Genomic DNA, 51433 nt, shown 5'->3' with positions numbered 1-51433 from the left:
CGGGGTTCAGCGGCGCAGGGCCAGCGACAGCGTCCGTTGGGCCGTCGCCACCACCGCCGTGTCGACGAACCTCCCGTCCGGCAGCGCCTGGGCGCCCTGCTCCCGGGCCGCCGCCTTCACCACCGCCTCCGCCTGTTCGATCTCCTCGGCGGTGGGCAGGTAGGCGCGTTCGATGACCGGGAGCTGGCGGGGGTGGATGGCGGCGCGCCCCAGGAAGCCGAGCGCCCGGCCGTGGGCACAGGTCGCGGCCAGGCCGTCCAGGTCCCGGATGTCCGGGTGCACCGACTGGGCCGGAGGCGGCAGGCCCGCCGCCCGCGCGGCGACGACCACCCGGCAGCGGGACCAGTCGAGGCCCGTGTCACCGGGCACGCCCAGATCGGCCCGCAGATCCGACTCGCCCAGCGAGATGCCCCGCAGCGCCGGATGGGCACGGGCGATGGCGTGCGCGTGCTCGATGCCCAGGGCGGTCTCCAGCAGGGCGTGCAGCGGCGGGGGACCGGTGTCGGCGCTGGCCGTGCGCCGCGCGATGCCCGTGATCTGCTCCGGCGAGGTCACCTTCGGCAGGCGCAGACCGGACACCCCCGGCAGGGCGGCCACGGCGTGCAGGTCGGCCGCGATCTGCGGCCCGTCCAGGGCGTTGACCCGGACGTGGACGGGGACCGGCTGCGGCTGTGCGAGCAGCTCGGCGGTGGCCGCGCGGGCGTACTCCTTGCGGTCCGGGGCGACCGCGTCCTCCAGGTCGACCACCACGACGTCGGCGCCGCAGACGAGCGCCTTGGCGACCACCTCGGGGCGGTCACCGGGGACGTACAGCCAGGTCAGCGGGGTCTTCGTCATACGGCGCCCTCCGCCCGCAGGTCGGCCAGCCGGGCCGGGGTCAGGCCCAGCTCGGTCAGCACCGCGTCGGTGTCCGCGCCGTGCGGCCGGCCCGCCCAGCGGATCGCGCCGGGGGTCGCGGAGAGCCGGAAGAGGACGTTCTGCATGCGCAGCGGGCCCAGCTCGGGGTCGTCGACGGTGGTGATGGTGCCGAGGGCCGCGTACTGGGGGTCGGTCATCACCTCGCGCACGTCCTGGACGGGGGCGACCGCCGCCTCGGCCTTGTCGAAGGCAAGCAGCACCTCGTCCCGGGAGCGCTCGGCGATCCAGGAGCCGACCGCCGCGTCGAGCACGTCGGTGTGCCGGGCCCGGTCGGCGCCGGTGGCGAACCAGGGCTCGTCGATCAGTTCGGGGCGGCCGACCAGGTGCATCAGCCGTTCGGCGACCGACTGGGCGGAGGTGGAGACCGCGACCCAGCCGCCGTCGGCCGTGCGGTAGGTGCCGCGCGGGGCGTTGTTCTGGGAGCGGTTGCCGGTGCGCGGCTGGACATGGCCGAGCTGGTCGTACCAGAGGGGCTGCGGGCCGAGGACGGTCAGGATCGGCTCGATGATCGCCATGTCGACGACCTGCCCCCGGCCCGTACGGTCCCGGGCGGCCAGCGCCGTCATCACGGCGTACGCGGTGGCCAGGCCGGCGATGGAGTCGGCCAGGCCGAACGGGGGCAGGGTCGGGGGCGCGTCCGGTTCGCCGGTGATCGCGGCGAAGCCGCTCATCGCCTCGGCGAGGGTGCCGAAGCCCGGCCGGTGTGCGTACGGGCCGAACTGGCCGAAGCCGGTGACCCGGGTGAGGACCAGCCGCGGGTTGGCCGCGGACAGCTCCTCCCAGCCCAGATCCCACTTCTCCAGTGTTCCGGGGCGGAAGTTCTCGATGATCACGTCGGCCGTGGCGGCGAGCCGGAGCAGGGTCGTGCGGCCGCCGGGCTTCGACAGGTCGAGGGTGATCGTGCGCTTGTTGCGGGCGAGCAGCTTCCACCACAGCCCCACGCCGTCCTTCGACGGGCCGTGCCCCCGGGACGGGTCGGGCCTGGTCGGGTGCTCGACCTTGACGACCTCGGCGCCGAAGTCCCCGAGCATGGTGGCCGCCAGCGGGCCGGCGAAGAGGGTCGCGAGGTCGAGGACCCGCAGGCCGGCCAGCGGGGGGCCGGTGCGCGGCACGTCCGGACGCGGAGTGCCGGTGGCCGGGGAGTCGGTGGCCGAGGTGCCGGTGGCCGGGGAGTCGGTGTGCGGGCCGCCGGGGGCCGGGGCGTCGGTCATGCGGTGTACCGTGCCTCGATCTCGGAGCGGTACGGCATCGACGCCGACGCCCCTTCCCGCTGCACGGACAGCGCGGCCGCCGTCGCGGCCCAGGCCAGGGCCTCCCGCACGGGCCGGCCCTCACCGAGGGCCACCGCCAGCGCGCCGACGAAGGTGTCGCCCGCTCCGGTGGAGTCCACGGCGGTCACCCGGGGCGCCGGGACGGTCAGGGGCTCGGCACCCCGGGCCGCGTACAGGCTGCCCGCCGCGCCCAGGGTGACGACCACCTCCGGCACCTGGTCGAGCAGGGCGAGCGCCGCCTCGCGCGGGTCGGTGCGGCCGGTGAGGGCGGCGGCCTCGTGTTCGTTGGGGACCAGCAGGTCGACCGTGGCGAGCAGGTCGGGCGGGAGCGGCTGGGCGGGGGCCGGCGTGAGGACCGTACGGACGCCGTGGGCGCGGGCGGCACGTGCTCCCGCGACCACCGCCCGCAGCGGGATCTCCAGCTGGAGCAGCAGGGCGTCGGCGGAGGCGAGGAGATGGTCGTCGGCGGGGGTGAGGTGGTCCACGGTGCCGTTCGCGCCGGGTACCACGACGATCGCGTTGCCGCCCTCGTCGTCCACGACGATGTGCGCGGTGCCGGAGGGGCCCTCGGCGGTGCGCAGCAGGCCGGTGTCGACCCCGGAGTCCTCCAGGGTGGAGCGCAGCCGGGTGCCGAAGGAGTCGTTGCCGACCGCGCCGATCATCGCCACGCCGGCGCCGGCGCGGGCGGCGGCGATCGCCTGGTTGGCGCCCTTGCCGCCGGGGATCGTACGGAACTCCCGTCCCGTCACGGTCTCCCCGCGCTGCGGGGCCTTCTCGACATAGGCGACGAGGTCCATGTTCGTGCTGCCGAGCACGACGATTCGGGTCATGGGCGAGATGCCTCCACGAGGGTGAGGTGGGCCAGGGTGTCGAAGCCGGTGCCGTCGAAGTCGCCGACGGAGCTGGAGAGGCGGTTCTTCAAGGGGGTGGTCCAGCGGTCGGGCAGCGCGGCGGGTGTGCCGGCGAGGAGGCCGGCGATGCTGCCGGCGGTCGCCCCGTTGGAGTCGGTGTCCCAACCGCCCGAGACGGCACGGCAGATGGAGCCGGTGAAGTCGCCGTCCGCGTGGGTGAGGGCGGCGGCGACGAGCGCGGTGTTGGGGATCGCGTGGACCCAGTGGTGGGTGGCCGAGTAACGGGCGTGGAGTTCGTCGACGACCGTTTCGAAGTCCCGGTGTTCCCGGGCCAGTTCGATGGCGTGGGTGACGGCGCGGGCCAGCCGGGAGCGGGGCGGGACCACCCTCAGGCCGGTACGCAGGCAGGCGTGGATGCCGCCCGGGCCCGGACCGGTGCCGGCTGCCGCGTCGCCGCAGGCGGCCGCGATGACGGCCGCCGTGAACATCGCCGCGTAGACGCCGTTCGCGGTGTGGGTGAGGGTGGCGTCGCGGTGGGCCTGCTCGGCGGCGGCCCCGGGGTCGCCGGGGTTGGTCCAGCCGTGGACGTCGGCGCGGATCAGGGCGCCGATCCATTCGCGGAAGGGATTGCGGTGCCGGGCGGTGTGCGGCGGGGTGAGCCCGGCCAGGAGGTTGCGGTAGGCCAGGCGCTCGGCCGTGAAGGTGCGGCCCGCGGGGAGTTCGTCCAGCCAGACGGTGGCCACGTCGACGGTGGTGAAGGACCTGCCGTGGCGTTGCAGCAGCAGGATGTTGAGCAACGGGTAGTTGAGATCGTCGTCCTCGGGCATGCCGTCGATGTTCTCGGCGAGCGAGGTGGGGGCCGAGCGGCGGTTCCAGGGGTGGGCGCGCAGCAGTTCCCCGGGAACGCCCCTGGCCGTGAACCAGCCGGTCAGCGGCCAGTTGCCGGCGGACCGGGCGAGGGTGCGGATGGCGGTCAGGGGGAGTTTCTCGACGGGCTTGCCCAGCAGGCAGCCGGCGGCCCGGCCCAGCCAGGCGGCCTCCAGCCGGAGTGGGCCGTCCAGGGCCGGGCGGCGGCCGGGCGGGGGCGGCGCGGGCCAGTCGGGGCAGCGTGCCCTGATGGCTGCCAGGTCCGTCGGTTCCTCGTCCGTCAACCTGCCGGGCAGGTCGGCGAGTTCGTCGAGCAGGTCCTCCGCGAGCTGGCGCAGCCAGCGCGAGGCGGGATCCGCCGACGCCCCCGCCCGCAGCGGCGCGGGCCGGCCGCCCGCGGCCCGCCACCGGGCAGCGATCGCCGAGGCCTCCCGTCCGTCCTGGGCCGCCTGCCGGAGCTCGTGTCCCACCAGGTCCTCCGGCTGGACCCAGGTCAGCCGGAGCACCTCGGGCCCCCGATCTCGCAGAAGGCCGCCTCGTGGGCACGGCGCCGGCGGACGTCCCGCTCGAAGATCTCCCGGGTCACCCCGGTGAGCGTACGGCCCGGCTCCCACAGGTCCAGCCGACTGGCCTCGGCGACCGTCTTCGCCCAGTCCTCCGGCACCGGTGAGCCCAGTGCGCCCGCCAGTGCGCCGGCCATCGTCGCGATCGAGTCGCAGTCGCGTCCGTAGTTCACCGAACCGAGCACCGCCGTCCGGTAGTCGCCGGCCGACAGCACCACCATGCCCAGGGCGACGGGGAGTTCCTCGATCGCGTGCAGCCGGGACGGGCGGCGGGCGGCCAGCGACGGGGCGCGGTAGTCGGGGCCCACGGTGTCGAACGGGGCCACCGCCTCGCGCAGCGGGCCGAGCGCCGACTCGAACTCCGTGTACCGGGCGGCCGTTTCGCAGACCGCCTCGATCGCCGCGCGCGTGCCGTCCTTCGCCAGCGACAGACAGGCGGCCACGACCGAGCCGGGTGTCGCGCCGGGGGAGGCCGCCGCCGCGACGGCCGCCGCGAAGACACCCGCCGCCTCCCGGCCGTACGACGACTGGTGCGCGCCGGCGATGTCCAGCGCCTCCTGGTACGCGGCCGCCGGGTTGGCCGCGTTGACCAGGCCGACCGGGGCCATGTACATCGCCGCGCCGCAGTTGACGATGTTGCCGACGCCCGCCTCGCGCGGGTCGACATGGCCGTAGTGCAGGCGGGCCACCAGCCACTTCTCCGCCAGGAACACCCGTTGCAGGGGCAGGGCCTCCGCCTCCAGCTCCGGGATCCACCGGGGCTCGGTCATCAGGTCCGGCACCAGCCGGTCCGTGATCGCGTACGCGTCCAGGTGGTCGCGGACCGCGGCGTAGACCCGGACCAGCGCATGGGTCATCAAGGTGTCGTCGGTGACGTGTCCGTCGCCCTTGTGGTACGGGGCGATGGGGCGGGCGGTGCGCCAGGCGTCGCCGTTCCAGGGGCCGACGACGCCGTGCACGCGGCCGCCGTGGCGTTCGAGGATCTGGTCGGGGGAGTAGCCCTCGACGGGGCCGCCGAGGGCGTCGCCGACGGCCGCCCCGACCAGGGCCGCGGTGATCCGCTCGTCGAGGGGCGCCGCGTGACTTTCTTCTCCTTTGGGCGTCATGCCCCGAATCATCCTCCTGGTGCGGCCGGTTGTGTGGCTTCCAGGAGTTCGGCGAGTTCCACCAGGTCCGTGTCGGTGAGCCGGGGCAGCGCGCAGCCGGAGAGAGTGCGGCAGGTGGCGCGCCAGGACGCGGGGATCGCGGCGCCGCCGCCGAGTGCGCCGGTCAGGGCGCCGACCAGGGCCGGGGCCGAGTCCGCGACCCGGGACAGGCAGGCCGCGGCGGGGACGGCCTCCGCGATCCGGCCGTGTGCCGCGACGGCCAGGGCCAGGGCGACCGGGACCGTCTCCGCGGCGGCGATGCCGTAGCTGTAGACGTGATCGACGATCTGGTGTTCGAGGAGGGGGATCACGGCGAAGGCGCTGTCGCCGTCGCGGGCGAGCCGGAGCGCGTGCCGGGCGTTGCGGCCGATCTCCGTCTCCTCGGGCAGCTCGGCCAGCGCCGCGGCCACACACGTCTCCACCCCCGCACCCGCGAGGGCCAGGGAGAGGGCCGCCGCCATCGCGCGGGCGCCGTGCACGCCGTCGCCGTCCTGGGTGTAGCGGGCGTCGAACTCGGCCAGTTCGGCGGCGAGCCGGGCGTCGCCGGGATGGGCGACGGCGAGCACACAGGCCCGTACACAGGCCGCGTCGTCGAAGTAGTGCGGATTGTCGTGGCCGGTGGCGGGCGGGCGCAGCCCGGCGGCGAGGTTGCCGAGTCCGGCCCTTACGGAGATACGGGCGCGCAGGGGGAGGACCGCCGACTCGATCTCCGGGGCCCGGTCGGCCGCCGCCGCGACCTCGCTCGCCACGGCGTTCCAGGTCAGGTCGATGGCGGCCCGGGTGCGGCGTTCCCGGCCGAGGTCGCCGAGCACGCTGTCGTCACCGGCCCGCAGTACGGCCTCGGCCGCGAACGCCGCCCACTCGGCGTCGTCGGAGGGGCCCAGGCGCAGCGGCTCCGGGGGCTGGTTGAGGGCGATGGGGACGGGGAGCGTGGTGGTCGCGTTCTGCTCCGCGAAGGTGTCCAGCTCGCGGGTGAGCCGGCGGGTCCACTCCGGCATCCGGGCCGCGCGGTGCCGGGCGGCGGGCCAGCCGGCCGCGTCCCCGGCGGCGAGGCCGAGCAGCAGGCCCTCGATGCGGCGGGGACGGGGGTCCGGAAGGGGTGCGCAGGCGGGGGCCGGGGCGGAGGTGAGGCAGCCCGCGGCCGGCGCGGTGCCCACGCCGGCGGTGTGCGCGGCGGCGGCTCCCGCGTCGATGCCGTCGTCCCAGGGCCCCGGCGGCGTCATGAGCGCACCTGCGGGGTGTCGGCGCTCGCGGCGGGGGTGCGGGTGCCGGACGCCGTGGGGGCGCCCGGCGCGGCGGCGGGCAGCGGCCGCCCGGGTTCGGACGTCCGCCGCAACCGCGGCCGCACCCGCTCCGGCCGCCGTACGGGCTCGGGCGTCCGTACGGGCTCAGGCCGCCACCCGGACCCGGACCGTCCTGCGGGGGCGGGGTGCCCTGCGGGGTCCGTCCGCCGCCGTGCGGGTTCCGGCTCGGGTCCGGGGCCCGGCCGTCCTGCGGGTTTCGCTCGCGGTGCGGGGTCCGGGCGTCGTGCGGGCTCCGGCCGTCCGGTGGGCTCCGGTTCGCGTGTGGGCATGCTCCGACTCGCGGCGCCCGCGCCGGGCCCTGCTCCGGGCCCCGGCCGTCCCGCGGGCTCCAGGCGTCCCGCGGGCTCCGGCGTGCGTGCGGGCCCCGGCCGTCCCGCGGGTTCCGGCGTGCGTGCGGGCGCGCTGTGGTGTGCGGGGGCGGGAGCGGGGCCGGCCGTGTCCCACTTGCCGTTCTCGTCCGGGGTCAGCAGTTCCGCCACGTCGAGGACGTGGTGGCCGGCCATGGACGGCAGGCAGCTTCCGCGGGCCGGGCCGATCGCGGCCGCCCACTCCGCCGGGATGGCGCCCTCCCCCTGGGTCGCGCCCGCCAGCGCGCCCGCCACCGCGGCCGTGGTGTCGGCGTCGCGCCCCATGTTGACCGCGGTCAGCACCGCGTCCCGGAAGTCGCCGTCGGCCGCCGCGTACGCGCCGAAGGCGAGGGCGACCGCCTCGGGGGCCAGGTCGGTCCAGGGGTAGCCGCCGATGACGACGGCGGAGCGGACCGCGCGTTCGCCGCGGTGGGCCACGGTGACCGCGCGGCGCAGGGAGCGGGCCGTCCAGGAGTCGTCGGGGACGACCGCGAGGGCGGCGGCGACGACCGTGGTCGGCCGGGCGCCCGCCATGGCCGCGGCGACCCCGGCGGCCACCGCCTGGCCGCCGTAGATGCCCTCGCCCTCGTGGCTGACCGAGCCGTCGATCGCCACCAGCCGGGCCGCCTCGGCGGGGCGGCCCGCGGCGAACACCCCGAAGGGGGCCGCGCGCATGGCGAGGCCGTCGCTCCAGGCGTGGCGGTGCTGGGCGGAGATGGGGGCGGCGAGACCGCGGCGCAGGTTCTCCAGCGTGCCGCGTTCGCTGAACCCGGCGCCCCGGAAGGGACCCTCCGCCCGGTCCGCGATCCACTCGTGCCAGGCCGCCTCGACATGGGCCGGGGTGAGCGCGCAGCCGTGCCGGGCCAGCAGCAGTCCGGAGAAGATCGCGTACTCGGTGTCGTCGGTACCGGCGGGTTTTTCGGCGACGTAGCCCTTGATGCGGCCCCAGCGGGCGCGGATCTCGGACGGTCTCATGTTCTCGGCCGGTGCGCCGAGCGCGTCGCCGACGGCCAGGCCCAGCAGTGCGCCACGGGCCCGGTCACGGAGTTCGGCGGCGTCTCCGGGCGCCGGGACCGGGGGAATGCAGGCGGTGGATGGCATGCGCGGCCTCTCCTCCGGGGGCTCCGACCAGGGCGCGGAACCCTTTGCGGATGTGTCCCACCGCAGGGGCCCGGCAGAGCCTCGGAGACCGCAGCATCACCCGGTCGACATCTGTGCAGAGGTCAACACGGATGAGCGTACGACGGTAAAACCGCAGGTTAGCGCAGCCTTCCCTTGCTGGTGGCGGGGAATTTCACAGCGTAGTGTCGGTGTTGTCGAAAAGTGGATTCAATCTAAAGTTAGCTTTGCCTAAGCTTCCTGGGGGACCTTCATGGCGATCATCGACACCGAGGCGGCGCTGCACGAGGCGCACCGCGACAACCACACGCACCGCGATGTGAACGGTGGCTGGCTGCGCCCCGCCGTGTTCGGCGCGATGGACGGCCTGGTCTCGAACCTAGCGCTGATGACGGGTGTCGCGGGCGGGGCGGTGGGTCAGCACACCATCGTGCTGACCGGGCTCGCGGGCCTCGCCGCCGGCGCCTTCTCCATGGCGGCGGGCGAGTACACCTCCGTCGCCTCGCAGCGTGAACTCGTCGAGGCCGAACTGGACGTGGAGCGGCGGGAGCTGAGAAAGCACCCGCAGGACGAGGAGGCCGAGCTCGCGGCGCTGTACGAGGCGCGGGGCGTCGAGCCCGGACTGGCCCGGGAGGTGGCGCGGCAGCTCTCGCGCGACCCCGAGCAGGCGCTGGAGATACACGCCCGCGAGGAGCTGGGCGTCGACCCGGGCGATCTGCCCTCGCCGCTGGTCGCCGCCGTGTCCAGCTTCGGTTCCTTCGCCCTGGGCGCGCTGCTGCCGGTCCTGCCGTACCTGCTCGGCGCCACCGTGCTGTGGCCGGCGCTGCTGCTCGCCCTGCTCGGGCTCTTCGGCTGCGGCGCCGTGGTGGCCAGGGTGACCGCGCGGTCCTGGTGGTACAGCGGTCTGCGGCAGCTCGCGCTGGGCGGCGCGGCGGCCGGTGTGACGTACGCCCTCGGCAGTCTGTTCGGAACGGCCGTAGGATAGTGCGGATGGAACTTATGCGATGGGCCGCATAAGTAACCGTTACTCGCTGGTTTCGAATGCTTAACCACTGGGCATGAGCCGTAAGCGCTGGAGCAACGAGGCTCGGCGTGCCGGTGGAGTGGGCGAAGACGCTCCCTCCACCCCCTTTTGGGCCGACGGACACCGAACTGTCCTGCTCGGTCACCACATACTTCTCGCCACCGTGCGCGTACACCGCCGCGACACCGTGGCGTCCGCATGTTGGAACGGAGTATCCGGTTCCCGGGAATCGCTCCATCATGTAACCTGCACGAAATTTTGCGCACACTCAGCAGAGGGCCAACGTCGTCCCTCGGCACCTTCACATGCCACTTGACGACGACGGGAGAGCCGATGCGTACGCCGCGCCAGCCGTCCCAGCATTCCACGAATGGCCAGAACTGGTCCTTCATGGATGCTCGCCCTGCTGCGCAGGGTATGTACGACCCCCGCAACGAAAAGGACGCCTGTGGCGTCGGCTTCGTGGCCACCCTCACCGGCGAGGCGAGCCATGCGCTGGTCGAGCAGGCCCTCACGGTGCTGCGCAACCTCGAACACCGAGGCGCCACCGGCTCCGAGCCCGACTCCGGCGACGGCGCGGGCATCCTCTCGCAGGTCCCGGACGCCTTCTTCCGCGAGGTGGCCGGCTTCGAGCTCCCCGAGGCCGGCGGATACGCCGTCGGCATCGCCTTCCTTCCCGAGGACGGCACCGAGGAGGTCGTCGCGCGCATCGACGCGATCGCCGCCGAGGAGGGCCTGACGGTCCTCGGCTGGCGCGAGGTCCCCGTCGCCCCCGCGCTGCTGGGTGCCACCGCCCGTTCGACGATGCCCGCCTTCCGGCAGATCTTCGTCTCCGGCGGGGACGACCGCAGGGGCATCGAGCTCGACCGCACGGCCTTCGTGCTGCGCAAGCGCGCCGAGCGCGAGGCGGGGGTCTACTTCCCCTCCCTCTCCGCCCGCACGATCGTCTACAAGGGCATGCTGACCACCGGTCAGCTGGAGCCCTTCTTCCCGGACCTGTCCGACCGCCGCTTCGCCTCCGCGATCGCGCTCGTCCACTCGCGCTTCTCCACGAACACCTTCCCCTCGTGGCCGCTGGCGCACCCGTACCGCTTCGTCGCGCACAACGGTGAGATCAACACTGTCAAGGGCAACCGCAACTGGATGGTCGCCCGCGAGTCCCAGCTGGCCTCCGAGCTCTTCGAGGACAAGGGCAAGCTGGAGCGGATCTTCCCGGTCTGCACGCCCGACGCCTCCGACTCGGCGTCCTTCGACGAGGTGCTCGAACTGCTCCACCTCGGCGGCCGCTCGCTGCCGCACTCCGTGCTGATGATGATCCCGGAGGCGTGGGAGAACCACGACTCCATGGACCCGGCCCGGCGCGCCTTCTACCAGTTCCACTCCACGATGATGGAGCCCTGGGACGGCCCCGCCTGTGTCACCTTCACCGACGGTACCCAGGTCGGCGCCGTGCTCGACCGCAACGGTCTGCGCCCCGGCCGCTACTGGGTGACCGACGACGGCCTCGTCGTCCTCGGCTCCGAGGTCGGCGTCCTCGACATCGAGCCCTCCCGCGTGGTCCGCAAGGGCCGCCTCCAGCCCGGCAAGATGTTCCTCGTCGACACCGCCGAGCACCGCATCATCGAGGACGACGAGATCAAGGCCCAGCTCGCCGCCGAGAAGCCGTACGCGGAGTGGCTGGAGGCCGGCGAGATCGAGCTGTCCGACCTGCCCGAGCGCGAGCACATCGTCCACACCCACGCCTCGGTCACCCGCCGCCAGCAGACCTTCGGTTACACCGAGGAGGAGCTGCGCGTCATCCTCGCCCCGATGGCCAAGTCCGGTGCCGAGCCGATCGGTTCGATGGGCACCGACTCGCCGATCGCCGCGCTCAGCGAGCGCCCGCGGCTGCTCTTCGACTACTTCACGCAGCTGTTCGCGCAGGTCACCAACCCGCCGCTGGACGCGATCCGCGAGGAACTGGTCACCTCCCTGCGCTCGTCGCTGGGCCCGCAGGGCAACCTGCTGGAGCCGACCGCCGCGTCCTGCCGCACCGTGGTGCTGCCCTTCCCGGTCATCGACAACGACGAGCTGGCCAAGCTCATCCACGTCAACGCCGACGGCGACATGCCCGGCTTCAAGGCCGCGACCCTGTCCGGCCTGTACCGGGTGCACGGCGGCGGCGACGCCCTCGCCGCGCGCCTGGCGGAGATCTGCGCCGAGGCCGACGCGGCCATCGAGAACGGCGCCCGGCTGATCGTCCTGTCGGACCGTCACTCCGACGCCGAGCACGCGCCGATCCCCTCGCTGCTGCTCACCGCGGCCGTCCACCACCACCTCATCCGCACCAAGCAGCGCACCCACGTGGGCCTGCTGGTCGAGGCCGGCGACGTCCGCGAGGTCCACCACGTCGCCCTGCTCATCGGCTTCGGCGCCGCGGCCGTCAACCCCTACCTGGCGATGGAGTCCGTCGAGGACCTCGTCCGCGCGGGCACCTTCCTGTCGGACATCGAGCCCGAGCAGGCCATCCGCAACCTGATCTACGCGCTCGGCAAGGGCGTCCTGAAGGTCATGTCCAAGATGGGCATCTCCACCGTCGCCTCCTACCGCGGCGCCCAGGTCTTCGAGGCCGTCGGCCTCGACACCGCCTTCGTCGAGAAGTACTTCAACGGCACCGCCACCAAGATCGGCGGCGTCGGCATCGACGTCGTCGCCAAGGAGGTCGCCGCCCGCCACGCCAAGGCGTACCCGGCCAGCGGCATCGCGCCCGCCCACCGCGCCCTGGAGATCGGCGGCGAGTACCAGTGGCGCCGCGAGGGCGAACCGCACCTGTTCGACCCGGAGACGGTCTTCCGCCTCCAGCACTCCACGCGCACCGCCCGCTACGACATCTTCAAGAAGTACACGGACCGCGTGAACGAGCAGTCCGAGCGGCTGATGACGCTGCGCGGCCTGTTCGGCTTCAGCTCCGACCGCCCGTCGATCTCCGTCGACGAGGTCGAGCCGGTCAGCGAGATCGTCAAGCGCTTCTCCACCGGCGCCATGTCGTACGGCTCCATCTCCAAGGAGGCGCACGAGACCCTCGCCATCGCCATGAACCAGCTGGGCGGCAAGTCCAACACCGGTGAGGGCGGCGAGGACCCGGACCGTCTGTACGACCCGGCGCGCCGCTCGTCGATCAAGCAGGTCGCCTCCGGCCGCTTCGGCGTCACCTCCGAGTACCTGGTCAACGCCGACGACATCCAGATCAAGATGGCCCAGGGCGCCAAGCCCGGCGAGGGCGGCCAGCTGCCCGGCCACAAGGTCTACCCGTGGGTGGCCAAGACCCGGCACAGCACCCCCGGTGTCGGTCTGATCTCCCCGCCGCCGCACCACGACATCTACTCCATCGAGGACCTGGCTCAGCTGATCCACGACCTCAAGAACGCCAACCCGCAGGCCCGCATCCACGTGAAGCTGGTCTCCGAGGTCGGCGTCGGCACGGTCGCGGCCGGTGTGTCCAAGGCGCACGCGGACGTGGTCCTCATCTCCGGTCACGACGGCGGCACCGGTGCCTCCCCGCTGACCTCGCTCAAGCACGCGGGCGGCCCCTGGGAGCTCGGCCTCGCCGAGACCCAGCAGACCCTGCTGCTCAACGGCCTGCGCGACCGGATCGTGGTGCAGACCGACGGCCAGCTCAAGACCGGCCGCGACGTCGTCATCGCCGCGCTGCTGGGCGCCGAGGAGTTCGGTTTCGCGACCGCGCCGCTCGTCGTCTCCGGCTGCGTCATGATGCGCGTCTGCCACCTGGACACCTGCCCGGTCGGCATCGCCACCCAGAACCCGCAGCTGCGCGAGCGGTTCGCCGGCAAGGCCGAGTACGTCGTGAACTTCTTCAAGTTCATCGCCGAGGAGGTCCGCGAGATCCTCGCCGAGCTGGGCTTCCGCTCGATCGAGGAGGCCGTCGGCCACGCCGAGGCGCTCGACGTCACCCGTGCCGTCGACCACTGGAAGGCCCAGGGCCTGGACCTGGCCCCGCTCTTCTACGTGCCCGAGCTGCCCGAGGGCGCGGCCCTGCACCAGGTCGTCGAGCAGGACCACGGCCTGGAGAAGGCGCTCGACAACGAGCTGATCAAGCTCGCCGCCGACGCGCTCGCCGCGGACTCCGCGACCGAGGCGCAGCCGGTGCGCGCCCAGGTCGCCATCCGCAACATCAACCGCACGGTCGGCACCATGCTCGGCCACGAGGTGACGAAGAAGTTCGGCGGCGCGGGCCTGCCCGACGACACCGTCGACATCACCTTCACCGGCTCGGCCGGCCAGTCCTTCGGCGCGTTCCTGCCGCGCGGCGTCACGCTGCGCCTGGAGGGCGACGCCAACGACTACGTCGGCAAGGGCCTGTCCGGCGGCCGTGTGATCGTCCGCCCGGACCGGGGCGCCGACCACCTCGCCGAGTACTCCACGATCGCGGGCAACACCATCGCCTACGGCGCCACCGGCGGCGAACTGTTCCTGCGCGGCCGTACGGGCGAGCGGTTCTGCGTCCGCAACTCCGGCGCGCTGGTGGTCTCCGAGGGTGTGGGCGACCACGGCTGCGAGTACATGACCGGCGGCCGCGCGGTGGTCCTCGGCGAGACGGGCCGCAACTTCGCGGCCGGCATGTCCGGCGGTATCGCCTACGTGATCGACCTCGACCGCGACAACGTCAACGTCGCCAGCGTCGGCGCCGTCGAGGCACTCGACGACACCGACCGGCAGTGGCTGCACGACGTGGTGCGCCGCCACCAGGAGGAGACCGGCTCCACGGTCGCCGAGAAGCTGCTCGCCGAGTGGGACACCGCGGTGAACCGCTTCAGCAAGATCATCCCCAGCGCCTACAAGGCAGTGCTCGCCGCCAAGGACGCCGCCGAGCGAGACGGTCTGTCCGAGACCGAGATCACCGAGAAGATGATGGAGGCGGCGATCAATGGCTGACCCGAAGGGCTTTCTCAACCACGGCCGCGAGGTCGCCAAGTCCCGTCCCGTCGAGGTGCGCCTGAAGGACTGGAACGAGGTCTACGTCCCCGGCTCCCTGCTGCCGATCATCAGCAAGCAGGCCGGCCGCTGCATGGACTGCGGCATCCCGTTCTGTCACAACGGCTGCCCGCTGGGGAACCTGATCCCCGAGTGGAACGACTACGCCTACCGCGAGGACTGGGCCGCCGCCTCCGACCGGCTGCACGCCACCAACAACTTCCCGGAGTTCACGGGCCGCCTGTGCCCCGCTCCCTGCGAGTCGGCGTGTGTGCTCGGCATCAACCAGCCGGCCGTCACCATCAAGAACGTCGAGGTCTCGATCATCGACAAGGCGTGGGAGACCGGCGACGTCGCCGCGCGGGCCCCGGAGCGCCTGTCCGGCAAGACCGTCGCGGTCATCGGCTCGGGCCCGGCGGGCCTGGCCGCCGCCCAGCAGCTCACCCGGGCCGGCCACACCGTCGCCGTGTACGAGCGCGCCGACCGCGTCGGCGGCCTGCTGCGCTACGGCATCCCCGAGTTCAAGATGGAGAAGCGGCACATCAACCGCCGTATCGAGCAGATGCGCGCGGAGGGCACCCGCTTCCGTACCGGTGTCGAGATCGGCGTCGACCTCAAGGCGACCGATCTGAAGAAGCGGTACGACGCGGTCGTCATCGCCGCCGGCGCCACCACCGCCCGCGACCTGCCGGTCCCGGGCCGTGACCTCAATGGTGTCCACCAGGCGATGGAGTACCTGCCCCTGGCCAACAAGGTCCAGGAGGGCGACTTCGTGGCGCCGCCGATCTCGGCCGAGGGCAAGCACGTCGTGGTCATCGGCGGTGGCGACACCGGCGCCGACTGCGTGGGCACCGCCCACCGCCAGGGCGCGGCCTCGGTCACGCAGCTGGAGATCATGCCCCGCCCGAACGACGAGCGGCACCCGCTGGCCCAGCCCTGGCCGACCTTCCCCATGCTGTACAAGGTCACCTCCGCGCACGAGGAGGGCGGCGAGCGCGTCTACTCCGTCTCGACCACCCACTTCGAGGGCGACGAGGACGGCAACGTCCAGTGGCTGCACCTGACCGAGGTGGAGTTCGTCGACGGCAAGCTGACCGCCAAGCCGGGCACGGAGCGCAGGATCCCCGCCCAGCTGGTCACGCTGGCGATGGGCTTCACCGGCACCGACCGGGAGAACGGCCTGGTGGAGCAGTTCGGCCTGGAGCTCGACGAGCGCGGCAACGTCGCCCGCGACGCCGACTTCCAGACCAACGTGCCGGGAGTGTTCGTCGCCGGTGACGCCGGCCGCGGTCAGTCCCTCATCGTCTGGGCGATCGCCGAGGGCCGCTCGGCGGCCAGGGGCGTCGACCGCTTCCTGACGGGCGCCAGCGACCTGCCGGCCCCGATCCGTCCGACGGACCGCGCACTCATGGTCTGACGGACCCCGTAGAACGTCCCGTACAAAGGCGTACGGAACACAGACGGCGCCTGCCCGCCTCCCCGACCGGAACTGGGCAGGCGCCGTCGCATGTCCGCGCTCAGGACACGGTGAACTGCGCGACCTTCGCGGAGGCGCACACCGCCAGCAGGAGCAGCAGGGCCCCGCACGTCACGGCCTGCATCAGCGCGCGCCGCCCGTCGCGGGGCGCGTACGCGTAGGCCAGGGTGACCACCCCGCCCGTCAGCAGGCCGCCGAGGTGTCCCTGCCAGGAGGTCAAAGGGGCGGAGAGCGCCATCCACAGCACCAGGCCGATCATGAACCGGTTGACGGACTCCATGTCGGCGCCCAGCCGGCGGGCCATGACGTAGTAGGCGGCGCCCAGGCCGAAGATCGCGCCGGACGCGCCGACGGTGAGCTCGTCGGGCGCGATCAGCAGCACGAGGACCGAACCGCCCAGTGCCGACAGCAGGTACAGGGCGAGATAGCGGACGCGGCCGAGCTGGCTCTCCACGGTCCGGCCCAGGTTCCACAGGCACACCATGTTCATCACGATGTGCAGGATGCCGAACGAGCCGTCGGTGACCGGCATATGGAGGAAGGTGCCGGTCAGCAGCCGGTACCACTCCCCGTTCGCGAGGCCCTCCGCGGTGAGGTCCGGCGGGTACGGGTACTCCCACAGGTAGTGCCCGCCATTCGCGTCCACCAGCCCCGAGCCCAGCATCCCGAAGCGGTCCACGATCTCGGGGCGTATCAACTCGCCCAGGTAGGCGAGGACGTTGAGCCCGATCAGGACGTACGTCACCAGTGGCACGGCCGTGATCCGGCCGCCGAAGGCGGTGCGGGCCTGACGCACCGAACGCGCGCCCTCCTTCACGCACTCCACGCACTGATGGCCGACGGCGGCCTCCCGCATGCAGTTCGGGCAGATGTAGCGGTCGCAGCGGGTGCAGCGGACGTGGGACTCCACCTTGGGATGGCGGTAGCAGGTGGTGACGGTGGACTCGGACTCCACAGTCGGCTCCTCGGGAAAAGGGTGGGAAGGGCGGTGAGCCGGTGGGGACGGCGGGAACAAACTATCGAACGGCCGTGGGGCGAAACGGAGGCGGGGCGACGGTGCCGTAACCTCGCACGAAGCGGTCGGAGCGGAGGGGGAGTCGTATGTCGGCGATCAGTCTCAGCAAGGTGCAGCAGAGCGCTCCCGCACTGGTGGACCTGTACAAACGGGCCGGGACGTCCCTCGACCGGCACGGGCTGGGCGGCCTGCGGGCCGCGGTCTACCTCGTCGTCGACTACTCCGGCTCCATGAAGCCCTACTACAAGGACGGCAGCGTGCAGGCGCTCGCCGACCGGGTGCTCGGACTGTCCGCACACCTCGACGACGACGGCCGCGTCCCGGTGGTCTTCTTCTCCACGGACATCGACGCCGTCACCGACATCGCGCTCGACGACCACCAGGGGCGCATCGAGCGGATCGTGGCCGGACTCGGCCACATGGGCAGGACCAGTTACCACCTGGCGATGGACGCCGTGATCGACCACTACCTCGACAGCGGCTCCACCGCCCCCGCCCTGGTGGTCTTCCAGACCGACGGCGGTCCGATCAACAAGCTCGCCGCCGAACGCTATCTGTGCAAGGCGGCGAAACTGCCGCTGTTCTGGCAGTTCGTCGGCTTCGGCGACCCGCACAGCGGCCAGTTCGACTATCTGCGCAGGCTCGACGAACTCGCCGTGCCGGACAAGCGGGTGGTCGACAACGCCGGCTTCTTCCACGCGGGCACCGACCCCCGCAAGGTCCCGGACGCGGAGCTCTACGACCGGCTGCTGGGCGACTTCCCGAAGTGGCTCGTGGCGGCTCGGGCCCAGGGCATCGCCCGCTGACCGTCGCGCCGCCCGCAGCTCCTACGGACCCACGGCCGTGGGCGGTCTCACACCGTGGCCGACCGAGCGCGACGGCCCGCGGGTTGGCTTGGGCGCACCGCCGTGCCACCCTGAGGTTGATCCGAGGGGGAGGCCGCACATGGACGGCGCACGATCGGTGAACGAAGCGACGGGGACAGCGAGTCCGGCCCGCCGGGGCGATCCCGGCAAGGGGGAGAAACTCGCCGACTGGGCCGACGGACGGCTCGGCCTCTACGCGCTGGCCAAGGCCAACATGCGCAAGGTGTTCCCGGACCACTGGTCCTTCATGCTCGGCGAGGTCTGCCTCTACAGCTTCCTCATCCTGATCCTCACCGGGGTCTACCTCACCCTGTTCTTCGAACCGAGCGGAGCCGAGGTCGCCTACAACGGCCCGTACGCCCCCCTCGACGGCGTCCTGATGACCAAGGCCTACGAGTCCACCCTCCACATCAGCTTCGAGGTGCGCGGCGGGCTGCTGATCCGGCAGATCCACCACTGGGCGGCGCTGGTCTTCGTTACCGGCATGCTCGTCCACATGATGCGGGTGTTCTTCACCGGCGCCTTCCGCAAACCGCGCGAGGTCAACTGGCTGTTCGGCTGGACCCTGCTGATGCTCGGCATCCTCACCGGTCTGACCGGCTACTCGCTCCCGGACGACCTGCTCTCCGGCACCGGCATCCGCTTCGCCGACGGAGCGATCCTGTCCATCCCGGTCGTGGGGACGTACATATCCTTCTTCCTCTTCGGCGGCGAGTTCCCGGGGCACGACATCATCTCCCGGCTGTTCCCGGTCCATGTCCTGCTGCTGCCCGGGATCATGCTCGGCCTGGTGGTGGCCCACCTGATCCTGGTCTTCTACCACAAGCACACCCAGTACCCGGGCCCCGGCCGCGACCAGAAGTCGGTCGTCGGGATGCCCTTCCTGCCGGTCTACATGGCCAAGGCGGGCGGCTTCTTCTTCCTCACCTTCGGCGTGCTGGCCGTCATGGGCGGCATCGCCAGCATCAACCCCGTCTGGGCCTTCGGCCCCTACCGGCCCGACCTGGTCACCACCGGCGCCCAGCCCGACTGGTACCTCGGCTTCTCCGAGGGGCTGATCCGGGTGATGCCGGGCTGGGAGATCAACGCCTGGGGACACACCCTGGTACCGGGCGTCCTCATCCCGTTCTCGCTCTTCCCGCTGATCCTGCTCGCCCTCGGCGTCTACCCCTTCGTGGAAGCCTGGATCACCGGCGACCGGCGCGAGCACCACATCCTGGACCGGCCGCGCAACATGCCCGTGCGCACCGGCCTCGGCGCGGCCTGGCTCAGCCTGTACTTCGTGCTGCTGATCGGCGGCGGCAACGACATCGTCGCCACCCATCTGCACCTGTCCATCAACGCGATCACCTGGTCCGTACGGATCGGCGTCTTCGTCCTGCCCGTGCTCACCTTCATCGTCACCAAGCGGATCTGCCTGGGCCTCCAGCGCCGCGACCGGGACAGCGTGCTGCACGGCAGGGAGACCGGCACGATCAGGATGCTGCCGCACGGCGAGTACGTCGAGGTCCACGAACCCCTCCCGCAGGGACGGCTGTTCACCCTCACCCAGCACGAGCAGAACCCGCCGTACGAGATCGGACCACGTGTCGACGCGGGCGGGGTGCGCCGGCCGGTCACGGTCTCCCAGCGGGTACGCGAACGGCTGGCCCGCGCGATGTTCGGGCCCGGGACACACATACCGAAGCCCACCCCCGAGGAGCGCCGGGAACTCACCGAGGGCGGCCACCACCACTGAGCACCACGTCCCGGCACTCGTCCGGACTGCCCCAGGCGGCCAGCAGGACACGGGCCTTGGCCAGCCACAGCGACAGGTCGGACTCCGCCGTGTAGCCGATCGCGCCGTGCAGCTGCAACGCCGTACGGGCCGTGGCGTACGCCGCCTCGCAGGCGCTCACCTTCGCCGCGGCCACGTCCGCCGGGTCCAGCGTCAGCGCCGCGCCCAGGACCAGGGGGCGGGCGAACTCCAGGGCGATCCTGGCGTCGGCCAGCCGGTGCTTGACCGCCTGGAACGAGCCCACCGGCACCCCGAACTGGATCCGCCGCCCCACTTGGGCCACCGTCCGGTCCAGCAGCGTCAGGCCGACGCCGAGGGCCTGCGCCGCGGTGGCCAGCCGGGCCCACAGCAGGGCCCGCGCCCACGGCGGCTCCGGGTCGAGCAGCTCCCCGCCCGGCAGCAGGGGAGTGAGCCGGCGGACCGGGTCCAGGGACGGGCGCACCGGACCGTGGCCGGGGGCCAGCAGCAGGCCCTCCGGTGTGAGCGCGAGGAGAAGGTCCGCCGTGTCGCCGTCCAGCGCACAGCCGTCCGGCCCGGCCGACAGCGTCGCCGTCAGGGTGCCGTCGGCCAGCGACGGCAGGAAGCGCTTCGCCGGGCCCGGCTGCGCCGACCCGCCCAGCAGCACCGCGGCCGCCACCGTCTCCACCAGCGGGCCCGGCGCCGCGTGCCTGCCCAACTCTACAAAGGCGAGCGCCAGTTCCACCGGGTGCGGACCCAGCCCCGCGTACTCCTCGGGCACCGCGAGCGCGAAGACCCCCGCCTGTGCGATCCGGGACCACAGCGCCCGGCCGTCGGCGCTCTCGCCCCGCCCCCAGGCCCGGGCCACCGCGGGCGGCCCGGCGGACGTCAGCATCGCGTCGAGCGAGCGCGTGAACTCCCGCTGCTCTGCGTCGAGGAGGAAACGCATCAGCGGCGTCCCTTCGGCAGGCCGAGCAGCCGCTCGGCGACGATGTCGCGCTGGATCTCGTTGGTGCCCGCGTAGATCGGGCCCGCGAGGGCGAAGACATAGCGCTCGCACCAGTCGGAGTCCGCCGCCTCGCCGTCGGGGCCCAGCAGATCCAGGGCCGTCTCGTGCAGCGCGATGTCGTACTCCGACCAGAAGACCTTGTTCACGCTGGCCTCCGGGCCGATCCGGCCGCCGTCCAGGAAACGGGCCGCGGCCGCGTAGGTGTACAACTGGTGGGCGCGGGCGCCGATCAGCGCGTCGGCGACCCGGTCCCGCGCGTGCGCCGGGCAGCCCCGCTCCCGCCACAGCCGCAGCAGCCGGTCCGCGGAGGCGAGGAAGCGGCCCGGGGAGCGCAGGGTGAGACCGCGCTCGTCGGCGGCCGTCGACATCGCGACCCGCCAGCCCTGCCCCGCCTCCCCGACGACGTCCTCGTCCGGGACGAACACCTCGTCCAGGAACACCTCCGCGAACGCCGGCCTGCCGTCCAGCCGCCCGATCGGGCGTACCGTGACGCCGGGCGCGCGCAGATCGAACATCAGGCACGTCAGGCCCTGATGGGGCCTCGGCAGGCCGGGCTCGCTGCGGAACAGGCCGAACGCCCGGTCCGCGAACGCGGCCCGCGACGACCAGGTCTTCTGCCCGCTCAACAGCCAGCCGCCGTCCGTGCGCACGGCCTTCGAGCGCAGCGACGCCAGGTCCGAGCCCGCCTCCGGCTCCGACCACGCCTGCGCCCAGACCACCTCGCCGCGGGCCATCGGCGGCAGCACCCGGGCGCGCTGCTCCTCGGTGCCGTGCTCGAAGAGGGTCGGGGCGAGCAGGCCGATGCCGTTCTGGCCGACCCGGCCGGGCGCGCCCGCCGCGTAGTACTCCTCCTCGAACACCAGCCAGCGGATCAGCCCCGCGTCCCGGCCGCCGTACCGGGCCGGCCAGTCGACCACCGACCAGCGGTCCGCGGCCAGTTCGGCCTCCCAGGCGCGATGCGCCGCGAAGCCCTCCGCGGTCTCCAGGGACGGCAGCGGGGTGCGCGGCACATGCGCGCCGAGCCAGGCGCGGACCTCGGCGCGGAAGGCCTCGTCGGCCGGAGAGTGGGTGAGGTCCACGGTCGCCGTCCCTCCCGTCATTCTTCCCTAACAAGTGTTTGGTAGGTTAGCGTGGGCCCATGACAGACGTCGAGGGTCCGGCAGCCGATCGTCCGGCGACCGCTCGTCCGGCGACCGCTCGTCCGGAAGTCGAGCGTCCGGAAACCGAGCGGCCGGCGTACGAACCCGGACACGGACTGCTGCGCGGACGCAGCGCCGTCATCACCGCGGCCGCGGGCACCGGCATCGGCGGCGCGACCGCGCGCCGCTTCCTGGAAGAGGGCGCACACGTCGTCATCAGCGACGCCCACCCCCGGCGGCTCAAGGAGCACGAAGCCGCGCTCGCCGCGGAGTTCGGCCCCCGGGCGGTCACCGCACTGCCCTGCGACGTCACCGACGAGGCCCAGGTGCGCACCCTGTTCGACACCGCCGCGGCCCGGCACGGACGCCTGGACATCGTCGTCAACAACGCCGGGCTCGGCGGCACCTCCACCCTCGTCGACATGACCGACACCCAGTGGTCCCGCGTCCTGGACGTCACACTGAACGGCACGTTCCGCTGTACCCGGGCCGCCCTGCGCGCGATGCGGGACACCGGCCGGGGCGGGGTGATCGTCAACAACGCCTCCGTCGTCGGCTGGCGCGCCCAGGCCGGACAGGCGCACTACGCCGCCGCGAAGGCCGGCGTCATGGCCCTCACCCGGTGCGCGGCCGTCGAGGCGGCGGAGTACGGGGTCAGGGTCAACGCCGTCGCACCGAGTCTCGCCATGCACCCGCACCTGTCCAGGGTGACGACGCCCGAACTGCTCGCGCAGCTCGCCGCACGCGAGGCCTTCGGCCGGTACGCCGAACCCTGGGAAGTGGCCAACGTGATCGTGTTCCTGGCGTCCGGCTACTCCTCGTACCTCACCGGAGAGGTCGTCTCCGTCAGCAGTCAGCACCCCTAGGAGCAGCGATCACAATGGACCCGTGCCGACCAAGAAGAAGCCCCAGGTGACCGCAGCCCCCGCCCGCCGCGGCGAACTCCTCAACACCGCCGCCGAGGTCTTCGCCGAACAGGGCTACAACGCCACCACCGTGCGCAAGATCGCCGACCACGCGGGCATGCTCGCGGGCAGCCTCTACTACCACTTCGACTCCAAGGAGTCGATGCTCGAGGAGATCCTGCGGACCTTCCTCGACGAGCTCTGGGGCGGCTACGACGCGGTCCTGGCCGCCGGACTGGGCCCCCGCGAGACCCTGGAGGCCCTGGTCACCGAGTCGTTCCGGGAGATCGACCGGCACCGCGCCGCCGTCGCGATCTACCAGAAGGAGTCCCGCCAGCTCGTGGCGCAGGAGCGGTTCGCGTTCCTCGCCGAGTCGCAGCGCAGGTTCGAGAAGGCGTGGCTGTCCACGCTGGAGCGCGGGGTCGCCGACCGCGCCTTCCGCGCCGACCTCGACGTCCGGCTCACCTACCGGTTCGTCCGCGACACGGTCTGGGTCGCCGCGTCCTGGTACCGGCCGGGCGGACAGCACAGCCCGGAGGAGATCGCCCGGCAGTACCTGTCGATGGTGCTCGACGGGATCGCCGTACGGGCATAGCCGGAAGCCGGAAGCCGGAAGCCGGAAGCCGGAAGCCGCACACCCAGCCCGGCGCAGCGCCACCGCACCCTGACCCAGCACGCAGCCCAGCAAGTGATCCGTCGTCACTCAACGCGAACCACTGGGGAGTTGTCATGGCCGAGGCCTACATCGTCGAAGCGGTCCGTACACCCGTCGGACGACGCGGGGGAGGGCTCAGCGGCGTGCACCCGGCCGATCTGGGCGCCCATGTGCTGAAGGAGCTCGTCGCCCGCGCCGCGCTCGACCCGGCCGCCGTCGAGGACGTCGTCTTCGGCTGCCTGGACGCGGTGGGCCCGCAGGCCGGGGACATCGCCCGCACCGCCTGGCTGGCGGCCGGACTGCCCCAGGAAGTGCCCGGCGTGACCGTCGACCGGCAGTGCGGCTCCTCGCAGCAGGCCGTGCACTTCGCGGCCCAGGCCGTGCTCTCCGGCACCCAGGACCTGGTGGTGGCCGGTGGCGTGCAGAACATGTCCCAGATCCCCATCGCCTTCGCCACCCGGCAGGCCGCCGAACCGCTCGGCTTCACCCAGGGCCCCTTCGCCGGCAGCGAGGGCTGGCGCGCCCGGTACGGCGACAGGCCCGTGAACCAGTTCGCCGGCGCCGAGATGATCGCCGCGAAGTGGGGGATCGGCCGGGAGGAACAGGAGGACTTCGCGCTGCGCTCCCACCGGCGCGCGCTGCGGGCCATCGACGAGGGCCGCTTCGAGCGGGAGATCGCCCCCCACGGTCACGTCGCCGTCGACGAGGGGCCGCGCCGGGACACCTCGGCGGAGAAGATGGCCGCGCTGAAGCCGGTGATCGACGGCGGCACCGTCACCGCGGCCTGCTCCTCCCAGGTCTCCGACGGCGCCGCGGCCCTGCTGCTGGCCTCGGAGCGGGCGGTGCGCGAACACGGACTGCGGCCCCGGGCGCGGGTGCACCACCTCTCCGTGCGCGGCGAGGACCCGATCCGCATGCTGACCGCGCCCATCCCGGCCACCGCCCACGCCCTGAAGAAGACCGGGCTGTCCATCGACGACATCGACCTCGTCGAGATCAACGAGGCCTTCGCCCCGGTCGTCCTGGCCTGGCTGAAGGAGACCGGCGCCGACCCGGCGAAGGTCAACGTCAACGGCGGCGCGATAGCCCTGGGACACCCGCTGGGCGCCACCGGCGCCAAACTGATGACCACCCTGCTGCACGAACTGGAACGCACCGGCGCCCGCTACGGCCTCCAGACCATGTGCGAGGGCGGCGGCCAGGCCAACGTGACGATCATCGAGAGGCTCTGAGCCACCCGGACACCCGGACACCTGGGCGCCGGGTTCGCGCGAGTCGCCGTGACGCTCTGAGCCGCCGGACTCCCGGGCCGTGCGGGTCGGCGAGGGGCTCTGAGCCGCCCGGACACCCGGCGCCCGGGCGGTGCGGGTCGTCGAGGGGCTCCGGGCCGGCCCGTGCACCGTGGCCGGGCCGGTCAGCGGGTGCCGGTCAGCCGCTCCCGCACCTCCTCCGCCTCCTTCATGATCCGCGCCACCAGTTCCGCGCACGACGGCAGGTCGTCGATCACCCCGGCGACCTGCCCGGACGCCATCACCCCCAGGTCGGTCCGGCCGTCCACCATCGCCGCCCGCAGCAGCATCGGCGTGTTCGCCGCGAGCAGGACCTGACTCCAGGCCAGATCATGCCCCTGTCCGAGCGCGAGACCGTCGCGGACCATCCGCCGCCAGGTCAGCCCGGACAGCCTCCGGAACGCCGCCGCCCTGCGCAGGGCCTGGAACAGCGCCCGCGCCCGGCCGGCGTCCTCCAGCGATCCGACCAGCTCCGTACGCAGCATGCGGTGCGGCAGCCCGTCCACCGCGCGCGTCACCGTCACGTCCCGCACGCCCGCCGCCAGATACCGCGCCTTCACCGCGTCCGGCACCGTCGAGTCCGAGGTCAGCAGGAACCGGGTGCCCATGGCGACCCCCGCCGCCCCGTACGCCAGCGCCGCGACCAGGCCCCGCCCGTCGAAGAACCCGCCCGCCGCCACCACCGGCAGGTCCACCGCGTCGACGACCTGCGGCAGCAGCACCGTCGTCGCCACCTCCCCGGTGTGGCCGCCGCCCTCCCCGCCCTGCACCACCACCGCGTCCGCGCCCCACGCCGCCACCTTCTCGGCATGCCGACGCGCGCCCACCGACGGGATGACCACCACGCCCGCCTCCTTCAGCTCGGCGATCAGCTCACGGGACGGCGCAAGGGCGAACGACGCGACCCGCACCCCCTCCTCGACGATCATCCGCACCCGGTCGCCCGCGTCGGCCGCGTCCGCGCGCAGGTTCACCCCGAACGGCACGTCCGTACGCGCGGCGACCTCACGGATCGCCGCCCGCAGCTGGTCGAGGGTCATCGTCGCCGAGGCCAGGACACCCAGCGCCCCCGCGTTCGCCGCCGCCGACACCAGCCGCGGACCCGCCACCCACCCCATCCCCGTCTGCATCACCGGGTGCCGGACCCCGACCAGCCGGGTGAACGCCGTCTCCATCACACCCCCGCCCGGTTGGGGACCTCCCGGGCGCGGGCGTCCGCCGGGTCGATCACCTCCCGGATCAGCCGCAGTTCCCCGGCGGTGGGCTCACGTGTCCGGGGCACCTCCGGCGGGACGACGAGCGCGAACCCGGTCGCCTCCCGCACCTGCTCGACACTCACCCCGGGATGCAGCGACGCCAGCCGCATGGCGTGATCGGGCGTGGCGAAGTCGAAGACGCCGAGATCGGAGACGACCCGCGGGATCCGGTGGAAGCGTGCCGTGCCGGGGTGCAGGGCCGCACGGTCGTACCCCACCCCGCACACCATGTCGACCCGCTCCACGAAGACCCGCCGCGAGTGCTTCGGGATCCAGTAACTCGTCGGGTTGTTCAGCGTGTTGACCGGGGCGCCCCGGACCCCGAGCAGCTGCCGCCGGGGTGCGGCCCAGTCGCCGATGCACGCGATGTTCTGGTTGCCGAACCGGTCGATCTGGCTCGCGCCCATCATCACGTGCCGTCGCCCGCCGCCGACCAGCTCCAGGTGCTGGCGGTAGGGCAGCCAGCCCTCGACCGTGCCGTCGGCGTCCACGAGGAGCGCCTCGCCGTCGGTCAGCAGCAGATCCGGCGCGAAGGTGAGCCGGGCGAGCCGGGCGCCCACGGACGGGATCACCCCGCCCATCGGGCTCGCCAGCACCTCGCCCGCGTCCCGCCAGGCCTCGGCGCAGGCGATCACGCAGTACTCGGCACGGCTGGGCGCGGCGGCGGCCGCGGGGCCGCCCGGGGCGCTCACGGCGTCCCCTCCTCGCCCTGCCCGCGCTCCTGCCCGCGCTCCTGTTCCCGCTGCCAGGCCCGCACGGCAGATCGGTAGGCGTGCTCGTCCCCGCCCAGGAACCGCTGCGCGAACTCCGGCCAGGGCGCTCCCGCGTACAGCCGCTGAAAGGCCTCGTCCCGGCCGTAGTCGGGAGCGCAGGACGTGAAGTGCGCGCCGTTCGGCGCCTCGACCACGCCCGTCACCGTGTGCCGCTTGATCAGCAGCGACTGCGGACCGGTGTCCCCCCCCTTCGTCAGCTCCGCGGTGTCCACGATCCGCTCGCACGAGACATAGGCCCGGTCCGCCGCCGCGCAGAACAGGTCGTCGAAGTACGGGTCCGGGCCCAGGTACGTGCCGTTGCCCCGCCGGTCCGCACGGTTGACGTGGACCAGCGCCGCGTCCAGCCGCAGGGCGGGCATCGCCACGAAAGTCTCCCCGTCCTCGTAGGGCGAGACCACGGTCCGCAATCCTGGGTTGACCCGCATCACGTCCGAGCCGATACCCGCCCTGACCGGCAGGAACGGCAGCCGGTTCGCGGCCGCGCGCAGCCCCCACATGAACATCGCCTCGTCGACCTCCACCAGTTCGAAGGCCCCCCGCTCACGGGCCGCGCGGTAGTGCGGTTCGAGCGGGACCGAGTCCAGGGTGGTGAACGCGGCGACCAGCTTCCGGATCCGCCCGGCGGCGGCCAGCATGCCGACGTCCGGGCCGCCGTACGAGACCACCGTGAGATCGCCGATGCCGGCCCGGAGCACTGCTCTCACCAGGGCCATCGGCTTGCGCCGGGAGCCCCAGCCGCCGATGCCGACGGTCATGCCGCTCGCCAGTGCGGAGACCGCCTCGTCGGCGGTCATCGTCTTGTCACCCACCTGACGTCCCCTCCCTCCCGAAGGTGTCCCGGATCCGGTCGGCCACCCCGCTGACGTCCGCCTCGAACGTGAAGCCCTGCTCGAAGCGGTAGCTGCGGCGCACGTCGACCGGATCGATGCCGTTGATGGCGGCCTTGGCCAGCCGCAGCAGTTCACCGTCCTTGGCTGCGATCTCCCGGGCCAGCTCCAGGGCGGCGGCGCCCAGCCCCTCGCTCGGCACCACCCGCCACACCGAGCCGTGCGCGTGCAGTTCGGCCGCGGTCGCCGTGCGCGAGGTGTAGTACAGCGCGCGCATCAGATGCGGGGGGACCAGCCGGGACAGGTGCGTGGCCGCGCCGAGGGCACCCCGGTCGAGTTCGGGCAGTCCGAAGACGGCGTCGTCACCGGCCACGATCACGTCCGCGTTCCCCACGAGGCCTATGCCGCCGCCCAGACAGAAGCCCTGCACCGCCGCCACCACCGGGACCTCGCACTCGTACACGGCGGCGAAGGCCTCGAAGCAGCCGCGGTTGGCGCCGACGAGCGCGGGGCGCCCCTGGGCCTGTATCTCCTTGATGTCCACGCCCGCGTTGAAGCCGCGCCCCCGCGCGTCCAGCACCACGCACCGGACCTGCGGGTCGTGACCGGCCGCGCGCACCGCGTCGGCCAGCGCGAACCAGCCGGCCACCGGTATGGCGTTCACCGGCGGGAAGTCGACCGTGACCACGGAAATCCCCTTTTCCGGGGACGAGGTGGAGACACCCATCGGCGCATCAGCTACCTTTCCACCCAGCCGCTATTCCACCAAACATTTGTTAGGTGTGAGGCTTCGAAGCTAGCAGCCGACGGATCGCGGCGGGAGGCCCTGTGGACAACTCGCACCCTGCGCACCCCTCGCACTCTTCGCACTCTTCGCACCTGAGCGGCCGCACGGTGGTGGTGACCGGCGGCACCCGGGGCGTGGGCGCGGGCATCGTCCGGGCGTTCGCGGCGGCCGGGGCACGAGTGGTGGCCTGCGCCCGCAGACCGCCGCCCGAAGAGCCCGCGCCAGGCGTGGAGTTCGTCCCGCTGGACCTGCGCGACCCGCCCGCCGTACGGGCCTTCTTCGACGCGCTTCCCCGGCTCGACGTCCTCGTCAACAACGCGGGCGGGGCACCGTACCGGCTGCTGGCAGACGCGGACGCCGAGCGGCACGCGCGGGTCGTCGAACTGAACCTCCTCGCCCCGCTGACCGCGTCGCTCGCCGCGTACGACCACCTCAGACGGGCCCGGGGCGCCGTCGTGATGGTCGGCAGCGTCAGCGGCAGCCGCCCCTCGCCGGGCACGGCGGCCTACGGGGCGGCCAAGGCGGGACTGGAGCACCTGGCCCGCTCCATGGCGGTGGAATGGGCGCCGCACGTGCGCGTCAACACGCTCGTCGTCGGCATGGTCCGCACCGAGCTGTCCCACCTCCACTACGGCGGGGAGGAAGCCGTCGAGGCGGTCGCGCGCACCGTCCCGCTCGGACGGCTGGCCGTACCCGACGACATCGGCGCGGCCGCCGTCTTCCTCGCCTCCGACGCCGCCGCCTACATCAGCGGGGCGAGCCTGCTCGTGCACGGGGGCGGGGAGCGGCCCGCCTTCCTGGACGCCGCCACAGCCGACCGGGACAGCCGAGGAAAGGGAACAGGATGAGCGGAATCTGCGCGGGACGGGTCGTCGTCGTCACCGGTGCCGGACGAGGCCTCGGGCGGGCGCACGCGCTCGCCTTCGCCGCCGAAGGAGCCCGGGTCGTCGTCAACGACCTGGGGGTCGGCCTGGACGGCGCACCGGGCTCCGGCAGCCCCGCGGCCTGCGTCGTGGACGAGATCCGGGCGGCCGGCGGACACGCCGTCGCGCACGCCGGCGACATCGCCACGACCGAGGGCGCGGCATCACTGGTCCGGGTCGCTCTGGAGACGTACGGCAGGCTCGACACCCTCGTCAACAACGCGGGGTTCCTGCGGGACCGGATGCTGGTCAACCTCGACGAGGACGACTGGGACGCGGTCGTCCGCGTCCATCTCAAGGGACACTTCCTGCCGCTGCGGCACGCGGCCGCGCACTGGCGTCGGGAGACCCGGGCCGGGCGCACCCCCGAGGCCCGGATCGTCAACACCAGCAGCGGTGCCGGGCTGCTGGGCTCGGTCGGACAGGGCAACTACAGCGCGGCGAAGGCCGGCATCCTCGCCCTGACGCTGGTCGCGGCGGCCGAACTGAGCCGCTACGGCGTCCAGGTCAACGCGATCGCGCCCGCGGCCCGGACGAGAATGACCGAGGACACCTTCGCGCAGGCCATGACGGCGCCGGAAGCGGGCTTCGACGCGATGGCCCCCGAGAACGTCTCACCCCTGGTCGTCTGGCTGGGCTCGGCCGCCAGCGCCGGTGTCACCGGGCGGGTCTTCGAGGCCGAAGGAGGCCGGATCACTGTCATGGAGGGCTGGCGGACCGGCCCCACGGCGGCCGGCGAGCAGCGGTGGCGGCCGGAGGAGGCGGGGGAGGCCGTACGACGGCTGATCAAGGACGCACAGCCGCCGGGCACGGTGTACGGAAGCCGGTGACATCCACCGTCCGGCCCGGACGCGCCGTGCCCCTCGCGTACCGGGGCGCCCGCCGCCCGGCCCGGGTACGCCGTGCGGCCCACGTGACGTGAGGTCTACGTGTCGCACTCCAGCACCGTCCGGCACAGCGCGCACCGCGCCCGCACCCGCCCCCGCACCGGCACCCTGATCCGCTGATGGCAGGTCGGGCACGGGAACGACACCCGAAGCGGCCCCCGGCCGTCCGGAGTGAACGCGTAGGCGGTGCCGGACCCGACGGCCGGCCCCCGGTCCTGGGCGTGCCGGCGGTCCCGGGCGTAACGCCGCCGGCCCGCCCAGCCCGCCGCCGTCAGCGGCGGCTGCTGCTCGTCCCGGCGCGCCTGCGCCATGCCCCGCGTGTACGCCTCGTACGCCTGCGCGCTGGTGAACCACGTCGACGGGTCCTCGCCGAACAGCAGCGCGCGCTTGGCCAGCACGTACCCGAACTCCTCCGGCGTGAGATAACCCAGCTTCTGCGAGGTCACCGCGTCCTCCCGGAACGCGTCCAGCAGCAGCCAGCCCGCACCCAGATAGGTCGTCGCCGTGTCCGTGAGGATCTCGTTGTCCCGCGTGCCGGGGAAGGACAGATCCAGCCGGTGCAGATACACGTGCATGATCTCGTGGGCCAGTGCCGCGCCGATGTCCCTGCGATGGGTACGGAACCGGTCGTTCAGCTCCACGAAGTACTCCGGACCCGCGGCCAGCTCGATGTGCGCCGCGTGTTCCATCTCCCGGAAGCCGACGATCATCCGGGCATCCGGCAGCCGGTAGTGGCGCACCAGCTCACGCGCCACGCGCTGGGTACCCAGATGAAGATCGTCGGTGTCGCAGAACGCCACGTCGACCGGCGCCACACTCGTCGCGAAGGTCTGGATCGTGTCGTACGACAGCCGCCGGTACAGCGCGGTGACCGCGGCCCGCACCGTCTCCAGATGCGGGTAGCCGTGCTCGACCGGTCCGCCGTTCGCCACGCCCGCACCCCCAAGACGCCTGATCCCGCTTCCACTCTACGAGCCCGCGCGCGGAATACCCCCACCGCTTGCCGGCTCCCGGCATCCGCGGCCCCGCCGCCCGTCCCGGACCCCGCCACTCGCCCCGCCCCGTCCCGTCCGTACCGGAGGAGGCCGTAGGCCGCCCGCGGGCGGCGCCGCGTAGGGTGAATGCCCATGACCACCAGTCCCACCGGCGACGGCGGCATCGACCCCGCCGTCCGCGAGGAACTCGACCGGCTGCGCAACAGCATCGACAACATCGACGCCGCCGTCGTCCACATGCTCGCCGAACGCTTCAAGTGCACCCAGCAGGTGGGCCACCTCAAGGCCGCACACCAGCTGCCCCCCGCCGACCTCGACCGCGAGGCCCGGCAGATCGCCCGGCTGCGCACCCTCGCCGAGAACGCCAAACTCGACCCCGCCTTCGCCGAGAAGTTCCTCAACTTCATCGTCGCCGAGGTCATCCGCCACCACGAACGCATCGCGGACGCCACCGCCAACGCCAACGGCACCACCGTCAACGGCACCCCCACGAACGGCACCCCCACGACGGCCGATTGACGCCGGTCCGCCCCGCCGGGAGGTGACACGGGCACCCGTCCGAGGCATGCTGCGCTGTGCACCGCTCGTCAACCGGCGGGCACAGCGCGTCAGCACCCCGGACGCCAGCTGGTGGTCCCACCGCGGGAGGGACGTCGGGCCATGCCGTCGGATGACGCGATCCTCATCGTCGACGACCACGAGGACACCCTCTACGCCCTGGAGAACACCCTCGCCCCGCTCGGCCACCGGATCAGCCGCGCCACCAGCGGCGACGCGGCACTGAAACAGATACTGCGCGGCCGGGTCGGACTGCTCCTGCTCGACGTGCGCATGTCCGGCGTCGAGGGCCTGGACGTCGTGCGCTACATGCGCCGCGTCGAACAGACCCAGCACATTCCCGTCGTCCTGCTCACCGGCTTCGGCCCCGACCCCGAACTCACCGCCGCCGCCTTCGCGCTCGGCGTCGCCGACCTGGTCGCCAAACCCGTCGACCCCTGGGCCCTGCGCACCAAGATCCGCTACCTCTACGACGCCCGCCGCCGCGAGCTGACCCTGGAGCAGGAGGTCCGCGACCTGCGCACCCTCCTCAAGGACCGCACCGACCCCTCGGACCACCTCCCACGGACCGGACCGACCCACCTGGACGCCCGCGTTCCACCCCAACGCGACACACCTTGGGCGGCTCCGGCGCGCGAGGGGACATAGGGAACGTACCGAACCGCCACTGTGCCATTCCGACGCCATCAGGCAGCATGTCGTTCATGTCCGTACTGACGCGCGACGAAGCGCAGACCCGTGCCCGGCTCCTCGACGTCCACCGCTACACGATCGAACTCGATCTGACCACCGGCGACGACACCTTCGGGTCCGTGACCGTCATCAGGTTCACCGCCCGCTCGGAGGCGGACACCTTCGTCGAGCTCAAGCCCGCCGAACTGCGCTCCGCCACCCTCGACGGACAGCCCCTCGACCCGGCCGGCCTCGACGGCAACCGGCTGCCCCTGAAGAACCTCACCACCGGCGAGCACGAACTGCGCGTCGACGCCCGCATGCGCTACTCCCGCACCGGCGAGGGCATGCACCGCTTCACCGACCCCACCGACGGCGAGACCTACCTCTACACCCAGCTGTTCATGGACGACGTGCAGCGCGTCTTCGCCGCCTTCGACCAGCCCGACCTCAAGGCCGTCTTCGACCTGACCGTCCGGGCCCCCGAAGGCTGGAGCGTCCTGGCCAACAGCGTCACCGAGCACCTCGGCGAAGGCCGCTGGCAGGCCGCCCCCACCCCCCTCATCTCCACCTACCTCGTCGCCGTCGCCGCCGGCCCCTGGCACTCCGTACGCACCGAGCACCGCGGCCTGCCCTTCGGCATCCACTGCCGCCGCTCCCTCGCCCCCCACCTCGACGCGGACGCCGAGGAACTCCTCGACATCACCAGGCAGTGCTACGACCGCTACCACGAGAAGTTCGAGGAGCCCTACCCCTTCGACTCCTACGACCAGGCGTTCGTCCCCGAGTTCAACGCCGGCGCCATGGAGAACCCCGGCCTGGTCACCTTCCGCGACGACTTCGTCTACCGCTCCGCCGTCACCGACACCGAGCGGCAGACCCGCGCCATGGTCATCGCCCACGAGATGGCCCACATGTGGTTCGGCGACCTCGTCACCCTCCAGTGGTGGGACGACATCTGGCTGAACGAGTCCTTCGCCGAGTACATGGGCTACCAGACCCTCACCGAAGCCACCCGCTTCACCGGCACCTGGACCGAATTCGGCGTCGCCCGCAAGGCCTGGGGCTACGAGGCCGACCAGCGCCCCTCCACCCATCCCGTCGCCCCCGAAGCCGTCGAGGACACCGCCTCCGCACTCCTCAACTTCGACGGCATCTCCTACGCCAAGGGCGCCTCCGCACTGCGCCAACTCGTCGCCTGGCTCGGCGAGAAGGACTTCCTGGCCGGCATCAACACCCACTTCGCCCGCCACCGCTTCGCCAACGCCACCCTCGCCGACTTCATCGACTCCCTCGCCGCGAACACCGACCGCGACGTCCACGCCTGGGCCGACGCCTGGCTGCGCACCACCGGAGTCGACACCATCACCCCGGACGTCACCGCCGACGCCGACGGCACCCGCACCCTGACCGTCCGGCACACCGGCAGCCGCCCCCACCGCATCTCCGTCGGCCTCTACGACCGCGACCACGGCGACGACCAGGGCTGCCTCACGCTGCGCGGACGCCTCGACCTCGACATCCCGCAGACCACCCCCCAGGCCATCGGCAAGCGCCCCGCACTGCTGCTCCTCAACGACGGCGACCTCACCTACGCCAAGATCCGCTTCGACCCCGAGTCCTTCGAGACCATCCGCACCGGCCTGTCCGGCCTGCCCGACCCGCTGACCCGCGCGGTCGTCTGGAACGCCCTGCGCGACTGCGTACGCGACGGCGAACTCCCGCCCTCCGCCTACCTGGAGACCGCCCACACCCACCTCCCGCGCGAGAACGACCTCGCCCTCGTCCAGGGCGTCCTCGCCTTCGCCGCCGGCCAGATCGCCGACCGCTACCTCACGCCCGAGGAGCGCCCCGCCGCCCTCGCCACCCTCAGAAGCCTCTGCCGCGACCTCATCCGCCGCACCGAGGACGGCGACAACCCCGGCCTGCGCCTGGTCGCCGTACGCCACTTCATCGACGCCGCCGCCCACCCGGACACCCTCAGCGCCTGGCTCGCCGACGGAACCGTCCCCGGCGGCCCCGAACTCGACCCCGAACTGCGCTGGCGCATCCTCGCCCGGCTCGCCGTCCTCGGCGCGATCGACGACACCGCCATCGACGCCGAACTCCGCCAGGACCCCAGCGCCACCGGACAGGAAGGCGCCGCCCGCTGCCGCGCCGCCCTGCCCGACCCCCGCGCCAAACGCGCCGCCTGGGACGCGATGTTCGCCACCGACGAGACGACCGACCTGTCCAACTACCTGTTCACCGCTACCGCCCAGGGGTTCTGGCAGCCCGAACAGGCCGACCTCGTAGGGGAGTACATCCCGCGCTACTTCCAGGACGCCGTCGCCGTCGCCGCCCGCCGCGGCCCCGCCATCGCCGAGGCCGCGGGCCGCTGGGCGTTCCCCGCCGTCGCCGTCCACGCCGACACCCTGCGCCTGGGCGAGGAGTGCCTGCGCGACGCCGACCCCACCCCGGCCCTGCGCCGCAAACTCGTCGACCAGCACGACGACCTCGCCCGAGCCCTGCGGGTCCGGCAGGCCTAACACCACCGACCCACCGGCAGCGCAACACCGGCACACCTCCGGCACACGACCACGGACGCACCACCGCCGGCGCACCACCCGGGCGGGCCCCACCACCTACACGGCGGGGTCCGCCCCCTTCACCTCCCGGCGCGCCCGCCCCGGCCCGGCGCCCCGCCTGCGTCCCGACACGATTTCCCCGCCCGGGAGTACCCCCGAACGGGTTCCGATCGTTGGGTTCTTCGGACGCGCCGCAGCATCCGCGCACAAGCCGATGCTCCCCTGCCCCGCGCCCCGGAGGAGCATCATGAGCACGCCGCCGCTCGCCTCAGGCCCCGACGGACACCAAGCCCTGCGGCCGCTGCTCGACACCGTCCTGGACGCCCTGCGCGACGGCGGCCGGGCCCGCGGCGGCCCGCTGCCCGCCGGCGGACCACCCGCGGTCGCCGCCCGCCTCACCGACGCCGTCAAGGACGTCCTGCCCGACCACGGCGACCCCGACGCCCTGCGCACCCTCGTACACGCCCTCGCCGAGGGCGCCGCCGACCCCGCGGACCCCCTGTGCGCCGCCCATCTGCACTGCCCACCGCTCGCCGTCGCCACCGCCGCCGACCTCGCCGTCAGCGTCCTCAACCCCTCCCTCGACTCCTGGGACCAGGCACCCGCGGCCTCAGAACTCGAAGCCCGGGTCTCCCGCGCGCTCGCCCGTCTCGCCGGACTCACCGACGCCCTCGTCACCACCGGCGGCACCGAGGCCAACCAACTCGCCCTGCTCCTCGCCCGGGAGACCCACGGCGCCGGCCTGCGGCTGGTCCACGGAGCCAACGCCCACCACTCCCTGCCCCGCGCCGCCTGGCTGCTCGGACTGCCCGACCCCGTCGTCGTCCCCGCCCCCGCAGGCACCCTCGACCCGGCCGCCCTCGACGAGGCCCTCACCGAACTCCACGGCCCCCTCCTCGTCGCTGCCACCGCCGGAACCACCGACGCCGGCCTCATCGACCCGCTGCCCGAGATCGCCGGCCTGTGCACCACCCACGGCGCCCGGCTCCACATCGACGCCGCCTACGGCGGCGGCCTCCTGTTCAGCGACCGCCACCGCACCGCCCTCGCAGGCCTCGACGCCGCCCACACCGTCACCCTCGACCTGCACAAACTCGGCTGGCAACCCGTCGCCGCCGGCCTCCTCGCCGTACAGGACCCCCACGACCTCACCGCACTGCACCAACACGCCGACTACCTCAACGCCGACGACGACACCGAAGCAGGCCTCCCCGACCTCCTCGGACGCTCCCTGCGCACCACCCGCCGACCCGACATCCTCAAGATCGCCGTCACCCTCGGGACCCTCGGCAGAACCGGCCTGGGAGCCCTCGTCGACCAGGTCTGCGCCCACGCCGCCGCACTCGCCGAACTCCTCGAGGCCCACCCCCGCTTCGAGCTCTACGACCGCCCCACCATCAGCACCGTCCTCTTCCGCCCCACCGACGCCACCGACACCACCGTCGCCGGCATCCGCCGACAACTGCTCCACCAGGGCCGCGCCGTCCTCGGCCGCGCCCACCTCGACGGCCGCCTCTGGCTCAAAGCCACCCTCCTCAACCCCCACACCCGGCCCGACGACCTCACCGCACTCGTCGACCTCGTGGAAGGAACCACCCCCAGATGACCCACCCCCCACACCACGAGCCCGCAGCACCCCGCGACCTCGTCGGCATCGGCATCGGCCCCCTCAACCTCTCCCTCGCCGCCCTCGCCCACCCCCTCCCCGAACTCGACGCCGTCTTCTACGAACAGCGCCCCGCCTTCGACTGGCACCCCGGCCTCCTCATCGACGGCGCCACCATCCAGGTCCCCTTCCTCGCGGACCTCGTGACCCTCGTCGACCCCACCAGCCCCTGGACCTTCCTCAACTACCTCAAGGCCCGCGAGCGCCTCTTCCCCTTCTACTTCGCCGAGCGCTTCCACATCCAGCGCGCCGAATACGACGCCTACTGCCGCTGGGTCGCCGACCACCTCCCCGGCCTGCACTTCCGCCACCAGGTCGACAGCGTCCGCTGGAACCCCGGACGCGACCTCTTCGAAATCGAGTTCACCCGACTCGGCCACGACGGCACCGCCGCGGCCCCCGGCCGCACCCACGCCCGCAACATCGTCCTCGGCATCGGCACCGAACCCCACGTACCCGAACCGCTCAGACCCCTCGCCGACGCCCCCGGCGTACCCGTCGTCCACGCCGCCGACTACCTCACCCACCGGGCGAGCCTCCTCGCCGCCGACCACATCACCGTCGTCGGCTCCGGACAGTCGGGCGCCGAGATCTTCCTCGACCAGCTACGCCACCGCGCACCCGGCCGCGACCGCATCCACTGGATCGGCCGCACCGAGGCGTTCGCCCCGATGGAGTACTCCAAACTCGGCCTGGAGCACTTCACCCCCGACTACACCCGCTACTTCCACAGCCTCGACGAAACCACCCGCGACCGGCTCGTCACCAGCCAGTGGCAGCTCCACAAGGGCATCGACACCGACACCATCGCCGCCATCCACGACGAGCTCTACCGCCGCACCCTGCACGGCGGCTGGCCCCAGGCCGTCCTCACCCCCGGCGTCCACGTCCGCACCGCCGGCCGCGTCGGCGTCGGCATCACCAGGATCGAACTCCACCTGGAACACATCCAGCAGGGCAACCGCACCTGCCTCACCACCGACGCCGTCGTCCTCGCCACCGGCCACCGGCAACGCCCCCTGGAACCCATCCTCGCCGGACTCGACCCCTACCTGCGCCGCGACAACCGTGAACGCCCCCGCGTCGACGAGCACTTCCGCCTCGTCCTCGACCCGGCCGTCACCGGCCACGCCTACATCCAGAACGCCGCACTGCACACCCACGGCGTCGGCACCCCCGACCTCGGCCTCGCCGCCTGGCGCAGCGCCGCCATCCTCAACTCCCTCACCGGAAAGGAGACCTACCCCCTCCCGGCCCGCACCGCCTTCACCACCTTCGGACTCGAACCACACCCCCGGATCCCCCAGGCCCGCCGGTCCGAAACCCTCACCCACCTCGCCGAACACCGCTGACCCCACCACAGCCGAACCGGCCGGAAACACGACGACGGCGGCGCCCGAGAAGAACGCCGCCGTCGGCCTACGACCACCCCGCGACACCCCCGGCGCCGGGAACCCCTACGGTCAGAAGACCGGCGTGCCCTCACGGGTCAGCTTCCAGTCCACCGACGCGAAGTCCTTCGGGTCCAGCACACCCTTCGCCGTCACCCACTCCGCGATCCGCGTCCGGATCTCCGTCGACTCCGACCACAACTCCGGCGCCGACGCCACGTACGGGAACGCACCGCCGCCATTGGCACGGTAGTTGTTCACCGCCAGCACGAACTGCTGCGCGTCGTCCAGCGCCGCACCGTTGTACGTCAGGTTCTTGATCCGCGAACCCGCGGGCTGCGCGATGTCGATGTCGTACACCAGACCCGACACATAGTCGTAGTTGTAGTCCGGCCGGCCGTTCGCGTTCGTCAGCGCCTCCGTGTCGACCACCGCACCCACCGCCGTCTGCACGAAGTACTCCGCCGAGTACTCCAGGTACGCCCGCACCTGCGCACCCGTCAGCAACTTCGCCACCAGCGTGTTGTCGTACACGTACAGGCTCGACAGACCCCGGATCGTCACATCCCCGGCCGGGATCTCCGACGTCCGCGAGAACGGCGAGGCCTGCGCTATCACCGGCAGCGACGCGTACGACGTACCCGCCAGCGCCGCCTTCACCACGTCCTCCTGGACCTTGGTGATCAGATCGATGATCGGGGCGTCCTTGTACCGGGCGTCGACCGTCGTCAGCGTCGCGGTCGCCGTGCCGACCACCTGGTTGACGTACGCCACCACCTTCGCGTGCTCGTCGGCCAGCAGCCTGGTGATCTTCGGGTCGTCCGCGACCGTGTTCGAGTTCAGCAGCGACGCCGCCACCGACTCGACCTCCCACCGGCCCTTCGCGAACACCAGCCCGATGTCGAACAGGGTCAGCCGCTCGGCGAAGCACAGCGGCTCCGACAGCACGACCGTACGGCCCGTCGCCTCGTTGACGACCTTCAGCTCCGGGATCTCCAGATGCGCGTGCCCGACCAGGATCGCGTCGATACCCGGCACCTGCCTGGCCACATTGGCGGCCGCGTTCTCCACGTACGGCAGCTGGTCACCGTACGACGACGTACCCGAAGCGCCCGAGTGTGCCGAGACGACCACCACGTCCGCACCCATCGACTTCAGCTTCGGCACCCACTTCGCCGCCTGCTCCTCCAGGCCGGGGAACGCCAACTTCCCCTGCACATAAGCCTTGTCCCAGATCGCGATACCCGGGTTCGTCAGACCCAGCACCGCGACCTTCACCGGCGGAGCACCCGGAACGTGGAACTCCTTGATGAAGTACGGCGGGAACGCCGGCTTCAGCGACTTCGCGTCCACCGCGTTCGCACCGAGCAGCGGGAAGCGCAGCTGGCTCTCGAACTTCCGCAGCGTCTCGATGCCGTAGTTGAACTCGTGATTGCCCAGCGCCGCAGCGTCGTACCCGATCGCGTTCATCGCCTGCGCCATCGGGTGCACCGGACCGCCCTTGGCGGTGATCGGGTCGACCTTCGCGTAGTAGTACGTCAGCGGCGTGCCCTGGATGGTGTCACCCGCGTCCAGCAGCAGCGTGTTGCAGTGCCCCCGCTCCTTGCGGATCTGGTTCACCAGGGTCGAGATGCGCGCCAGGCCCATCGTGTTGCCCTTGGCGTCGGAGTACTCCCCGTCCTTGAAGTAGTCCCAGTTGAACACGTGCCCGTGCAGATCGGTCGTGCCCATCACGGTCAGCGCATACCGCTTCGGCTGCTTGACCGGCTTCCCGGCCGGCTTCTTCGCCGACGCCGACTCCGCGGCCTGCGCCGCCGGAGCCGCCGCCGCGCCCCCGATCGCCACCCCCGCCCCGGTCACGGCGGACTTCTTCAGAAACTTCCGACGGTCCAACGGCATGTCTGGTTCTCCTCCAAGAACGGACAACAACGCGCGTAGATTCTGGCGCGCGTAGATTCTGGTCCCTCCATGCCGGACCGCAACAGGTCCAACAGGTTGCGATCCGGTGACCTGACCTATGACTTCCGACCCCGAAATCGGCCAACCGGTGACAGAGTTGGACGTATGGCCACCCCCTCGGACCCCACCGCCCCCACCGACCCGGACACCCCACCACCCGCCGCCGCCTACGGCACACCCGACGCCCCACGCATCGCCGTCCGCGGCGAAGCCCACCTCGAAGTCGACCCCGAGATCGCCCGCATCACCGTCACCGTCGGCGCACGCGGCAAGGACCGACGCACCGCACTCGACGACCTCACCCGCCGCAACACAGCCGTCCTCGACCTCGTCAAGACCTACGGCAACGCCGTCGAACGCCTGGAGACCGGCGCCTTCTCCATCACCCCCGAACTCACCAGGCACGGCCGCGGCGAACGCGTCCGCACCTACCACGGCGCCGTCCGCACCACCGCCGAACTCACCGACTTCACCGCCCTCGGCGAACTCGTCAGCCGCCTGGCCGACCACGACCTCACCAGCGTCGACGGCCCCTGGTGGACCCTGCGCCCCGACTCACCCGCCCACCGCGACGTACGCCAGAAAGCCGTACGCGAAGCCGTCCAACGCGCCCGCGAGTACGCCGAAGCCCTCGGCACCACACTCCACGCCCTCGTCGAACTCGCCGACATCGGCGCCGAGAACAGCCCGCCGACCCACCCCCAGCACCCCGGCCGCATCCGCTCCATGTCCTACGCCGGCGCCACCGAGGAGACCACCGCCGCACCCCTCGACCTCGAACCCCAGCGCCAGCGCCTGCACGCCTCCGTCAACGCCCGTTTCACCATCCGGCCACCCCGGCTCTGAGCCGATCACATGCTCATCGGAGCACACCGCCGCCCATTCAACACTCGTCAAGAACCTTTCACGCAAGCGTTGTTGAGTAGACATGCAGCACCAAAACCCCTACCGACCGGTAAGCCCTAGGCTCGAACCATGCGCCGAGCAAAAATCGTCTGCACCCTCGGGCCCGCCACCGACTCGTACGACCAGATCAAAGCCCTGGTCGACGCAGGAATGGACGTCGCCCGCTTCAACCTCAGCCACGGCGGACACGCCGAACACGAGGAGCGGTACCAGCGCGTACGCAGGGCCTCCGACGAGACCGGACGCAGCGTCGGCCTCCTCGCCGACCTTCAGGGCCCGAAGATCCGCCTCGGCCGGTTCACCGAAGGCCCCGTACTCCTTGAACGCGGCGACACCTTCACCATCACCGTCGAGGACGGCGCCCAAGGAGACCGCAACAGCTGCGGAACCACCTACCAGGGCCTCGCCGACGACGTCACCACCGGCGAACGCATCCTCGTCGACGACGGCAAGGTATGCCTCGAAGTCACCTCCGTCGACGGCCCCCGCGTCCACACCACCGTCATCGAAGGCGGCCTCGTCTCCGACCACAAGGGCCTCAACCTCCCCGGCGTCGCCGTCTCCGTCCCCGCCCTCTCCAAGAAGGACGAGGCCGACCTGCGCTGGGCCCTGCACAACGGCTTCGACGTAGTCGCCCTCTCCTTCGTCCGCAGCGGCAAGGACATCCTGGACGTCCACCGCATCATGGACGAGGAAGGCCGCCGCCTCCCCGTCATCGCCAAGGTCGAAAAGCCCCAGGCCGTCACCAACATCGACGACATCGTCGCCGCCTTCGACGGCATCATGGTCGCCCGCGGCGACCTCGGCGTGGAAATGCCCCTGGAACAGGTCCCGATCGTCCAGAAGCGCGCCATCAAACTCGCCAAGCGCAACGCCAAACCGGTCATCGTCGCCACCCAGATGCTCGACTCGATGATCGACAACTCCCGCCCCACCCGCGCGGAAGCCAGCGACGTCGCCAACGCCGTCATCGACGGCACGGACGCCGTGATGCTCTCCGGCGAGACGAGCGTCGGCAAATACCCCATCGAGACCGTCCGCACCATGGCGAAGATCGTCGAAGCCGCCGAGGAGGACATCCTCGCCAAGGGCCTCCCGCCGCTGACCGACAGCAACAAACCCCGCACCCAGGGCGGCGCGGTCGCCCGCGCGGCCGCAGAGATCGGCGACTTCCTCGGCGCCCGGTTCCTGGTCGCCTTCACCCAGTCCGGCGACACCGTCCGCCGCCTCTCCCGCTACCGCTCCCCGATCCCCCTCCTCGCCTTCACCCCGGAACCCGCCACCCGCTCCCAGCTGAACCTGACCTGGGGCGTGGAGACCTTCCTCGGCCCCCGCGTCGACTCCACGGACGCGATGGTGGCCCAGGTCGACGAACTCCTGCTGCGGTACGGCCGCTGCCGCAAGGGCGACATCGTGGTCATCACGGCAGGCTCCCCGCCCGGCGTCTCCGGCTCGACGAACCTGGTCAGGGTCCACCACGTGGGCGAGGACGACAGCCCCAAGTAGGCGGCGCGGCTCAGTACTTCGGCCCCACGTGGACATCCATGAGGGCCACGGAGGCTTTGCGGGCTACGGAGATGTTGTGGACGTTCGCCTTCTTCCATTCGACACCCACGAGGTCGAGCGACCGCGTGAACAAGTGGACGACGTCCTCCGACAGGTTGGTGAAGAAATACCGCGGATACTCATAACGCTTGCGCTCACCAGCGATCACGCGGGTCGTCCAGTTGATGACGCGGCAGCCGTCGGAATGGATGAGCCCCCGCACGAAGTCCCAGGGGTGGGCGTCGACGATCTCCCACTGCCAGGCTTCGAGGACGATACGCCGCTCGTGCTTCTTGCCGGGACCGTGCTGGGGGAACAGGCAAGTCCAGTGCTTGCTGAAACTGGTGACGGCGACACAGCCCTGCTTCCTGACCCGGCACACACGGTTCAGCGGATGGACCTCACGCATCGCCGCCTCACAGGCGTCGATGATTCCGGGCCAAGCGTTGTCGCACACGATCCGCAAGGCGTACACGCCTCTTCGGCCTGCGCTGATACAACCGTCGCCGAGATAGAAGCCCAGGAGATAGGCGTACGCCGCCGGGTTCCGAGGCGCACCTGACCGGCCCTGACATCGAGGGCACTCGTGGCCGGCGCGCCGAGGCTCCAGCCGCGTATGCCACGAGCGGATCGCGGCCCGGGAGATCCCGGTCTCCTTGCTGACGGAGTTCAGACTGCGCCCCTGGGCCACCAGGGCAAGTGTTCGCTCACGGGTGCTGATGTCGTACATGCGGCCACTCTGCGTGGAGGGCGATGACGCCACGCAGCAAAAAGCGGATGTTCACGAGAATGTGGACATCCGCTTTCGGGTGCAACCTTTGAATGGAAGGAAAAGTGCCCCAGGTGGGATTCGAACCCACACTGTCCGCTGTTTGAGAGCGGCCTCTCTAACCGATTGGAGTACTGGGGCCTTTGAAAGGAAGGAAAAGTCCAACCCCTCGCGCACCCACCCTACCGCAGCTAGGTAGGCTCTTGTCAGCAGTACCCCTGCCCCTGAACGAGGAGCCCCCGTGACCGCCCCCGAGTCGCCCCAGCCCGTAGACGCGCCCGACGGCGAACAGTCGCACGTGCCTCCGCTGACGACCCGTGTCGTCATCGCCGAGGACGAGGCCCTGATCCGGCTCGACCTCAAAGAGATGCTGGAGGAGGAGGGCTACTCCGTCGTCGGTGAGGCGGGTGACGGCGAGCGGGCCGTCGAGCTCGCCCGCGAGCACCAGCCGGACCTGGTCATCCTCGATGTGAAGATGCCCAAGCTGGACGGTATCTCCGCCGCGGAGAAGATCGCCGAGGAGCGCATCGCGCCCGTGCTGATGCTGACCGCGTTCTCGCAGCGCGACCTCGTGGAGCGGGCCCGGGACGCCGGTGCGATGGCGTATCTGGTGAAGCCGTTCAGCAAGAGCGATGTCGTGCCGGCGATCGAGATGGCCGTGTCGCGTTTCGCGGAGCTGAAGGCGCTGGAGGGGGAGATCGCGGACCTCTCCCAGCGGCTGGAGACGCGCAAGCTGGTGGACCGGGCGAAGTCGGTGCTCCAGACCGAGTACGGGCTGAACGAGCCGGCCGCGTTCCGCTGGATCCAGAAGACGTCGATGGACCGGCGGATGTCGATGCAGCAGGTCGCCGAGGCCGTCATCGCGGACGCCGAGGAGAAGAAGGCCGCGAAGGGCTGAGCTCCGCCGCCGTATGTACGACGAGGCCCGCGCTCCCTGGGACCAGGGGGTGCGGGCCTCGTCGTGCGGTGAGGGCCTGGGATCAGTCCTCGCCGAGGTACGCCTTGCGGACCGACTCGTCGTGCAGCAGGTCGCGGCCGGTGCCGGAGAGGACGATGTTGCCGACCTCCATGACGTGGCCGTGGTCGGCGAGCGAGAGGGCCGCCTGGGCGTTCTGCTCGATGAGCAGGATGGTCATGCCCTGGGACTTCAGCTCGGCGATGGTCGCCATGATCTTCTGCATCATGATCGGCGAGAGGCCCATGGAGGGCTCGTCGAGCATCAGCAGCTTGGGCTGGGACATGAGCGCGCGGCCCATGGCGAGCATCTGCTGCTCACCGCCGGAGAGGGTGCCCGCGGCCTGCTTGCGACGTTCGCCCAGGATGGGGAAGAGGTCGTAGGCGCGCTGGATGTCCTTCTCGATGCCGGGCTTGTCGCTGCGCAGGAACGCGCCGAGGCGCAGGTTGTCCTCGATGGTCATGCGCGGGAAGATGTGCCGCCCCTCGGGGGAGTGGGCGAGTCCCAGCGAGACGACCTGGTGGGCGGGGATCTTCTTCAGCGACTTGCCGTTGAACTTGATCTGGCCGCCGACCGGCTTGAGCAGGCCGGAGAGGGTGCGCAGGGTGGTCGTCTTGCCGGCGCCGTTGGTGCCGATGAGGGTGACGACCTCGCCGGCCTCGACCTTGAACGAGATGCCCTTGACGGCTTCGATCTTGCCGTAGGCGACCCGGAGGTCCTCGACTTCGAGCAGTGCGGTCATCGGTCGTTCTCCTTGCCGGGCGCGGTGTCTGCCTGGGTGTCGGCGTCCGCGGCGGTTCCTGCGTCCTCTGCGTCCTCGGCGTCCGTCGTGGTGTCGGCGGGTGCGTCGGTGGCTTCGGCGTCCTCGGCCTCGGCCGCGGTGGTCTCGGCCTCGGTGTCGTCCGCCGTGACCTCGGGGGCCTCGGCCGCGGGGGTCTCCGCCTCGGCCTCGGCCGCTGCGACCTCGGCGGCCTCGTCCGCGCCGGGGGCGCCCTCGAAGGGCTCTCCGAGGTAGGCGGCGACGACGCGCTCGTCGCCCTGCACGGTCGCGCTGTCGCCCTCGACGAGCTTCTCGCCCTGGACGAGGACGGCGACGCGGTCGCAGAGGTTGAAGATGAAGCGCATGTCGTGCTCGATGACGAGGATGGCGATGCCCATGTCGCGGATCGCGAAGACCAGTTCCTCGGTGGCCCGGGTCTCCTGCGGGTTCATGCCGGCGGTGGGCTCGTCGAGCAGGAGCAGGCCCGGGTCGCTGGCGAGGGCGCGGGCGATCTCCAGCTTGCGCTGCTCGCCGTAGGGGAGGTTGCGGGACAGGTGTTCGGCCTTGTCGGCGAGGCCGACGAACTCCAGGAGTTCCATGGCGCGGGCGCGGGAGGCGGCTTCGGCCTTGTGGAATCCGGGCAGGCGCAGGACAGCCGACCAGAAACCTTCCTTCGTGCGGGTGTGGCGGCCGACCAGCACGTTCTCCAGGACCGTCATGTTGGCGAAGAGACGGATGTTCTGGAAGGTGCGTGCCACGCCGGCGGCGGTGACCTTGAAGGACTTGGGCGGCAGGACCGTGCCCTTGTAGCGGACCTCGCCCTCGGTGGGGATGTAGAGGCCGGTGAGGCAGTTGAAGAAGGTGGTCTTGCCGGCGCCGTTGGGGCCGATGAGGCCGACGATCTCGCCGCTGTTGACGGTGAGGTCGACGTTGCGCACGGCGGTGAGGCCGCCGAAGCGCATGGTGACGCCGCGGGCGTCGAGGACGGGCTCTCCGGTGGCGGGGGCGCCGGGGGTGGTGTCCTGGGTGGTGGTGTCGGTGGTCATGGTGGTCAGGCCCCTGCCTTGGTGAGGACGGTGGGCGCTTCCGCGTCTTCGTGGAACTCGAGCTGGCGGCGTCGGTTGGGGATGAGGCCCTCAGGACGGAAGCGCATCAGCAGGATGAGTGCGATACCGAAGGCGAAGAGCTGGTAGTCGCCGAGGAACTGGAGCTTGTTGGGGATGAGGAAGAGCAGCGAGGCGCCGATGAGGGGGCCGCCGATGGTGCCCATGCCGCCGAGGACGACCGCGGCGAGCAGGAAGGCGGAGTTGGGCGGGATGGGGCCGGCGAACAGGTACTGCTCGGGGGTCACGGTGTAGGTGACGTGGGCCTGGACGGTGCCGGCGAGGCCGGCGAGGGAGGCGCCGACGGCGAACGCGATGAGCTTGACGCGGAAGCCGTTGATGCCCATGGCGAGGGCTGCGGTCTCGTCCTCGCGGATGGCGACCCAGGCGCGGCCGATGCGGGAGTTGCCGCTGCGTCGGAAGACGAGCACGACGACGGCGGTGATGATCAGCATCAGGAAGAAGTAGTTGGCGAAGCGTCCGATGGGGAAGCCGGCGATGTCGTGGACGGCGCCGAAGTCGAACCCGAGGATGTCGAGGTTCGGGATGGACGAGATGCCGTTGGAGCCGTTGGTGACGTCGGGGCCGGAGGTGCCGTCGAGGTTGTTGGCGGTGATCCGGAAGATCTCTCCGAAGCCGAGGGTCACGATGGCGAGGTAGTCGCCGCGCAGTCGCAGGGTCGGGGCGCCGATGAGGACGCCGAAGACGAGCGAGGCTCCGGCGCCGACGAGGGCGGCGGCCCAGAACGGGAAGTGCACGTGGAACGGCGAGCTGGGGGAGCCGGAGACCATGGCCGCGGCGTAGGCGCCGACGCCGAGGAAGGCGACGTAACCGAGGTCGAGGAGGCCGGCGAGGCCGACGACGATGTTCAGGCCGAGGGCGACGGTGGCGAAGATGAGGATGTAGACGCCGAGGGTCGCGTACTGGTCGTCGGTCTGGGTGAAGGGGAACGCGGCGGCGGCGACGAAGGCGCCGCAGACGGTGATGTTCTGGTGGCGGGCGGTGATCTGCGACGCCTGGGCGATCAGGCCGGACTTGTGGAGGGCGGCGAAGCCGAAGCCGGCGGTGATCAGGAAGCCGATGAACAGTTCGTCGTACTCGGTGCCGATGCCGTAGGTGAAGACGACGAGGGCGAGGGCGAGGACGGCGACGATGATCAGGATCTCGACGTACGAGGGGAGCGTGCCGACGGGGCGGGGCTTGCCGCCGGCGAAGGCGGCCTTGATCGTGGCCCACCGGTGGGCGGCCTGGTGCTTGGAGTGCTCCCAGGCGGTGTCGTCGGGGTCGATCGGGTCGGCCTCGGGGTGCTCGAAGGGCAGGGCCAGGGCGCCGAGGAAGGCGGCGAGGCTGCCGAGGGCGACGAGGTAGCCGCCGGGTTCGAGGTTGACGACGCCGCCGAGGTCGGTGCTGATCGAGATGACCGTGTACCAGGCGGTGGCGAAGGTGGCGAGGGCGGCGTACTTGATGGCGCCGTCGGCGCCGGCGGGGACGAGCCAGCCCAGGCCCTTGACGCCGTAGGAGGCGAGGGCGAAGAGGGTGGTGAGGGCGCCGCCGATGAGGACGAGGACCTGGAGGCCGCCGGGGTAGCCGTAGACGGTGAGGTCGCCGGGGAAGGCGGAGGTCCAGGTCCAGGCGAGGAACGTGGAGATGACGGTGAGGATGCCGCCGCCGGTCGCCAGTGCGCGGCCGATCTGCGGCGGGATGCCGATGAGACCGGACGGCGTGGTGGCCGGGGTGCTGGGGGTCTCGGGTGCGGTGGTCTGTGTGGTCATCGGTGTCACGCCCTGTCGGCGACGCGCTCGCCGAGCAGGCCCTGGGGCCGGAACAGCAGCACGAGGATGAGGAGTACGAAGGCCCAGACGTCGGCCCAGGCGTTGCTGCCGAACTTGTCCATACCGGGGATGTCGGCGATGTACGCGGTGGCGAGGGTCTCGGCGACGCCGAGGACGAGGCCGCCGATCATGGCTCCGTAGATGTTGCCGATGCCGCCGAGGACGGCTGCGGTGAACGCCTTCAGGCCGAGCAGGAAGCCCATCTTGAAGTCGATCTGGCCGTACTTGAGGCCGTAGGCGACGGCTCCGACGGCGGCGAAGGTGGCGCCGAGGGCGAAGGCGATCACGATGATGCGGTCGGTGTTGACGCCCATCAGCTTCGCGGTGTCGGGGTCCTGGGCGGTGGCCTGCATGCCGCGTCCGGTGCGGGTCTTCATCACGAAGTAGCCGAGGATGGCCATGCTGATGGGGGCCGCGATCAGCAGGAAGATGTCACCGGTCTGGATGGTGACGTTGCCGATCTTGAAGGGGCCGCCGTCGATCTGGGGGAAGACGATGGCCGACTTGGCGTCGGGGTACCAGGCCCAGACGGCCTGCTGCAGGGCGAGCGAGAGGCCGATGGCGGTGATGAGCGGGGCGAGGCGTGGTGCGTTGCGGAGGGGGCGGTAGGCGAACCGTTCCGCTCCAACGGCGATGGTGACGGAGACCAGGACGGCGCCGACCAGCATCAGCGGCAGGGCGATCATCATGGATGTGCCGTCAGGCAGTATGTACAGGTAGACCGTGAGAGCGCCGAACGCTCCGGTCATGAAGATCTCGCCGTGGGCGAAGTTGATGAGCTGGACAATGCCATAGACCATTGTGTAGCCGATGGCGACCAGGCCGTACATGGATCCCAGTAGCAGGCCGTTGACCAGCTGCTGCGGCAGTTCGTTCACCGCATGTCCTCCGAGACGGTTCGGATGTTTCGACGGGTGGGGCCGGATGCGAGTGCGCGCGGGGCGCCAGTGGAACAGCGCCCCGCGCGGCTCAGAGTTGCGAGGTGGGTCAGCCGGTGTAGGTGCCGGAGTTGACGGCCTTCCACGCGCCGTTCTCGACGGCGTAGACGGTGAGCTGCTTGTTGGTGGCGTCGCCGAACTCGTCGAAGGAGACCTTGCCGGTCACACCGTCGAACGAGACGTTCTGGGTGGCGGCGGTGATCTTCGCGCGGGCGTCGTCGGGCAGCTTGCCGCCGTTGTCGTCGACGACCTTCTTGACGGCCTCGATGATCGCCCAGGCGGAGTCGTAGGAGTAGCCGCCGTAGGCGCCGTACTCCTCCTTGTAGCCGCCGGCCTTGTAGTTGGCGACGAACTCCTTGGCGGAGTCGAGGGTCTCGACCGGGGCGCCGACGGAGGTGGCGAGGTCGCCCGCGGCGGAGGCGCCGCCGAGCTTGAGGTAGTCGTCGGCGTAGATGCCGTCACCGCCGACCAGCGGGATCTTGGCGCCGGCGGCCTTGATCTGCTTGCTGAGCGGGCCGGCCTGCGGGTACTCGCCGCCGTAGTAGACGACGTCGGCGCCGGAGTTCTTGACCTGGGTGGCGACCGCGGAGAAGTCCTTGGTGTCGGGGTTGATGTGCTGGGTGCCGACGACCTTGCCACCGAGCTTCTTGAACTCGTTGGTGAAGGTACCGGCGAGGCCGGCGCCGTAGGTCTTCTTGTCGTCGATGACGAAGACCTTGCTCTTCTTCGCGGTGTTGAAGACGTACTGGGCGGCGAACGGGCCCTGGATGGCGTCCGTGGTCGCGGTGCGGAAGTACGACTTGTACGTGCGGGCCTTGCTGGTCGCCCAGTTGGTGCCCTGGGTGAGCGCCGGGTTGGTGTTGGCCGGGGAGACCTCGACGAGCTTGGCGTCGTCGAAGACCTTCTGCATGGCCTCGGCCACGGAGGAGTTCAGCGGGCCGACCACGCCGACGACGCTCTTGTCGGCGACCAGGGCGGAGGCGTTCTGCTGGCCGGACGAGGGCTGCGCCTGGTCGTCCTTGGCGACGATCTTGAAGGTGACGCCGTCGACGTACTTCTTCTTGTTGGCCGTCTTGGCGGCGAGGTCGACGGAGTTCTTGATGCCGAGGCCCAGCGCGGACAGGTCGCCGGTGAGCGGGGCGTCCACGCCGATGGTGACGACGGTGCCGCCGCTGTCGGAGCTCTTGTCGCCGCTGTCACGCGAACCGCAGGCGGTGAGGGTGAGTGCTCCCGCGGACAGCGCGGCGGTGATGGCGATGAGCGAACGTTGACGCACGTTCTTGTCCTTTCCCTGGGCGGCCCTCCCCCCTGGAAGGGGCCGAGTCGAGCGCTGGCCGGAGTGAGTTTCCGGCCGCGGTGACTGGCCGTGACTCTAAGCGCGCGGAGGGAATGTCGAGGAGGGTCTGACGAAGGCTGTGACGCTCTTGTTATGACACGGGGTAATGCAGAGCGGTGCCGAGCGGGGGGAACAGTGGAATTCAGGCCGATTCGCCCTGTCCGCATAGTGAGAACCTGCAGGATGGCCCTTGAAGTAGCCAGGTGCTTCAGGCGTTTTGGTGATGACGTAAATCGTTGCCGCAGGCGACTTGCAGGGCTTTCGAGGGGTCGCGCGTATACCGCCGGGCCCGCGCTAAACGTGGAACCTGTATTGCGCGCGCATTACGTAGAGTTACGGCGGGGAAAGGTGGACCGGCGTTTCTTGGCGCATTTCCGCATTCTGTGACATGCATGGTGATGGCGATCTTGCGAGCTGAACCGGTTTTTGTCCGGAAAAGTGTCTGTTGGCCTGGCGCCGTTGCGAGTCCTGCGGAGGGCCGGCCCGGCCGGTCCGCGACGGCCGACGGCCGGGACTCGACCTGCGGCGGCACCTCCCGGCCCAAGCCCCGCGACGGTGCGCCGGGCGGTGTGGCGCGCGGGACGGAACGGGCGCCGCGACCGCGGTCCGGGCGGGGAACGGCGGTGCGGGGAACGGCCTTGCGGGGTACGGGCGTTGACGCTGTACGGGTACGCGTGTTGACGCTGTGTGGGCAGGGGCGCATGAGGGCGGCCGCTGTGGCCGGACGGGTCGGCGGCCGACGGGGCGGCGCGCGCGGTGCGATGGCCGCCCTGACGGAGGCTCAGCCGGTGCGGGTGGCTCGGAAGGCACCGGCCGCCGGTGCCGGCCGGGGGAGTTCGGGGAATCCCGCCCGCTGTGCGAGGGGTGCCCCCTGCGGGGCCGTCGGGGCCGCCGCCGCTCACCGCCAGGGGTCCTTGTCCGGTTCGCCGGAGCGGTACCGGTCGGCGCAGGCGCTGCGTGTCTGACGTTCGATCAACTCGATTGCCGCGGACTCGCCTTGATGCTTCTTCTCGGCCCGCGCGGCGTCCACGGCCGTGCGCAGGATCTCGTACTGGCCGTTGGACAGCCCCATCGACTGATAGTCACCGTAGGTAGGGGTGTCCAGGGCCCGGCGGGCCCAGTGGGTGACGAGACGGGTGCACAGTTCCTCGGGCGCGGTGGCCGAGGGCGCCGGGGAGACGCGCCCGGTGGTGCCACCGGACGCACCGGACGCGGAGGGCGGGCCGGAGGCGCCGTGTGCGCGGGTGGGGCCGGGAGGGCCGCTGTCACAGCCGGTCGCCGCCACGCCTGTCAGGAGCGCGAGTCCGGCGGCGAGGGCGAGCGCGGGGGTGAGGGCGGGGTGGCGGCTCGGCCGGCGGCGCGGCAGGCGTGCTGCCGTGTCGCGTCGAGGCCCTCCCGTTGCCATGCCCCGACGCTAGGGCGCCCGGCGCCCAGGGGCAACGGCCTCGCACCGGGGAGGCGGAGGCCTCGTACCGCAGAGGCGATGTCCGTGGACCGCGGAGGCGGCGGCCCCGCATCGCGGGGGTGGCGGTCCGTGGCGTCGGGCGCGTGCCCCGTG

The 51433-nt window shown here is 71.8% G+C and carries 41 protein-coding genes and 1 tRNA gene; 18 read left to right on the top strand and 24 right to left on the bottom strand.

Annotated features, from left to right (window positions below):
• Nucleotides 1–6: 6 nt before the first annotated feature.
• From ABT085_RS07300 to ABT085_RS07270, 7 genes are read right to left on the bottom strand one after another with little or no spacing between them, the layout of a single operon-like run.
• Nucleotides 7–837, bottom strand: a complete 831-nt coding sequence (locus ABT085_RS07300; protein WP_351603116.1) for an HpcH/HpaI aldolase/citrate lyase family protein — start codon at nt 835–837, stop codon at nt 7–9.
• Nucleotides 834–2129, bottom strand: a complete 1296-nt coding sequence (locus ABT085_RS07295) for a CaiB/BaiF CoA transferase family protein (protein ID WP_351603114.1) — start codon at nt 2127–2129, stop codon at nt 834–836. The genes ABT085_RS07300 and ABT085_RS07295 overlap by 4 nt, the downstream gene beginning before the upstream one ends.
• On the bottom strand, nt 2126–3019 hold the full coding sequence (gene rbsK / locus ABT085_RS07290; protein WP_351603112.1) for a ribokinase: 894 nt from the start codon (nt 3017–3019) through the stop codon (nt 2126–2128). Before rbsK ends, ABT085_RS07295 begins: the two co-directional genes overlap by 4 nt.
• Nucleotides 3016–4413, bottom strand: coding sequence for an ADP-ribosylglycohydrolase family protein (locus tag ABT085_RS07285; protein ID WP_351603110.1), 1398 nt, complete (start codon nt 4411–4413; stop codon nt 3016–3018). Before ABT085_RS07285 ends, rbsK begins: the two co-directional genes overlap by 4 nt.
• Nucleotides 4401–5576: an ADP-ribosylglycohydrolase family protein gene (locus tag ABT085_RS07280; protein WP_351603107.1), complete on the bottom strand. Its 1176-nt coding sequence runs from the start codon at nt 5574–5576 to the stop codon at nt 4401–4403. The genes ABT085_RS07285 and ABT085_RS07280 overlap by 13 nt, the downstream gene beginning before the upstream one ends.
• 8 nt (nt 5577–5584) lie before the next feature.
• The gene (locus ABT085_RS07275; RefSeq protein ID WP_351603103.1) at nt 5585–6838 is read right to left on the bottom strand and encodes an ADP-ribosylglycohydrolase family protein; all 1254 of its coding nucleotides are present in this window, start codon (nt 6836–6838) and stop codon (nt 5585–5587) included.
• The gene (locus ABT085_RS07270; RefSeq protein ID WP_351603102.1) at nt 6835–8367 is read right to left on the bottom strand and encodes an ADP-ribosylglycohydrolase family protein; all 1533 of its coding nucleotides are present in this window, start codon (nt 8365–8367) and stop codon (nt 6835–6837) included. Before ABT085_RS07270 ends, ABT085_RS07275 begins: the two co-directional genes overlap by 4 nt.
• A gap of 271 nt (nt 8368–8638) precedes the next feature.
• On the opposite strand from ABT085_RS07270, the gene ABT085_RS07265 reads away from it, so the two are divergent.
• The 3 genes from ABT085_RS07265 (at nt 8639) to ABT085_RS07255 (ending at nt 15797) form a co-directional block, all read left to right on the top strand.
• Entirely contained in the window at nt 8639–9370 is a 732-nt protein-coding gene (locus tag ABT085_RS07265; protein WP_351603101.1) for a VIT1/CCC1 transporter family protein, read from the top strand.
• A 456-nt stretch (nt 9371–9826) separates the two neighbouring features.
• The gene (gene gltB, locus ABT085_RS07260; protein ID WP_351603120.1) at nt 9827–14341 is read left to right on the top strand and encodes a glutamate synthase large subunit; all 4515 of its coding nucleotides are present in this window, start codon (nt 9827–9829) and stop codon (nt 14339–14341) included.
• Complete coding sequence (locus tag ABT085_RS07255; RefSeq protein ID WP_351603099.1) at nt 14334–15797, top strand: glutamate synthase subunit beta; 1464 nt, start codon at nt 14334–14336, stop codon at nt 15795–15797. The genes gltB and ABT085_RS07255 overlap by 8 nt, the downstream gene beginning before the upstream one ends.
• A gap of 100 nt (nt 15798–15897) precedes the next feature.
• On the opposite strand, the gene ABT085_RS07250 is transcribed toward ABT085_RS07255, so the two are convergent.
• On the bottom strand, nt 15898–16812 hold the full coding sequence (locus ABT085_RS07250) for a rhomboid family intramembrane serine protease (protein ID WP_351603097.1): 915 nt from the start codon (nt 16810–16812) through the stop codon (nt 15898–15900).
• A 146-nt stretch (nt 16813–16958) separates the two neighbouring features.
• Here ABT085_RS07250 and ABT085_RS07245 point away from each other — a divergent pair, with 146 nt between their 5' ends.
• Together ABT085_RS07245 and qcrB are read left to right on the top strand one after the other, a co-directional pair.
• Nucleotides 16959–17678, top strand: a complete 720-nt coding sequence (locus tag ABT085_RS07245; RefSeq protein ID WP_351603095.1) for a vWA domain-containing protein — start codon at nt 16959–16961, stop codon at nt 17676–17678.
• Between the two features lie 139 nt (nt 17679–17817).
• Nucleotides 17818–19476 carry a cytochrome bc1 complex cytochrome b subunit gene (gene qcrB, locus ABT085_RS07240; protein WP_351603093.1) on the top strand — a complete coding sequence of 553 codons (1659 nt, stop codon included), beginning with the start codon at nt 17818–17820 and terminating at the stop codon, nt 19474–19476.
• Here the strand turns inward: qcrB and ABT085_RS07235 are convergent.
• Nucleotides 19451–20422 carry an acyl-CoA dehydrogenase family protein gene (locus tag ABT085_RS07235; protein ID WP_351603091.1) on the bottom strand — a complete coding sequence of 324 codons (972 nt, stop codon included), beginning with the start codon at nt 20420–20422 and terminating at the stop codon, nt 19451–19453. The two genes, qcrB and ABT085_RS07235, sit on opposite strands and share 26 nt — an antisense overlap.
• Complete coding sequence (locus ABT085_RS07230; RefSeq protein ID WP_351603118.1) at nt 20422–21561, bottom strand: acyl-CoA dehydrogenase family protein; 1140 nt, start codon at nt 21559–21561, stop codon at nt 20422–20424. The genes ABT085_RS07235 and ABT085_RS07230 overlap by 1 nt, the downstream gene beginning before the upstream one ends.
• Before the next feature lie 59 nt (nt 21562–21620).
• Between ABT085_RS07230 and ABT085_RS07225 the strand changes: the two genes are divergently transcribed.
• The 3 genes from ABT085_RS07225 to ABT085_RS07215 all read left to right on the top strand — a co-directional run bounded on the left by ABT085_RS07225 (nt 21621) and on the right by ABT085_RS07215 (nt 24413).
• The gene (locus ABT085_RS07225) at nt 21621–22487 is read left to right on the top strand and encodes an SDR family oxidoreductase (protein WP_351603089.1); all 867 of its coding nucleotides are present in this window, start codon (nt 21621–21623) and stop codon (nt 22485–22487) included.
• Between the two features lie 22 nt (nt 22488–22509).
• The gene (locus ABT085_RS07220; protein WP_351603087.1) at nt 22510–23121 is read left to right on the top strand and encodes a TetR/AcrR family transcriptional regulator; all 612 of its coding nucleotides are present in this window, start codon (nt 22510–22512) and stop codon (nt 23119–23121) included.
• Between the two features lie 134 nt (nt 23122–23255).
• Nucleotides 23256–24413 (top strand): acetyl-CoA C-acetyltransferase, encoded by a 1158-nt coding sequence (locus tag ABT085_RS07215; RefSeq protein WP_351603085.1) that lies wholly within the window; start codon nt 23256–23258, stop codon nt 24411–24413.
• Nucleotides 24414–24595: 182 nt separating this feature from the next.
• Here ABT085_RS07215 and ABT085_RS07210 read toward each other — a convergent pair whose 3' ends face one another.
• The 4 genes from ABT085_RS07210 to ABT085_RS07195 are packed head-to-tail and all read right to left on the bottom strand — an operon-like array spanning nt 24596 to nt 28053.
• The gene (locus ABT085_RS07210; protein ID WP_351603081.1) at nt 24596–25645 is read right to left on the bottom strand and encodes an NAD(P)H-dependent flavin oxidoreductase; all 1050 of its coding nucleotides are present in this window, start codon (nt 25643–25645) and stop codon (nt 24596–24598) included.
• Nucleotides 25645–26418, bottom strand: coding sequence for a CoA-transferase subunit beta (locus ABT085_RS07205; protein ID WP_351603079.1), 774 nt, complete (start codon nt 26416–26418; stop codon nt 25645–25647). Before ABT085_RS07205 ends, ABT085_RS07210 begins: the two co-directional genes overlap by 1 nt.
• On the bottom strand, nt 26415–27308 hold the full coding sequence (locus ABT085_RS07200; protein WP_351603077.1) for a CoA transferase subunit A: 894 nt from the start codon (nt 27306–27308) through the stop codon (nt 26415–26417). Before ABT085_RS07200 ends, ABT085_RS07205 begins: the two co-directional genes overlap by 4 nt.
• The gene (locus ABT085_RS07195; protein WP_351603075.1) at nt 27301–28053 is read right to left on the bottom strand and encodes an enoyl-CoA hydratase family protein; all 753 of its coding nucleotides are present in this window, start codon (nt 28051–28053) and stop codon (nt 27301–27303) included. The genes ABT085_RS07200 and ABT085_RS07195 overlap by 8 nt, the downstream gene beginning before the upstream one ends.
• Nucleotides 28054–28154: 101 nt before the next feature.
• Here ABT085_RS07195 and ABT085_RS07190 point away from each other — a divergent pair, with 101 nt between their 5' ends.
• Nucleotides 28155–28961 carry an SDR family oxidoreductase gene (locus tag ABT085_RS07190; protein ID WP_351603073.1) on the top strand — a complete coding sequence of 269 codons (807 nt, stop codon included), beginning with the start codon at nt 28155–28157 and terminating at the stop codon, nt 28959–28961.
• Nucleotides 28958–29866 carry an SDR family oxidoreductase gene (locus tag ABT085_RS07185; RefSeq protein ID WP_351603071.1) on the top strand — a complete coding sequence of 303 codons (909 nt, stop codon included), beginning with the start codon at nt 28958–28960 and terminating at the stop codon, nt 29864–29866. Before ABT085_RS07190 ends, ABT085_RS07185 begins: the two co-directional genes overlap by 4 nt.
• A 95-nt stretch (nt 29867–29961) precedes the next feature.
• On the opposite strand, the gene ABT085_RS07180 is transcribed toward ABT085_RS07185, so the two are convergent.
• Complete coding sequence (locus ABT085_RS07180; RefSeq protein ID WP_351603069.1) at nt 29962–30855, bottom strand: hypothetical protein; 894 nt, start codon at nt 30853–30855, stop codon at nt 29962–29964.
• Nucleotides 30856–31050: 195 nt separating this feature from the next.
• Here ABT085_RS07180 and ABT085_RS07175 point away from each other — a divergent pair, with 195 nt between their 5' ends.
• From ABT085_RS07175 to ABT085_RS07155, 5 genes are all read left to right on the top strand, one after another.
• Nucleotides 31051–31437: a chorismate mutase gene (locus ABT085_RS07175; RefSeq protein WP_351603067.1), complete on the top strand. Its 387-nt coding sequence runs from the start codon at nt 31051–31053 to the stop codon at nt 31435–31437.
• 141 nt (nt 31438–31578) lie between these two features.
• A complete protein-coding gene (locus ABT085_RS07170) occupies nt 31579–32124 on the top strand; it encodes a response regulator (RefSeq protein ID WP_351603065.1) in 546 nt (181 codons plus the stop codon).
• 56 nt (nt 32125–32180) lie between these two features.
• Nucleotides 32181–34676 (top strand): aminopeptidase N, encoded by a 2496-nt coding sequence (gene pepN / locus ABT085_RS07165; protein WP_351603063.1) that lies wholly within the window; start codon nt 32181–32183, stop codon nt 34674–34676.
• A 286-nt stretch (nt 34677–34962) separates the two neighbouring features.
• Entirely contained in the window at nt 34963–36321 is a 1359-nt protein-coding gene (locus ABT085_RS07160; protein ID WP_351603061.1) for a pyridoxal phosphate-dependent decarboxylase family protein, read from the top strand.
• Nucleotides 36318–37733, top strand: coding sequence for a lysine N(6)-hydroxylase/L-ornithine N(5)-oxygenase family protein (locus ABT085_RS07155; protein ID WP_351603059.1), 1416 nt, complete (start codon nt 36318–36320; stop codon nt 37731–37733). Before ABT085_RS07160 ends, ABT085_RS07155 begins: the two co-directional genes overlap by 4 nt.
• Before the next feature lie 111 nt (nt 37734–37844).
• Here ABT085_RS07155 and ABT085_RS07150 read toward each other — a convergent pair whose 3' ends face one another.
• Entirely contained in the window at nt 37845–39671 is a 1827-nt protein-coding gene (locus tag ABT085_RS07150) for a bifunctional metallophosphatase/5'-nucleotidase (RefSeq protein WP_351603057.1), read from the bottom strand.
• 165 nt (nt 39672–39836) lie between these two features.
• On the opposite strand from ABT085_RS07150, the gene ABT085_RS07145 reads away from it, so the two are divergent.
• Nucleotides 39837–40577, top strand: a complete 741-nt coding sequence (locus tag ABT085_RS07145) for an SIMPL domain-containing protein (protein ID WP_351603055.1) — start codon at nt 39837–39839, stop codon at nt 40575–40577.
• 129 nt (nt 40578–40706) lie between these two features.
• Nucleotides 40707–42143, top strand: coding sequence for a pyruvate kinase (pyk, locus tag ABT085_RS07140; protein WP_351603053.1), 1437 nt, complete (start codon nt 40707–40709; stop codon nt 42141–42143).
• A gap of 10 nt (nt 42144–42153) precedes the next feature.
• On the opposite strand, the gene ABT085_RS07135 is transcribed toward pyk, so the two are convergent.
• Nucleotides 42154–42912 carry a transcriptional regulator gene (locus tag ABT085_RS07135; RefSeq protein WP_351603051.1) on the bottom strand — a complete coding sequence of 253 codons (759 nt, stop codon included), beginning with the start codon at nt 42910–42912 and terminating at the stop codon, nt 42154–42156.
• 105 nt (nt 42913–43017) lie between these two features.
• Nucleotides 43018–43092: transfer RNA gene (locus tag ABT085_RS07130), tRNA-Leu, on the bottom strand.
• Nucleotides 43093–43192: 100 nt separating this feature from the next.
• Between ABT085_RS07130 and ABT085_RS07125 the strand changes: the two genes are divergently transcribed.
• On the top strand, nt 43193–43849 hold the full coding sequence (locus ABT085_RS07125) for an ANTAR domain-containing response regulator (protein ID WP_351603049.1): 657 nt from the start codon (nt 43193–43195) through the stop codon (nt 43847–43849).
• 82 nt (nt 43850–43931) lie between these two features.
• Here ABT085_RS07125 and ABT085_RS07120 read toward each other — a convergent pair whose 3' ends face one another.
• From ABT085_RS07120 to ABT085_RS07095, 6 genes are all read right to left on the bottom strand, one after another.
• Nucleotides 43932–44648 carry an ABC transporter ATP-binding protein gene (locus ABT085_RS07120; protein ID WP_351603047.1) on the bottom strand — a complete coding sequence of 239 codons (717 nt, stop codon included), beginning with the start codon at nt 44646–44648 and terminating at the stop codon, nt 43932–43934.
• Nucleotides 44645–45712 (bottom strand): ABC transporter ATP-binding protein, encoded by a 1068-nt coding sequence (locus tag ABT085_RS07115; RefSeq protein WP_351603045.1) that lies wholly within the window; start codon nt 45710–45712, stop codon nt 44645–44647. The genes ABT085_RS07120 and ABT085_RS07115 overlap by 4 nt, the downstream gene beginning before the upstream one ends.
• A gap of 5 nt (nt 45713–45717) precedes the next feature.
• Entirely contained in the window at nt 45718–47541 is a 1824-nt protein-coding gene (locus tag ABT085_RS07110) for a branched-chain amino acid ABC transporter permease (RefSeq protein ID WP_351603043.1), read from the bottom strand.
• A 5-nt stretch (nt 47542–47546) separates the two neighbouring features.
• Nucleotides 47547–48479 (bottom strand): branched-chain amino acid ABC transporter permease, encoded by a 933-nt coding sequence (locus ABT085_RS07105; protein ID WP_351603041.1) that lies wholly within the window; start codon nt 48477–48479, stop codon nt 47547–47549.
• A gap of 109 nt (nt 48480–48588) precedes the next feature.
• The gene (locus ABT085_RS07100; protein ID WP_351603039.1) at nt 48589–49815 is read right to left on the bottom strand and encodes a branched-chain amino acid ABC transporter substrate-binding protein; all 1227 of its coding nucleotides are present in this window, start codon (nt 49813–49815) and stop codon (nt 48589–48591) included.
• Nucleotides 49816–50773: 958 nt separating this feature from the next.
• Complete coding sequence (locus ABT085_RS07095) at nt 50774–51280, bottom strand: hypothetical protein (RefSeq protein ID WP_351603037.1); 507 nt, start codon at nt 51278–51280, stop codon at nt 50774–50776.
• Between the last annotated feature and the right edge of the window lie 153 nt (nt 51281–51433).

It is taken from the genome of Streptomyces sp. NPDC002265 (genome assembly GCF_040296125.1).
In the GTDB taxonomy this organism is placed as follows: Bacteria; Actinomycetota; Actinomycetes; order Streptomycetales; family Streptomycetaceae; genus Streptomyces.
The sequence above is the reverse complement of the archived record's forward strand: the minus strand, read 5'-3'. Positions and strand labels throughout refer to the sequence as shown.

Excerpts from the sequence above, each read along its gene's own strand:
- ABT085_RS07300 (WP_351603116.1), bottom strand. The coding sequence starts at position 837 with ATGACGAAGACCCCGCTGACCTGGCTGTACGTCCCCGGTGACCGCCCC.
- ABT085_RS07295 (WP_351603114.1), bottom strand. The coding sequence starts at position 2,129 with ATGACCGACGCCCCGGCCCCCGGCGGCCCGCACACCGACTCCCCGGCC.
- rbsK (WP_351603112.1), bottom strand. The coding sequence starts at position 3,019 with ATGACCCGAATCGTCGTGCTCGGCAGCACGAACATGGACCTCGTCGCC.
- ABT085_RS07280 (WP_351603107.1), bottom strand. The coding sequence starts at position 5,576 with ATGACGCCCAAAGGAGAAGAAAGTCACGCGGCGCCCCTCGACGAGCGG.
- ABT085_RS07275 (WP_351603103.1), bottom strand. The coding sequence starts at position 6,838 with ATGACGCCGCCGGGGCCCTGGGACGACGGCATCGACGCGGGAGCCGCC.
- ABT085_RS07270 (WP_351603102.1), bottom strand. The coding sequence starts at position 8,367 with ATGCCATCCACCGCCTGCATTCCCCCGGTCCCGGCGCCCGGAGACGCC.
- ABT085_RS07265 (WP_351603101.1), top strand. The coding sequence starts at position 8,639 with ATGGCGATCATCGACACCGAGGCGGCGCTGCACGAGGCGCACCGCGAC.
- gltB (WP_351603120.1), top strand. The coding sequence starts at position 9,827 with ATGTACGACCCCCGCAACGAAAAGGACGCCTGTGGCGTCGGCTTCGTG.
- ABT085_RS07255 (WP_351603099.1), top strand. The coding sequence starts at position 14,334 with ATGGCTGACCCGAAGGGCTTTCTCAACCACGGCCGCGAGGTCGCCAAG.
- ABT085_RS07245 (WP_351603095.1), top strand. The coding sequence starts at position 16,959 with ATGTCGGCGATCAGTCTCAGCAAGGTGCAGCAGAGCGCTCCCGCACTG.
- qcrB (WP_351603093.1), top strand. The coding sequence starts at position 17,818 with ATGGACGGCGCACGATCGGTGAACGAAGCGACGGGGACAGCGAGTCCG.
- ABT085_RS07235 (WP_351603091.1), bottom strand. The coding sequence starts at position 20,422 with ATGCGTTTCCTCCTCGACGCAGAGCAGCGGGAGTTCACGCGCTCGCTC.
- ABT085_RS07225 (WP_351603089.1), top strand. The coding sequence starts at position 21,621 with ATGACAGACGTCGAGGGTCCGGCAGCCGATCGTCCGGCGACCGCTCGT.
- ABT085_RS07215 (WP_351603085.1), top strand. The coding sequence starts at position 23,256 with ATGGCCGAGGCCTACATCGTCGAAGCGGTCCGTACACCCGTCGGACGA.
- ABT085_RS07210 (WP_351603081.1), bottom strand. The coding sequence starts at position 25,645 with ATGGAGACGGCGTTCACCCGGCTGGTCGGGGTCCGGCACCCGGTGATG.
- ABT085_RS07195 (WP_351603075.1), bottom strand. The coding sequence starts at position 28,053 with ATGGGTGTCTCCACCTCGTCCCCGGAAAAGGGGATTTCCGTGGTCACG.
- ABT085_RS07185 (WP_351603071.1), top strand. The coding sequence starts at position 28,958 with ATGAGCGGAATCTGCGCGGGACGGGTCGTCGTCGTCACCGGTGCCGGA.
- ABT085_RS07175 (WP_351603067.1), top strand. The coding sequence starts at position 31,051 with ATGACCACCAGTCCCACCGGCGACGGCGGCATCGACCCCGCCGTCCGC.
- ABT085_RS07170 (WP_351603065.1), top strand. The coding sequence starts at position 31,579 with ATGCCGTCGGATGACGCGATCCTCATCGTCGACGACCACGAGGACACC.
- pepN (WP_351603063.1), top strand. The coding sequence starts at position 32,181 with ATGTCCGTACTGACGCGCGACGAAGCGCAGACCCGTGCCCGGCTCCTC.
- ABT085_RS07160 (WP_351603061.1), top strand. The coding sequence starts at position 34,963 with ATGAGCACGCCGCCGCTCGCCTCAGGCCCCGACGGACACCAAGCCCTG.
- ABT085_RS07155 (WP_351603059.1), top strand. The coding sequence starts at position 36,318 with ATGACCCACCCCCCACACCACGAGCCCGCAGCACCCCGCGACCTCGTC.
- ABT085_RS07150 (WP_351603057.1), bottom strand. The coding sequence starts at position 39,671 with ATGCCGTTGGACCGTCGGAAGTTTCTGAAGAAGTCCGCCGTGACCGGG.
- ABT085_RS07145 (WP_351603055.1), top strand. The coding sequence starts at position 39,837 with ATGGCCACCCCCTCGGACCCCACCGCCCCCACCGACCCGGACACCCCA.
- pyk (WP_351603053.1), top strand. The coding sequence starts at position 40,707 with ATGCGCCGAGCAAAAATCGTCTGCACCCTCGGGCCCGCCACCGACTCG.
- ABT085_RS07135 (WP_351603051.1), bottom strand. The coding sequence starts at position 42,912 with ATGTACGACATCAGCACCCGTGAGCGAACACTTGCCCTGGTGGCCCAG.
- ABT085_RS07120 (WP_351603047.1), bottom strand. The coding sequence starts at position 44,648 with ATGACCGCACTGCTCGAAGTCGAGGACCTCCGGGTCGCCTACGGCAAG.
- ABT085_RS07115 (WP_351603045.1), bottom strand. The coding sequence starts at position 45,712 with ATGACCACCGACACCACCACCCAGGACACCACCCCCGGCGCCCCCGCC.
- ABT085_RS07110 (WP_351603043.1), bottom strand. The coding sequence starts at position 47,541 with ATGACCACACAGACCACCGCACCCGAGACCCCCAGCACCCCGGCCACC.
- ABT085_RS07095 (WP_351603037.1), bottom strand. The coding sequence starts at position 51,280 with ATGGCAACGGGAGGGCCTCGACGCGACACGGCAGCACGCCTGCCGCGC.